A 56,967-nucleotide genomic window follows, 5' to 3' on the forward strand; every position below is an offset into this window, starting at 1 on the left:
AACAAGAAGTCGGTCACTCTGGATCTGCGCGAGCAGGAGGATCTGGAGAGTGCGCGTGAGTTGGTTCGCGGCGCGGATGTAGTGGTTCAGAACTTCCTGCCGGGAACGATGGACCGGCTGGGATTGGGTTACGACTCTGTGCGAGAAATGAATCCGCGTGCGGTCTACTGCTCGATCAGCGGCTTCGGTGGCAACAACTCTTTGCCGGGATACGACCTGTTGATCCAGGCGGTGGGCGGATTGATGAGTATCACCGGCCCCGATTCCAAGACTCCCACCAAGGTCGGCGTCGCGGTGGTCGACGTCATCACGGGCCTACACGCCAGCGTGGGAATCCTTGCAGCGCTGCGCCATCGCGATCGAACGGGCGAAGGACAGCACGTCGAGGTCAATCTGTTGTCCTCGTTGCTCTCCGCGCTCGCCAACCAGTCGTCCGGCTACGTTGCCGCGGGCGTGGTGCCTCAGGCAATCGGCAATCGACATCCGAGCATCGCACCATATGAGGTATTCGACACCGCGGACCGTCCGCTGGTCCTCGCTGTCGGCAATGACCGGCAATTCGGTTCGTTGACAGAGGTTCTCGGAGTTCCCGAACTTGCCGCGGATGTGCGGTTCATCTCGAACCGGGATCGGGTCGCGCATCGAGAAGAGTTGTTCGATACCGTCACTGCTGCATTGGCCAAGGGCACTGCAGACTCGTGGTTCGAGGCGCTGACCGAGCGAGGTGTCCCGTGTGGACCTCTCAACGACATCGCCGACGCGATAGCGCTGGCGGAGCGACTGAATCTCGATCCGGTGGTGTCCATCGACGACCCGCGTCGCGATGCACCGACCCGGCAGGTAGCCAATCCGATTCGGATGAGCGGCACGCCGGCAACCTATCGGTCGGCCCCGCCGCGGTTGGGGGAGGACAGCGTTCCCACTCCGTCGGGAGTCAGTTGACCCAAGCGAATCGGCCACCGGAATACCGGTGGCCGATCTGCGTGTGTGGGTGACTCAGCTGACCTTCAGGACCAGCTTTCCGGTGTTCGCACCGGCGAAGAGAAGGTTGAGGCTGTCGCCGAACGCGTCGATACCCCCGTCGACGACGTGCTCGCGGGCAGTCAATTCGCCACTCTTGATCCACTTTCCGATCTGCTCCTGCGCTTCTGCGTAGCGATCGAGGTAGTCGAAGACCACGAAGCCGGCCATCGTGGCCCGATTGACGAGAAGTGACAGGTAGTGCGCGGGGCCTGGCTGAGGCTCGGTGGCGTTGTAACCCGCGATGGCGCCGCAGATGACCACCCGAGCGCCCAGGCGCAAACGGGAGAGAGCAGCGTCGAGAATTTCTCCGCCGACGTTGTCGAAGTACACGTCGATACCGTCGGGAGCATTGGACTTGAGCGCCTTGTAGACGGATTCGTTCTTGTAGTCGATGGCGACATCGAAGCCGAGGTCCTCGGTGAGCCACGCGCACTTCTCCGGACCGCCGGCGATGCCGATGACCCTGCATCCGTGGAGCTTTGCGACTGACCGACCAGGCTGCCGACCGCGCCCGCGGCACCGGATACGACGACGGTGTCACCGTCTTTCAGCTTTCCGACGTCGAGCAGTCCGAAATATGCGGTGACGCCGGGGAATCCGAGAGCTCCGAGCCAGGTCGGTAGGGGAGCGATCGATTCGTCGACCCGGGTCACATCTGTTCCGTCGGACACTCCGTACTCGGAAGCGCCGAACGATCCCGCCACGATGTCCCCGACCTGGTAATCGGGGTGTTGGGATTCGGTGATGCGTCCGACGCCGTGGGCGCGCATGACGGAACCGAGCTTGACCGGCGGAACGTACGACTTGACGTCGTTGAGCCAACCGCGCATCGCGGGGTCGAGGGAGAGGTATTCGACCTTGACGACAAACTCGCCCGGTCCGGCGGACGGGATCTCGGCATCGACGTATTCCCAGGTGGAAGCGTCGGGAAGTCCTGTCGGGCGGGCGGCGAGGCGTACTTGGCGGTTGGTCATCTCTCCCCTTCGGCGAAACGAATTGAACTTGAGGCCGGATTCAATATAGGTGATGGATCACGAACTGGGAAGAGTTGGATGAACCGATTGACGACTATGTATGTTCGATCGATGAGCAATGTGGTCGAAGACGCGCCTGGTTGGTTCACTCGGGCGTTGGCAGCGCCGGTCGAGACGGGGTCGGTGGAGGTCGAGGGTGCCTCGGTGCACTTTCGGGCTTGGGGGCCGGCGGGGCCGGGAATCGTGCTGATTCACGGCGGCGCCGCCCACAGTCGCTGGTGGGATCACATTGCGCCGCAGTTCGCCGAGGGGCGCCGCGTCGTCGCTCTCGACTTGACGGGCCACGGCGACAGTGACACTCGCGACGCCTACGCGATGTCCCAGTGGGCTCGCGAGGTGCTGGCGGCGGCCGAGGCAGGGGGAATCGACGGCAAGCCGATTCTGGTGGGGCACAGTATGGGTGGGATTGTTTCTTTCGTGGCCTCGCATCTGCATGGCGAACTGTTGGGCGGGGTTGTCATCATCGATTCTCCGCTCAAGGCGCGTACGCCCGAAGAGGAGGCAGCTCGACGCCAGAATGCGTTCGGCCCCAAGAAGGTTTATCCCACCAGGGAAGACGCGATGGGCCGGTTCCGCTTCGTTCCGCCGCAGGATTCGGGTCTGCCTGCGGTGCGTGACCATGTGGCGGCCACGTCGATGGAGGAAGTCGAGGGCGGTTGGTCCTGGAAGTTCGATCCGAATTTCTTTCTCCGAGTAGGCGCCGAAGATGTTCTCGACAGTGAACCACGTTGCCGCGTAGCCTATTTCCGAGCTGAGAACGGTATCGTGTCCGATCGACTCATGGAGCACATGCGCGGATTGTTCGGGCCGGAGGCCATCGTGGCGGAGATTCCCGAAGCCGGACATCACGTCATGATCGATCAGCCGTTGCAACTCGTGACCGGGGTGCGAACTGTGTTGAGTGCGTGGTCCGTCGCAAGTCAAGTGCCGGTAGATCAAGCGGCAGGTAACGTCGAGGGAAGGGTAGAAGCATGAGCACGGAATTGACGCTCGAACCGAAAGTCGAAGCTGCACTGAAGTTGTGGCACACCATGATCGAAACCGGCGATCTGTCGGCGCTACCGACGATCGTCGCGCCCGACGCGCAGTTCCGATCGCCCACGGGATTCAAGCCGTACCAGTCCGCGGATGCCGTTGTGCTCATTCTCAATACGGTGATCCAGGTGTTCGAGAACTTCGAGTACCACCGTCAGTTCGCCGGAGCCAACGGTCGGCAGGTCGTGCTCGAATTCAGTGCGAACATCGGCGATAAAAGTCTCAAGGGAATCGACATGGTCGAATTCGACGAGGACGGCAAGATCGTCGATTTCGAGGTCATGGTGCGTCCGGCCAGCGGGCTCGCGGCTTTGGCTGCCGAAATGGGTAAGAGGCTCGGGCAGACGCTACCGACCTACAAAGCCTGAACTGAGTCCGGCCAAGGCTCAGTTCGTACTGAATCCGCCGTTGGAGTGAAGGAGTTGTCCCGTAATCCAGCCTCCGGCGTCGGACATCAGAAACCGAACGAGGTTTGCAGTGTCGCCGGGAGTACCCAGCCGGCCGGCAGGAGTCTGGAGGGTTGTGGCCTGTTTGATCTCCGGTGTCATCCATCCTGTGTCGATAGGTCCTGGGTTGACGACGTTGGCTCGTATGCCGCGTGATCCAAGTTCGACTGCGGCGGCGATGACGATGCGGTCGAGAGCGCCCTTGCTGGCCCCGTACGGAAGATTGTGGGCCGCATGGTCGCTGGTGAGTGCGATGATCCGCCCGGCCACCTGACTGACGTCGCGCTGTTCCGGAAGCCGTTCAGCGAACGCTTTGATCAGCAGCCAGGAGGCGCGAGCGTTGACGGCGAAATGTCGTTCCCAGCTCTCGACGGTGGTATCGAGGATCGAGCTGTCGACGCTTTCGCAGTGCGAGAGCACCAGCCCACGAAGGTCATTCCGCGATGCGGCAGCGTCAACGAGCTGTGCGGCCGCATCCGGCGAGGCCAGATCTCCGGGAACCAGGTCGACACGGCTCCCGAGTGCGCGACACTTCTCGGCAACGTCCTGCGGATCGTGCGCTCCGCGGACGAACCCGACGCGTTCGTCATAAGGCGCCCAGTAGCCGATCGTCAGATCCCAACCATCCTCGGCGAGACCCAATGCGAGGCTTGCTCCGATCGACTTGCTCCGGCCGACGCCGGTGATCAACACGGTCCCGCGCTTGTCAGACACTGCTCGCCTCCAGAGATGTCCTGCAATTCAAATGGGGTGAGGTCACTTCAGATGGAAGCATCACTGTAGCGGGCGAGCTGTCGACTGTATCGAGCGAGCTGTCGCCGTAGGTGCCTCGACCTGACCAGTGTCTTGACACGGCGCTGGTCACAGCGTTTGACTGAGATGCAAGCTCGAGTTGATTCGCCGGACTGTGTCCCGGGAGGTTGACCTATGCGCGGCAATGGAATTGCAGGCAAGGCTTTCTCAGGCGAGGGCTGTAGACGTGGACAAGAATCTCACCGAGCAAGGTCTCATCGCGGGACCGTCTCGGTTCTGGCTTTGTTTGGGGTGTGCGTACTTTCGTTTGCCACCACTCAGATGGCCGGCGCGCAACCGGTTGCAGAGAATGTCGATACCGGGTTCGTGATCCCTTTTGCCGGGGCACCGGTCTACGAGAGCGTCGCGCCCACGCAGATGACTACTCCGGATCAACTCAACCAGCCGCTCGGTCAGCAGACTGCGGAAAAGATTGCCGCGCAGATCGGACTCGAGCCAGCCGACGCTTTGACCGAGGAGCAGTATCGCGACCTCATGGCCGGCGGTGGGGTCGGTGGCAATCTCGAGGATGCCGAGGTGATCGACGAATGCGCCCGGATTCTCACCAATACGAACGGGCGGCCCCTCTATTCCGGCACTACGCCGTCGGTTCTGGCCAGTTACGGGTTGTACGTGAATCCCGACGGATTGCTGGAGAGTCCGGCTAACGCGGATGCGCCGACGCGACAGGTGAATACGCTGATCGCCCCTGGCGGTTTTGTGGGCACCTGGTTGCGCAACAACGGTGCGACGCACACTCTGATTGCGCTCTATCAGTCGGCATACACGGTGCAGGCAGTCTACGGATTTGCAGCGCAACAGATTTCGGGAGCAGCGCAGCTGGTGACCAACACCAAAGGCGATGTGAGTTCGGAAGTCGGCATGTCGATGGCGCCGCCGCTCTGGATAGTGAACTTCGCACTGCTCTACATCTTGAAGCCGTCACTGGCGGCGGCCATGCCTGCGCACTGGGCTCCCATTCCGCCTGCCGTTGCCGACGCCGTGAAGGCGAGTCCCACCGGTCAAGTCGCCTTCAGTGACTACGCGTCCTATTTCGAGTGATCGGTCTGCCGGACAGCGCTGACGAACTTCTCGATCAAAGCGTGGTCCTTGACGCCCCTCGACGATTCGACGCCGCTGGAGACATCGACGCCCCAGGCACCGGTGGCATCCAGCGCGTCGCGCACGTTCTCCGGGGACAGTCCGCCCGCCAGGATCCACTGGCCGTGCGGGCGTGATTGCTGTTGTGCCCAGTTCCACGGCACCCCGGATCCGGCGTCGGCGCCGTCGATCAGGAGCTCGTCCTCACCGAGGTCGAGGTTGTAACCGTCGCGGACGTTGCTGGAGACAACAGCGCGGATGACAGTGAGGCCGGCGTCGTGCAAGCGCTGCACTTGCTCGGCGTCGACCAGATCGTGAATCTGCACGGTACGAAGACCGGTGATCGCGGCGATCTCGAGGACCTGATCGATCGGGTTGCCGAGAAAAACTCCGATTGCCCGGATGTGTTCGGGGATTCGTGCAAGAAGATCGACTGCGAGTGCGGGGTCGACTTTGCGGACGCTCTCGGCGAAGACGAAACCGATGGCGTCGACGCCCAGGCCCACCGCGAGGTCGACCGTGTCAGCGTCCCGCAGCCCACAGACCTTGATGAATGTCACCTGATACACAGTACTAGCGCCGTCGCCGTACCAGCGTCGTCGTCTAGCCTCGTGCGTGCGACATTTCTACGTGCGAGAGGCTTGACGTGGACTGGCTCTACCGAATCAGTTTGATCTCGGGACCACTGCCGGTGATCCTGACTGTGCTCGGGGTCCTGGGTGGTGTGTGGCTGCTCGGTTCGAACGTCCGCTGGTACTACCGCAGAGCGGTACCGATCGCGGGGCTGATCGCGCTGGTGATCATGATCGCCGTCTGGATCACCGTCGAAAAGGTGATCGTGCCGTTCCCGGATCCCATCGAGATGTCGATCTACGTGTGGATCGGAATCGGTATCTACGCGCTGCTACTTCTCGGGCCGCGAATCAAAGCGGGCGGAACCGTAGCCAAGGCGGCGCTGTCTGTGGTTGCGACTTTGCTGGTCATCGTCACCGCCGCGACGCAGATCAATCTGGTCTTTGCTGCCTACCCGACAGTGGGAATTGCCTTCGGACACGACGATTTCGACCGCATATCACTCAGCGAAGTTCCCGGTCCGACGGATCCTGTTGTCACCGGCGATCCCACCGACACGGTGTGGAAAGCGCCGGAAGGCATGCCGATTCGCGGACGAGTCACGACTTTGCCTGTTCCCGGAACGATTTCGGGATTCTCCGCGCGCGATGCCCAGGTGTATCTGCCGCCGTCGTACTTCACCAATCCGCGTCCGCTTCTTCCCGTGCTCGTGCTCATGGCCGGTCAGCCTGGCAAGCCGGAGGACTGGCTTCAGGGCGGAAAGCTGACCGCGACAATGGATGCTTTTGCCCGGGATCACGAGGGGTTGGCTCCGGTCGTAGTGATAGCCGATGGAACAGGTTCGCAGATGGCCAATCCGCTGTGCACCGACTCGTCGCAGGGCAAGGTCGGCACGTATCTGGCAAAGGACTTGCCCGCTGCGGTGGCGAATGCGTTCCAGATCGACACGAACCCGAGGGCGTGGGCCATCGGTGGCCTCTCTTACGGTGGTACTTGCTCACTGCAGATGGCTACCAACTACCCCGACGTGTATCCGACGTTCCTCGATCTCTCCGGTCAGTTGGAGCCCTCGCTCGGTGACCGACAGCGAACCGTCGACGAGATATTCGGCGGCGACGAGGCGGCATTCGTGAAGGTGAATCCGATGGACCTGCTGGCGACCCGGAAGTTCCCGAACTCGGGCGGAGTGTTTGTGGTCGGAACAGATGACAACGAGTTCAAGCCCGGCCAGCAAAAGGTGTACGAAGCGGCCAAAGCGGCCGGAATGGACGCCAGATATCTCGAGCTTCCCGGTGGTCACAGCTTTTCGGTGTGGTCGGCCGGCGTCGAGCAGGAGCTGACGTGGATCTCGCAGCGAATGGGTCTGATCAGCTGAATCCTGTTCCGGTTTTGGAACGTGTTCTATATTCGGTGTGTGGCTGCCGTTCGGCAGTCTCTCGATCGTTCACCGACTGGAGTTCAGGCACATGTACGAGTGGTCCGACACCGACCTGATGTTCCGCGACGCCTTGCGGGGCTTTATCGACAAAGAGGTGCGACCTCACGTCGACGAGCTCGAAAGTGGTGCGCTGCCGCCGTTCGACATCATTCGCAAGCTGTACTCGACCTTCGGTCTGGCCGACATGGCACGCGAGGGCCTCGAGAAGTCGCTCGCGCGCGAGCGCGGCGATACTCCGTCCGGTGACGGTGAGAAGTCGAGCGCCTTCAGCGGCGCAGGCAGCATGGGCGTTGTGCTCAACAGCGAATTGGCCGGCGTCAGCCTCGGTCTTGTCGCGTCGTTGGGCGTCAGCCTCGGATTGGCCGCCGGAACTATCCGCAGCCGCGGCACACTCGCGCAGAAGGAACGCTGGCTCCCCGGCTTGGTGACATTCGAAACCGTCGGTGCATGGGCGATCACCGAACCGGACTCCGGCTCGGATGCCTTCGGCGGTATGAAGTCCTACGTACGCCGCGACGGTGACGACTACATCCTCAACGGCAACAAGACCTTCATCACCAACGGTCCGTACGCCGACGTGATGATCGTCTACGCAAAGCTCGACGAGGGGGACGCTTCGGTTGATCGTCGTGACCGCAAGGTGCTCGCCTTCATCCTCGACAAGGGCATGGAGGGGCTCACACAGAGCCCGCCGTTCAAGAAGATGGGAATGAACTCCTCGCCGACGGGTGAGCTGTTCTTCGACAACGTCCGTATCACCAAGGATCGTCTGCTCGGCGAAACCGAGGACAGCGGAAAGTCCGACGGAAAGTCCAGCGCCAAGGAGAGCTTTGCCGCCGAACGCATCGGCATCGCATCGCTCTCGCTCGGCATCATCAACGAATGCCACCGTCTGAGCATCGAATACGCGAAGTCCCGCAAACTGTGGGGACGTGAGATCGGGCAGTTCCAGCTCATCCAGCTCAAGCTCGCCGAGATGGAGGTCGCTCGAATCAACGTGCAGAACATGGTCTTCAACGCGATCGAACGCACCGCGGCCGGAGACAAAGTGAGCCTGGCGGAGGCGTCGGCGATGAAGCTGTACTCGTCGCGCGCAGCGACCGAGGTCGCGATGGAAGCCGTGCAGCTGTTCGGTGGAAACGGCTACATGGCCGAGTACCGAGTGGAGCAGTTGGCGCGTGATGCCAAGTCGCTCATGATCTATGCGGGCAGCAACGAAATTCAGGTCACCCATATCGCCAAGGGCCTCCTGGGCTGACACCGGAACGTTTTCGCTGGTCGGTCGACCGCAGCAGGAACCGGATAGTCTTGCTGCGGTCGGCGACACCGCGCCGACGGATCGGAGTAAGCAGTGAACGCGCCAGATCCCACAAATGTTCATCCGATGGCCGGGCAACCACGAGTGGTGTTGCTGAAGCCGTTGATCGACAACCCGTTGATCGAGGTAGGGGAGTACACCTACTACGACGATCCGGAGTTCGCCGAAGAGTTCGAGACTCGAAACGTGTTGCATCACTACGGTCCCGACAAACTGGTGATCGGAAAGTTCTGCGCCCTGGCCACCGGTGTCACCTTCATCATGAACGGCGCAAATCATCGTATGAACGGTGTCTCCACTTACCCGTTCCCGATCATGGGCGGCGATTGGGCCCGGCACATGGATTTGGTGCAGGATTTGCCGTCGCGCGGTGACACCGTCGTGGGGAACGACGTGTGGTTCGGCGGGAACGTGACAGTCATGCCCGGTGTCCGGATCGGCCATGGGTCGATCGTGTCCACCGGCGCCGTCGTAACGCGCGACGTCCCGGACTACGCAATTGTCGGCGGCAACCCGGCGATGGAGATCAAGCGCCGCTTCAGCGCTGAAGACATCGAGAAGTTGGTGCGAATTGCGTGGTGGGACTGGCCGATCGAGAAGATCACCCGCCACGTCCGAGTGATCTCGGACGGTAGTGTCGCGGAACTCGAAGCGGTCGAGTGATCTCCGCGCCCGCTAGTTCGTTCGTGTGAGCGAGTAGTTCCGGACATAAAGCAGGGCGGCCGCGAGAAGGCCGACGGCAAGACCTGTTGCGGTGAAGGTGATCAGGTTCGGCTCGAGGTCGAAGTGGATAACGGCCGATGCCGGGTAGGGGTTCTGAGGGTCGCGCGGTTCGGGAAGGACCACCGAATAGAAGGTGGGCGGCCAGATTCGTCCGACAACGGCAACCGCGAGTCCGTAGGCTGCGCCGAAAGCTGAAAGGGCAAGCGGAAGAGCAAATTTTCTACCGTGCGCGTCGCGGGCCAGTCGCCATCCCGTCGCGTTCAGTATCGCCGAGACGACAACGGCGACAGCCGTTCCGACCATCAGGAACCAAGCGGCCGCGGGGAACCAATGTGGTGCGTCGGAGTAGCTGTAGCCGTCGATCACCCACATGTACCCCGTCTTGCCGTCCTCTATCGGCGGCGGTGGTGGAGGTTGGATGCCGATATGTTCTGTCCGCGTGGATGGCGTGGCAAATCGCCAGGCGAGCACTCCGAGGACGCTCAGGAGTAATCCGGTCGCGATGAAAACTGCGAAGAGTGGTTCTGCAACGCGGTTGCGAAGCGTAGTGAGTCGCATTCGAGGATCGTCTCATCTCAGCCCGAGATCGAGACTCTTTGTCGGTGGCTTGCATTAGCTTGTGCGCATGACTCTCACACTCGGCATGATCACTTTCGACAGTCTCGATCCCGGTCCGCTCGCAACGTGGTGGGCGGCGCAGTTGGGCGGAAACATCGTCGAGGAGAACGACGGTTGGTTCTACATCGTCGCGGTCCCTGACAGCGCCACCAACTTCGCATTCCAGAAGGTCCCGGACCCCACTGCCGGCAAGAATCGCATCCATCTCGATTTGGGGAGTCCGGATCTCGACGCCGAGGTGGCGCGGCTCGTCGAGGCCGGAGCAACCGAGCACCACCGGGAGAACATGGACGGTTTCCGCTGGGTGACGCTCCTCGATCCTGATGGGAACCAGTTCTGCGTGTCCGGTCCTCACGCCTGAGCTGACAGGTTCTGAGCTCACCCGATTCGCGCCCACTGATTTCGTGCCCACTGATTTCGCGGGCACCGATTCGGGCATGATGAGGGGCATGACTTCTCAGACTTCTCGGACCGGGGCCGACGCAGTCGGCCTGTGCAGCTTCGTCGATTCGTCACCGTCGCCGTTCCATGTGTGCGCGACGGTGGCGACCGAGCTGACGGCCGGTGGGTTCGTCGAAGTCCACGAAACGCAGTCGTGGCCCGCCGAGCCCGGACGGTACTTCCTCGTGCGCGGTGGTTCGCTGATTGCCTGGAGCACCGAGGGCGTGGGAAACACCGCTCCGTTCCGGATCGTCGGAGGTCACACCGACAGCCCGAATCTGCGGGTCAAACAGCATCCCGACCTCACTTCGGCCGGGTGGCAGATGGTGGGCCTCGAACCGTATGGTGGTGCGTGGCTGAACTCTTGGCTCGACCGCGATCTCGGTATCTCTGGCCGATTGAGTGTCCGGGTGGGAAACACGGTGGAGCAGAAGCTGGTTCGCATCGACGACCCGATTCTGCGTGTTCCGCAGTTGGCTATCCACCTGTCCGAAGATCGCAAGGGCGTGACGCTGGATCCGCAGCGGCACGTCAACGGAATCTGGGGAGTGGGTTCGAAACCCAAGTCGTTCATCGGCTTTGTCGCCGAGCGTGCGGGTGTAGCCGCGTCGTCGGTTCTCGGCTGGGAATTGATGACACACGATCTTGCGCCCAGCGCAGTCGTGGGGGTGGACAAGGAATTGGTCAGCGCCCCTCGGCTGGACAATCAGGGCACGTGTTATGCAGGGACACAAGCACTTCTGGCCGCAGTCGAGTCACCCGGTCAGCAGGTCCCGGTGCTCGCACTCTTCGATCATGAAGAGGTCGGCAGCATGTCCGACCGTGGAGCTTTCTCAGATCTGCTGAACACCGTGCTCGAACGGATCGTGTTGGGGCGCGGTGGTGGCCGCGAAGAATTCCTGCAGGCGATGGCGGGCTCGGTGTGTGCGTCGGGCGACATGGCTCACGCGACGCACCCCAACTACCCGGACCGCCATGAGCCCGCTCATCGGATCGAGATCAACGGTGGGCCTGTACTCAAGGTGAACCAGAACCTGCGATACGCCACCGATGCGGCAGGTGCAGGCGAATTCGCGCTCGCGTGTGATCAGGCGGGAGTGCCGATGCAGCGCTACGTCCACCGCGCCGATCTGCCGTGCGGCTCCACCATCGGACCCATCACGGCATCACGGACCGGACTGTCCACCGTCGACGTCGGCGCGCCCCAGCTCGCGATGCACTCGGCCCGCGAGTTGATGGGCGCGGCAGACGTCCGCATGTATGCCGACGCGCTCGGTGCCTTCCTCACGCCTCGAAGTTAGAGGTCGCGTAGTTAAAGTGCTGAGAGCCCGGCGGGTGCGGCCGGGAGACCCTCGAAGAAGTCGGCGCTCGGTGTGAAGAACATCGAGCCCGTCACAGCCGTCGAGAAGTCGAGTAGTCGGTCGTAGTTGCCGCGGGGGTCGCCGAGAAACATGTTCTCCAGCATCCGTTCGGTGATCGCAGGCGTGCGGCAGTAGCCGATGAAATAGGTGCCGATCTCGTCGTCACCGAGGCGCCCGTACGGCATGTTGGCACGCAGGATCTCAAGAGCCTTGCCGTTCTCGTCCTTGATCGCGTTGAGCGCGACGTGCGAGTTGGCCGGCTTCACGTCGGACGTCATCTCGATGTCCTCGAGCTTGCTGCGCCCGATCACACGCTCCTGCTCGTCGACGGTGATTGCTTCCCAATCGCGCATCTTGTGGATGTAGCGCTGGATATGGACGTAGCTGCCGCCGGTGAACGCAGGATCCTCGTCGCCGACCGTCACTGCAGCGACGGCGTCGCGGCCGACCGGATTCTCGGTGCCGTCGACGAAGCCGATGAGGTCGCGGTTCTCGAAGTACTGGAAGCCGTGAACCTCGTCGACCACCGTGGCCGCGCCGTGCAGTCGCTTCGTGATCTGCCGAGCCACCTCGAAACACGCGTCCATACTCATCGCGCGGATGTGGAAGAGCAGATCACCGGGAGTCGACGGCGCCGAGTGGACGTCACCCTGCAAAGCGGTGAACGGGTGCAGCAGCGCAGGGCGCTGACCGGCGAACAGTCGATCCCAGGCCAGCGAACCGATGCTCGTCACGACGTCCAAACCCGATCCAGGGACACGCAGCCCCACAGCCCGCTGCAGGCCGGCGACATCGGCGAGCAGTTCTCGTGTGGTGTTCTCGCCACCCGGATTCACGGTCGCGACCAGGAAAATTGCAGCCGGAGTGAGGGGAGTGGTCACCGACTGGGACTGTGCCGTGAGGTCGGCTTGACGAACATCCTGGGGCATGCGAGACCTTTCGAGGGAAAGAATGAACCGGCCTGACCTTAAGAAAACCGACCGGATTACCCAAACCGGGGCGGGTGTGACGGGCGATACTTCGCAGGCCCGGAGGTGTTGCGGGTGCTGCCGTCTGCGGAAGTCGTCGGCCCACACCGATAGACTGTCCCCCGGCACGTTCTTTCGTTGGGCACATTCGTGGTGTCCCGCTCCGCGCCGGCTTGCCTCTTGACTCCCGTAGGGAAGGGACCACTCTCCAGTGTCTGCTCACCAGGTCGATACCGTCACGCACGCATCGGCTGATCCCGATGCCGCTCAGCCGTTCAAGGAGCTCGGTCTCAAGGACGACGAATACGCACGCATCAAGGAGATCCTGGGCCGCCGTCCCACGGACGCCGAACTGGCGATGTACTCGGTGATGTGGAGCGAGCACTGCTCGTACAAGTCCTCGAAGGTCCACCTCGGATACTTCGGCAAGACCACCACCGACGAGATGCGCGCCAACATGCTGGCCGGAATCGGCGAGAACGCCGGCGTCGTCGACATCGGTGACGGCTGGGCAGTCACGTTCAAGGTCGAGAGCCACAACCACCCGTCGTACGTCGAGCCCTACCAGGGTGCGGCAACCGGTGTCGGTGGCATCGTCCGCGACATCATGGCCATGGGTGCTCGCCCGATCGCCGTCATGGATCAGCTTCGGTTCGGTGCTGCTGACGCCCCCGATACCCGCCGCGTCGTCGACGGTGTCGTGCGTGGTGTCGGTGGATACGGAAACTCCCTCGGCCTCCCCAACATCGGCGGCGAGACGGTCTTCGACGAGTCCTACGCAGGCAACCCGCTGGTCAACGCACTGGCAGCCGGCGTCATGCGCGTCGAGGATCTGCATCTGGCCTTCGCTTCGGGTGCAGGCAACAAGATCATCCTGTTCGGCGCACGCACCGGTCTCGACGGCATCGGCGGCGTCTCGGTTCTTGCGTCGGCGACGTTCGACGACGAGGGTGGAGACACCGGCGGACGTAAGAAGCTCCCTGCGGTTCAGGTTGGCGACCCCTTCACCGAGAAGGTGCTCATCGAGTGCTGTCTCGACCTCTACAAGGCCGGCCTCGTTGTCGGTATCCAGGACCTCGGCGGCGCCGGACTGTCCTGCGCCACCTCCGAGTTGGCTGCGGCCGGCGACGGCGGCATGCACATCAACCTCGAGAAGGTTCCGATGCGCGCCACCGGCATGACCCCGGCCGAGGTGCTCTCGAGCGAATCGCAGGAGCGCATGTGCGCCGTGGTCACGCCCGAGAACGTCGATGCGTTCATGGAGGTCTGCAAGAAGTGGGACGTCCTGGCCACCGATATCGGCGAGGTCACCGACGGTGAGCACCTCACCATCTCCTGGCACGGCGAGACCGTCGTCGACGTTCCCCCGCGCACCGTCGCTCACGAAGGCCCGGTCTACAACCGTCCCGTCGAGCGCCCGGCAAGCCAGGACGCGTTGATCGCGAACACGACCGCCGGACTGAAGCGTCCCGAAACCGACGCCGAGCTCGAAGCGACCCTGCTGAAGATGATCGCCTCGCCTGCCCTGTGCAGCCGCAAGTGGATCACCGAGCAGTACGACCGCTACGTCCGCGGTAACACCGTCCTGGCCGAGAACGCCGACGGCGGTGTCATCCGCATCGACGAGAAGACCGGACGCGGAATCGCACTGTCCACCGACGCTTCGGGCCGCTACACCGCGCTCGATCCGTACACCGGCGCGCAGCTCGCATTGGCTGAGGCTTTCCGCAACGTGGCAGTCACGGGCGCAACGCCCAAGGCCGTCTCCAACTGCTTGAACTTCGGTTCGCCCGAGGACCCGGGTGTCATGTGGCAGTTCCAGCAGGCTGTTCGCGGCCTCGCCGACGGCTGCGCCACCCTCGGCATCCCCGTCACCGGCGGCAACGTCAGCTTCTACAACCAGACCGGATCCACGGCCATCCTGCCGACGCCGGTGGTTGCCGTCCTCGGTGTGATCGACGACGTTCACCGCCGTATCCCGACGGGCCTCGGACTCGAGCCTGGCGAGACGCTGATCCTGCTCGGCGACACCCACGACGAGTTCGACGGTTCCATCTGGTCGCAGGTCGAGCACGGTCACCTCGGTGGCGTGCCGCCGAAGGTCGACCTCGCCCGTGAGCAGCTGCTTGCGGACATCCTGCTCGCCTCCTCGCGTGACGGACTGGTCACCGCAGCTCACGACCTCTCCGAGGGTGGACTGGCCCAGGCTGTCGTCGAAGCCGCGCTGGCCGGCGAAACCGGTTGCCGCATCCTGATTCCCGAGGGCGCAGATCCATTCGTGACCCTGTTCTCGGAATCGTCCGGACGCGTCCTGGTTGCGGTTCCTCGCACCGAGGAGACCCGCTTCACCGGTATGTGCACCGCTCGCGGCTTGCCGTGGACGCGTATCGGGGTCGTCGACGAGGGCAGCGACTCCGTCGAGGTCCAGGGACACTTCTCCGTCACGATGGCTAAGCTCCGTGAGGCCTTCGAGGGAACGCTGCCCGCACTGTTCGGGTGATAGATGGTCGATTCCGGAGAACTGACTTCTTCTGACAGCCAGCCGCAGGAACACCACCTGCGGCTGGCTGTTCCCGCATCTCTCGAGAAGTTCGACAACCGCTTCACCGAGTGGGCGTGGGGGCTCCTCAAACTCGACTTCACCGGCATCGCGTTTGCCGCGTTCTTCTTCTGCTGGTCTCTGACGCCGTCGTTGCTGCCGCGCGATTGGCTCTTCCAGGGTCTGATCGGCGGCATCAACTCGGCCATCGGCTACGGCGTCGGCACCGCGATCGGTTGGGCTGTGGAGCGATACCTGCTCAGCGGTCGACGGTGGTGGCCCCTGCCCGAGCCGGTGCCTTCCGCGATCAAGGTCTTCGTACCGGTCGCATCCATCGTCGCGGCGATCATCATGTTGGTCTACGCCGCCGGGTGGCAACGCGAAATTGCGGCGCTGACCGACGCCGAAGGCACGACCACCTCCGGCTACATCCGAACCCTCGGATTGAGCCTCTTCATCGGCGGCCTGCTCATCTCGATCTGGCGGGTCCTCCACGATCTGGTGAAACTGATTGCCCGACAGCTGATGCGGCGGTTCCACTGGTCGCGGTCTGTGGCCAATGGTGTCGGCGTCCTGGTTGTCACCGTCCTGTTCTTCATGTTGGTCGACGGCGTCCTCGTCCGCGGAATCTATGCCGCGACCAACTCGATCTTCAGTCTGCAGAACTCGACCACTCGCGACGGCGTCGTCGAACCGCAGGATCCGATGAAATCGGGCAGCCCCGAATCTGCTGCTCCCTGGGACACATTGGGGTTCGAGGGGCGCAACTTCGTCTCGCGTGGACTGGACGCCCAGGAACTCGAAGCGGCAACCGGTAACCCTGCGATGGATCCGATTCGCGTGTATGCCGGACTCGAAAGCGCCGAAGATCCCGAAGAGCGTATGGATCTGGTCATCAAGGAACTGGAGCGAACCGGCGCCTTCCAACGCAAGGTCCTTGTGGTCATTCCGACGACAGGTACGGGGTGGGTCAATCCCACTGCGGCACAGGCAATCGAACTTGTACATGGCGGCGACACTGCTCTTGTCGCCAGCCAGTACTCGTACCTGCCGAGTTGGATTTCGTTCCTCGCAGACCAGGAGAAGGCGCAAGCTGCCGGGCGCCTGTTGATCGAGCGGGTACACGAAAGATGGCTTCAGGAACCGGAAGCCACCAGACCGAAGTTCATGGTCTACGGCGAGAGCCTCGGCGTCATGGCCGGCGCGGGGGCATTCGACACACTGCAGGCGGCGCGCGATACCGCCGACGGAATTCTGTGGGTAGGTCCGCCGAACGCGACGCAGTTGTGGCGTTCGATCGAGAAGAGGCGCGATCCCGGCACTCCCGAAGTGGCGCCCGTGTACGCGGACGGTCTGGCCGGAGTCCGGTTCGCGGATCGCTCCGAAGACATCCCGACCGACGGTATGACGTGGCCGCAGCCGCGAGTTCTGTTTGTCCAGCATCCTTCCGATCCGGTGGTGTGGTGGTCACCCGACCTCATGTTCAACCGGCCCGAGTGGCTCAAGGAAGTACCGGGGTTCGACCGCTCACCGTCGATGAAATGGTTCCCGGTCGTGACGTTCTGGCAGGTGTCCGCAGACCTCGGTAACGCCGCGGGAGTTCCGGACGGTCACGGTCACAATTACGGAACCTCCGTTCTGGACGCCTGGATCAGCGTCGCCCAGCCCGAGGGATGGACGGCCGCAGAAACCGAGCGGGTGCGGTCGGCGTTGGTTGTCGCCGTGAAGTCCGAGGGCCCCGAGAAGTGAAGGGAGTCGCCTCGATCGCGCTCTCCGCCGCCGCGATCACCTGGAGCAACGTCGTGCTTCCGGCATTCGGTCTTTCGCCTCGCGCTCGCGCCGTGGTCAACACCGCGGCCGGTCTGTCGGCCATCGGAGTCTTACTCGCACGTGGTTACACCCGCGAGGAACTCGGATTGGCACACACCGGAATTCGTGGTGGTGCCCAGTTCGGCGGAGCCGCGGCCGGGGCGGTCCTCACCGGATACAGCGCCGCTCTGGTTGTCCCGTCCTTGCGTGCGACACTCGCTGCCGACGAGCGAGCAGACGGCCGTGAGGACTTCCTCGAATGGATCATCTTGCACATCCCCTTCGGCACGGTGCTTTCCGAGGAACTGTTGTTCCGTAGCGCGATGTCCGCAGTCTGGAATCGTGAGCTGAACCGTCCCACCGCGCAGGCTGTTCATGCACTGACTTTCGGGTTGTGGCACGTCGCCCCCGCCCGCGGTGCCGGCGACAACGTTCCCGCTGCAGTGGCATTCACCGGCGCGGCGGCACTGCTGTTCGAGTGGCTGCATCGCAGGGGTGGCAGCGTCCTCGCACCGGCATTGCTGCACCTCGCGACCAATGCCGGTGGCGCACTTGCCGTTCGTATCGCTACTCGAAGACAGGGAGTGAACTGATGCCGCCCCGCCGCGCCGTCGACCCCGCCGAATTCCGTGCCGCAGTCCTGGCTGTCGGCCCGTGGCTTCGCGATCCGGAACTTCCGAAGCCTTCTCGCGCTGAACTCGGCGCCGCAGTGAAGATGAGTGCGCGCACTCTCGAACAGATCGCCCCCGGATCGAGCGTCGAGGTGCGGGTGCCGCCGTTTGTCGCCGTGCAATGCATCGAAGGTCCACGTCATACGCGCGGAACCCCGCCAAACGTTGTCGAGACGGACGCTCGCACGTGGTTGCAGATGGTCACCGGACTGCTCGAGTTTTCCGAGGCCGCAGGTGACGGGCGAGTCGACGCCTCAGGGAGCCGCGCCCCCGAAATTGCGCACTGGCTCCCACTGCTCCGGTTGGCGTAGTGACAGAGACCATCCGGTTCGCTTCGGCGTGATCTGAGGCCCAAGGCTGCCCTCAGGGGAAGTGTGTCCCAAAATGGCCGTAGACTGTGGATGCCCCCCAACCCCTGCCCACAAAGGGAGCGCCCGGTGACTCGTGCCGATCTGTCGGTCAACAGTCCAAATCTCCTCGCTTCGAACCCGTCCGACGAGGACGAGAACGAGCCCCGCGAAGAATGCGGTGTATTCGGCGTCTGGGCGCCGGGAGAGGATGTGGCGAAGCTCACTTATTACGGCCTGTACGCACTTCAGCACCGTGGTCAAGAAGCTGCCGGCATTGCGGTAGCCGACGGCTCCCAGGTGTTGGTGTTCAAGGATCTCGGCCTGGTCAGCCAGGTATTCGACGAACAGACTCTCGCAGCGATGCCAGGACATGTCGCCGTCGGACATTGCCGTTACTCCACCACCGGTTCCACGACGTGGGAGAACGCGCAGCCCATCTTCCGTACGACCACTGCCGGTACCGGCATCGCGCTCGGCCACAACGGCAACCTGGTCAACACCGCTGAACTCGCGAGCCGCACCCGTGCAGCCGGCCTGGTCAACGACAAGCGCCCCAATGCCGCGACTTCCGACTCCGACCTCATCGGTGGTCTCCTGGCACACGCTGCCGGCGACAGCACCATCGAACAGGCCGCGATGGAATTGCTTCCCACGTTGGAGGGCGCGTTCTGCCTCACCTTCATGGACGAGCACACGCTGTACGCAGCGCGCGATCCGCACGGCATCCGCCCGCTCTGCCTCGGTCGACTCGACCGCGGTTGGGTAGTCGCCAGCGAGACCGCAGCCCTCGACATCGTCGGCGCGTCGTTCGTTCGCGACATCGAACCCGGTGAGCTACTCGCGATCGACGCAGACGGCGTCCGCTCCTCGCGTTTCGCGAACCCGACTCCCAAGGGTTGTGTCTTCGAGTACGTCTACCTCGCGCGTCCCGACAGCGTCATCGGTGGCCGTTCGGTCCACTCGACCCGCGTCGAGATCGGCCGTCTGCTCGCCAGCGAGCACCCCGCCGAAGGCGATCTGGTCATCCCCGTTCCCGAGTCCGGCACCCCCGCCGCCGTCGGGTATGCCCAGGGTTCGGGCATTCCTTACGGCCAGGGTTTGATGAAGAACGCCTACGTCGGCCGTACCTTCATCCAGCCGTCGCAGACGATCCGTCAGCTCGGTATCAGGCTCAAGCTCAACCCGCTCAAGGAAGTCATCCGCGGCAAGCGGCTTGTGGTGGTGGACGATTCGATCGTCCGCGGTAACACTCAGCGTGCGCTCATCCGGATGCTCCGCGAAGCCGGCGCCCTCGAAATTCACGTCCGTATCGCCTCGCCGCCGGTCAAGTGGCCCTGCTTCTACGGCATCGACTTCGCCTCACCGGCCGAATTGATTGCCAACGGCGCAGGCGGACAGGATGCGACGTTCGAGGAAATGCTCGACGGTGTGCGTCGTTCCATCGGAGCGGACACGCTCGGATACATCTCCACCGAAGGCATGATCGCCGCGACCGAGCAGCCGGCCAGCCGTCTGTGCGCCGCATGCTTCGACGGGACCTACCCGATCGCGCTTCCCAAGGAAACGTCGATCGGCAAGAACGTCCTCGAGGGGATGCTCGAGAGCACCGCAGGTTCGACGGCCACTCGCGACAACGACAACGCGAGCGCGCTCAGCCGCCCCTGAACACCGAAAGCTGCAAAGCGCCGAAAATCGATAGCCGAGAATCTGCCGTCCACAACATGTGGGCGGCAGATTTTCTGTTCCACGACTTTCCGTTCGACGACACGGCATACGTCGTGAGCATCTGGCATAGTGCCCTCCGTGGCGCAACTGAGAATGGATGGGCACCGGGTACTGGTCGCAGACCTGGTGGGGGACACCATCAAAGCGATCAACGGTTCGATGGTGGCGTACGAGGGTGCGATCACCTTCAAGAACGCCGGTATGGGCGGTGGCGGAGGGTTACGTGCCGCGCTGAAACAGAAGGCGGCAGGTGAATCACTGTCCCTGATGGAAGTCAGCGGACAAGGCACCGTCTACTTCGCGGTCGACGCCCAGGACATCACGATCATCGAACTCGACAACGACGCTCTGCACGTGGAAGCGTCACAGTTGCTCGCACTGGTCGGACAGCTGCGAACCGATGTGAAATTTGCCGGCCTCCGCGGCGCAGGTTCCGGACAGGGCTTGTTCACGACGGTCGTCAGCGGCACAGGTCTGGTGGCCGTGCTGTCGAAGGGCGGACCGATCATCGCGCTCGAAGTCAGCCCGCAGTATCCGCTGGTTGCCGATCCCGACGCATTCGTCGCTCACCGCGGCCAGCTCAACCAGAGCTTCGTCACCGACGTCACCTGGCGCTCCGCGATCGGCGGTGGCAGCGGTGAAGCGTTCTCGCTGCGATTCGACGGATCCGGAGTCGTCTACATCCAGCCCGAGGAGCGCTGAACCATGCCGTTGGAATTGGTGAACAGCAAGGTCGTCAAGTCGACCCTCGCGCCTGGCCAGAACGTGCTCGCCCGCACCGGGTCGATGCTCTACTACACCGGTGACGTCCGCTTCATCCCGCACAGCATGGGCGGTGGGCCAGGCGCCATGCCGAACATGGGCGGTATCGCCGGGATGGCCGGCCGCATGATGTCCGGCGAGCATGCACGCATGATGGCGGCCGAGGGAAACGGTGAGGTCTTCTACGGGCACGCCGGTTTGTATGTCGAGGTCATCCACCTCGACGGTTCGTCGATGCTCACGGTCGAAGCCGACCGACTCCTCGCACACGACGGTTACCTCCAGAGTTCGATAGTCGCTCTCACGTCGCAGGGCGGTGTGCGCGGAGCGGTACGCGGAGCGATGACCGGTCAAGGACTGTTCACGACGCAGTTGCACGGCCAGGGAAGCGTCGCGGTTCTCTCGCACGGGGGCGCGATTCCGTTGCAGGTCGGTCCGAACAATCCTCAGGTCGTCGTCGACCCGCAGGCATACGTGTGCCACATCGGTCAGATCAACGTCGACATCTCCGCGAACGTCGGCTGGCGCGAGGCCGTCGGCAAGGGCTCGGGGGAGTCCATCCAGCTGAAGATGACCGGCGCCGGCACCGTCTGGGTCCAGGCGTCCGAGCAGAAGTTCTGAGAGGGCAACGAGCATGGGTATCGAAATTCACAATCCGGCAACTCTGCCCGCCAACGACAACGTCCCGGGCAACGACTACGCCTTCTGCGTCGAGATGGCCGGACAACCGTGGTTCACGTCCAAGGGCGCGATGATCGCGTACTACGGAAACATCAACTTCGAGCCGCTCGGGCGCACGAGCATGACGGCGATCGTCGCGGCCAGGTTCTCTTCGCCGCTCTACGCGGACGACTGGGTGCTCGCCCAGGGGCAGGGCAAGTTGATCCTCGGCGACCGCGGATTCAACATCAATTCCTACGACCTCGACGACGGCAACCTCACGATTCGCGCGGCCAATCTCCTCGCCTTCGAGACGAGCCTGGACCTCAAACAGTCCATCGTCCCAGGCTTTTTGACGCTGCTGGGAACGGGCAAGTTCCTGGCGTCGTCCAACGGCCCGGTCATGTTCGCGGAGCCGCCGCTGCGCATCGACCCGCAGGCGTTGGTGGGTTGGGCCGACTGCCCGTCGCCGTCCCATCACTTCGATGCGGACTGGATGCAGAGCTTCCTGGGCGCGGTTCGGGGAAGCATGTTCGGCGCGAATACCGGTGAAGAACGCCAGTTCGATTTCACCGGAGCCGGCACGGTGCTGATCCAGTCGAGCGAGAAGGTCGTCCACGACGGGCACCTCCTCAAACACATCGAATCCGAGACCGTTGCACTCGGGCAGAACAGTCTGCGAGCGCTGCACTCCTCGATCGGTGCGCGGCTGCAGAACTGACGTCTCGGGGTACGCGAGGTCTCACCGAGGGGGCCGGTCCGGTAGCGTATGGGCGTAATCGTCGGTATTTGTGTGCGCGCTCTGGGTCTCGAGTCGAACGATCCATCTCGCGTCACGAGGATTGCAAACACTTCACATTGCAAGACCACTTACCTGTGCACGAGCAATACGTGCTCGCGAGAAATACAAGGCTGGAGTAGTAACCCGATGACCGAGGACAGTCACCGCACCGCAGGCGCCTCCTACGCGGCAGCAGGAGTCGATATCGCCGCAGGCGACCGGGCGGTGGAACTCTTCGCCCCTCTGGCCAAGAAGGCCAGCCGCCCCGAGGTCATGGGTGGCCTCGGTGGTTTCGCCGGCTTGTTCTCCCTCAAGGGTGACTACAAGGAGCCGCTGCTCGCCGCATCGACCGACGGCGTCGGAACCAAGCTCGCTGTCGCGCAGGCGATGGACAAGCACGACACGGTCGGACTCGACCTCGTCGCCATGGTTGTCGACGACCTCGTCGTCTGTGGCGCCGAGCCGCTGTTCCTTCAGGACTACATCGCTGTCGGCCGGGTCATCCCCGAGCGCGTCGCGGAATTGGTCAGCGGCATCGCCGAGGGCTGCATCCAGGCCGGTTGCGCTCTCCTCGGTGGCGAGACCGCCGAGCACCCCGGCATCATGGCTGACGGTGACTACGACCTCTCCGCCACCGGCGTCGGTGTCGTGGAGGCCGAGAAGCTGCTCGGACCGGACCGCGTTCGCCCCGGCGACGTCGTCATCGCCATGGGCTCGTCGGGGCTGCACTCCAACGGTTACTCCCTGGCCCGCAAGGTCCTGCTCGAGATCGACCGCATGAACCTGAGCGCACACGTCGACGAGTTCGGCCGCACGCTCGGTGAAGAATTGCTCGAGCCCACCAAGATCTACGCCAAGGACTGCCTGGCACTCGCTGCCGAGACCGACGTGCGCACGTTCTGCCACGTCACCGGTGGCGGCCTTGCCAACAACCTCGCGCGCGTCATGCCCAAGGGCTTGGTCGCCGAACTCGATCGCGGAACCTGGAGCCCCGCTCCGGTGTTCGCGATGATCGCGCAGCGCGGACGCGTCGAGCGCGCCGAGATGGAGCAGACCTTCAACATGGGCGTCGGCATGGTTGCCGTCGTGGCGCCCGAGGACGTCGACCGCGCACTTGCCGTCCTGACTGCACGCCACATCGACTGCTGGACGCTCGGTAGCGTCAAGAAGGCGTCGGACGCCGCTGCAGAGCGTGCGTTCCTGGCCGGAGACCACCCGCGCTTCTAGGCCGCAACGTCAGCTGCCCCATCGGAGAGATCCGGTGGGGCAGTTTTGTGTGTCCGTACAAGCAGGCGCGGGGCAGAAAATGGAACGCAAAAATGAGGAAGAGCGATCAGCTCTTCCTCATTTCACAGTCTGCGCGGTGGCAGTGCGCGGTCAACGCCGCCAGTCGTCGTAGTCGTCCTCTCGCGCATGCCCTTCCCTATCGGAAGTCTGGTCCGATCGGACACTGCTCCGATGCGAGTTGGTCGATCCACCTGCGAGCTCTCTTTGCAGGCTGTCGAAATCCGTGGTCGGTACGCTGTACTTCAATTCGCGTGCAACCTTGGTCTGCTTTGCCTTAGCCCGGCCGCGGCCCATGGCTGACCCCCTCGCGCTTTCGCGGGGCGGCCTGGGGAATTTGGCGGCCCCGTTTGAGTGTGTAAGTTTCCTGACACACACTCTAGCGTGGAAAAGTCGCTTCCGCTTCCACGAACGCCTCACCGCCGTGTCTGATTGCTCTCACTATGGCCGCGAGCTGCCAGGATGCTGAAAGAACTCGTCAGAACTTTGTGAGAACTGCTCAGAAGTTTCCGGGAATTGCGCGAATCGTCCCCACTCGGGCGTCCCCGCCGAAGACCGGAGCGGATGCGAGAGCCGCCAATTCCTCGGTCCACTCGGTGTTCATACGCTTGAGCAGAGCTGCCGCCAATGGCAGGAGCGCCCGCTCGTGGCCGTCGTCGATCTTGAGGGCGAAAGCGGAACCGTCTGGAAGCGCTCCGGCGTAGATGCCGTCGTATCCGGTCTTGGAGAACAGACCCGGCACGGCGGACATCAGGCGCTGATCGTTGCGGCCCGTGCCCGAGACGAGGAAGGGGTTTTCGCGGACCGCGTCGGCCACAGCCCGTTCAGGGGAGTCCGGCTCAGCCGAGGGCAGGCGTCCGAATGCCCGAGCCAGGTTCGTGAGCGAAAGCGGGACGATCGGGAGACCACAACCGTCGATGCCGAGTTCCTGCTCTTCCTCGCCGCTGAGATCGAAGATCGTCTCCTGGATCGCGAGTTGGAGCGGATGGGTCGGCTCCATGTACGTCTCGAGCGGCCAGTCGTTCACGACGCACGTCGCGAGCATCGCGGAGTGCTTGCCCGAGCAGGTCATGTAGATCGGACTGGGAAGTTCGCCCGCTGCGATCAGTTCGGCTCGGGCCAGTTCGTTGCCCGGCAGATCGGAGGGGCACTGCAACTGGTCGACACCGAGTTGGTAGCGAGCGAGAAGCGCGGCGACCAATTCGATGTGATCGGCCTCGCCCGCATGTGAGGACGACGCGACGGCCAACTCTTCCGGACTGGTGGGTGCAAAGCCGTTACGAAGCGCAGCGACGGCTTGCAGCGGCTTGTTCGCCGAGCGTGGGTAGATGGGTGTGTGAATTTCCCCAAGTCCGACAACGACCTCGCCGTCTGCGCCGAGAATGACGGCCGATCCGCGATGCACGCATTCGCGGAATCCGGAGCGGACCACTTCCACCAATTCGATACTCACGAGTGCACCTGCGCTTCTGCTTGTTCGACGAACCTCTGGACGCGCGCGGCGACGTTCGGTGCAAGATCGGTGTGTTCTGCGAGGAGCCGTCGGAGTCTCTCGGGGTCGGTTCCGGCAAAGACTTCTCGAACAGTCACTCCGTGATCCGGTACGTGGACTCGGGTGACCGAGTCGCCCGCGGCGATCGTGCCGGTCCGGTTGACGCGAAGGTAGGCGCCGACGTCGGTCCGCTCGGTGAATCTTTTGACCCAGCCCTTTTCCGCGGCCCAGATGCCGAAGGTGCCGCACGGGACGCGGGGAGCGGTTACTTCGAGTTCGAGAACGTCCGACGCCTCGGCTCCGGTGATGTGCCAACGCTCGCCGATCACGGCGTCCGTGACGAGCATTCCGCTGATGTGGAGGTTCTCGCCGAACCACCCCGGGGCGAGCGGTCGGCCCAACTCGTCCGACCATCGCTGCGCTTCGTCGCGCTGATACGCGTAGACAGCTTGGAAGGCGCCGCCGTGGAACTCGGTGTCGCAGACGTAGTCGCCACCCAGGCCGAGTCGGCCGACCGCTACGCGGCCGTCGACGGGACGCTTGTCGATCGCGGTCCGGGGGACTCGCCTGACGCCACTGTCACGTTCGGTGTGGACGACGCAGACCGCGTCGACCATGCCCGTCACTTTCCGCGCAATCGGTTGACAGCCTCACGTCCGGCCTGGGGTGCGTCGTCCGCGACGATCGAATCCGGATCGATGGACGCAGCGCTGGGGCCGGCCATCAGTTCGGTGTCGACCGGAATGTTGCGCTTGATCAGAGCGAGCGCGATCGGGCCGAGTTCGTGATGATTGACGACGGTCCCGACACGTCCGACTGCTCGTCCGCCCGCCGTGATCGGGTCACCCGGTTCCGGGACCGCTTCGGCGCTGCCGTCGAGGTGCAACATGACGAGATGGCGCGGGGGCTTGCCGAGATTGTGAACCCGGGCGACGGTTTCCTGACCGCGGTAGCAGCCCTTGTCGAGGTGGACGGCGCCGTGTTCGGCCGGCCCGCCGATCCAGTGGACCTCGTGCGGGATCGTCCGCTCGTCGGTGTCCAGTCCGAGGCGAGGCCTCCTCGCTTCGACGCGGAGCGCCTCGAAGGCCCAACTTCCGGCGGGCTTGGCACCGGCATCGGTCAGCTTGGTCCACCACGCCGCCAGTTGCTCACGTGGGACGAGCAGATCGAAAGAGTCCTCGGTGGGCCACGGCATGCGGCGGACGAACCCGCCGTCGGCCAGCGCGAGAGCGTCGTAGGCATCGGTTGGTGTCTGCACGCCGATCGCGGAGAGGACAGCCGGGGATTCGGGACCGACCAGGCTCAATACCGCGAGTTCGTTGCCGTCTCGAGGTTCGGCCTTGGACCAGAACACCATCTTCTTCAAGAAGGAGAGGAGGTCGGGTCCGCGGTCGGCTTCGGTGTCGATCCAGGTGACACCGGCCAGGTCCGTCTGCACGAAGTGGTGCTCGACGCGTCCGTTGACATCCAGGCTCAGGTTCTCGGCACTCTTGCCGTCGGGGAGCGCGGCGATGTGCTGGCTCGAAATCGTGTGCAGCCACGTGAGGCGTTCGTCGCCGGGAATGGCGATCACGAATCTGTGACTGCGGTCGACCACCACTGCTGCGCGCTGCGCGGTTCGCTGTTCACCGAGGGGATCGCCGTAGTGCCATGCGACACCGATGTCGGCCGAACCGTCCGGTGCGGTGACCGCGCCGGGGGAAGTCAGAAGTGGGCTGTTGGGCACAAGAGCGTTGTCGACCACAAGACCAGTCTAGGAGTGTGGGCGGGATCGCGGTTACAGGGCGGCCCCGGCGGCTTGGCGGATCGTTAGGGTTGATGGCATGCCTGATCGCGTATTGGTGACTCTCGACCATGAGGTGCTCGATGCTGACGCACCGTTTCTGCACGCCGACGACCTGGCGGTGGTGCGCGGCGACGGAGTATTCGAGACGCTGTTGGTACGCGACGGTAGGGCGCGGGTGGTCGAGGGACATCTGAGTCGACTGGTTCTGAGCGCGCGGGCACTGGGTCTGCCCGCCCCCGTTCTCGATGACTGGCGTCTGGCGATCGAGATGGCAGCCGAGGAGTGGGGGACCGAGAAGGAAGGCGCGCTTCGTCTCGTTCTGACTCGCGGCAGGGAGAGCGGCGACAAGCCGACAGCCTTTGTGATGGTCGGTCCGGTGGCCGATCGGGTCAGACAGGTCCGCGAATCGGGGCTGTCGGTGATGACTCTCGAGCGAGGTTTCTCGGTCGATCTCTCTGCCCGGGCACCCTGGCAGCTACTGGGCGCGAAGACGTTGTCCTACGCAACCAACATGGCAGCGCTCCGATATGCGGCGAATTTGGGTGCCGACGATGTGATCTTCGTCAGTTCCGAGGGCAATGTGTTGGAGGGGCCACGCTCGACGGTGGTGATCGTTCGGGACAGGACTTTGATCACACCGCCTCCCGCACAGGGCATTTTGATGGGTACGACGCAGCGTGCTCTGTTCGACGTTGCCGGCAGTGCTCGCTTCGATTGCCGATACGAAACCCTCCGACCTGCGGATTTGATTGCGGCCGACGGAGTGTGGATGGTTTCGAGCGTCACGCTGGCCGCGCGCGTCCATACACTCGACGGGCTCGCATTGCCAGAGCCGAAGGTCTCCGAGGAATTCGCGGAATTGGTTGAACGTGCAATTGATTCGGATTCAGCAGGGCGATAGGCGAATAGGAATCGCGACAGGTCTCTACTACATTTGGTAGTAGCAAAGTCCTGCGGTCCAAACCGGACAGCAGTACCGTGTCCGCAGGGGCCGAGCGACTGCCCGCGTCTCGAACCCCGAAGCCTGTCCCAGGGCCCTACTCTCGGAGTAGCCAATGGATACTTTGGACGTCTCCAGGTGGCAGTTCGGTATCACTACCGTCTACCACTTCATCCTTGTTCCGCTGACCATCGGACTTGCACCGATGATCGCGATCATGCAGACGATGTGGGTGGTCACCAAAAAGGACCACTGGTATCGGCTCACCAAGTTTTTCGGCAAGCTCTTTCTCATCAACTTCGCACTCGGTGTAGCCACCGGCATCGTGCAGGAGTTCCAGTTCGGAATGAACTGGAGCGAGTACTCGCGATTCGTCGGTGACGTCTTCGGAGCTCCACTCGCGTTGGAAGGCCTGGTCGCATTCTTCATGGAGTCCGTATTCATCGGACTCTGGATCTTCGGTTGGGGCAGGCTGCCCAAACTTGTACACCTGGCGTGCATTTGGCTCGTGGCGATCGGCGTCAACGCGTCGGCGTTCTTCATCATCGCGGCCAACTCGTTCATGCAGCATCCGGTCGGTGCGACGTACAACCCTGAGACGGGTCGTGCCGAGCTCACCAGTATCTGGGAGCTGTTGACCAACAACACCGCTCTTGCTGCCTTCCCGCACGCGGTTGCCGGCGCCTTCCTGACGGCGGCGACGTTTGTTGCCGGCATCAGTGGTTGGTGGATGGTGCGGAACATGCGTCGCGCCAAGCAGGCTGAGGCCGCCGAAGCCGAGCGCCTCGAATCCGATGCGCGCACGATGTACCGTCCGGCAACACGATTCGCCTTGCTCGTCATGATCGTGGCCGGAATCGGCATCATCTACACCGGTGACGTCCAAGGCAAGCTCATGTTCCAGCAGCAGCCGATGAAGATGGCGTCGGCAGAGTCGCTGTGCGAGACCGAGATGGATCCCGATTTCTCACTCCTGACCATCGGAACTCACAACAACTGCGACAGCGTGACTCACGTAATAAAGGTGCCATACGCTCTGTCGTGGTTGGCCGAGGGCAAGTTCACCGGCGTCGAACTGCAAGGCGTGAACCAACTGCAGGAGCAGGCGGAGCAGGACTTCGGACCGGGCAACTACCGACCGAATCTCTTTGTCACGTACTGGTCTTTCCGCGCCATGATCGGCCTCGCCGCCGGTTCGGCAGCACTGGCTCTCGCGGGACTGTGGGTCACACGTAAGGGGCGGGTCCCGGACCAGAAGTGGTTCGGAATCCTCAGTCTCGTCGCGATTCCCACTCCGTTCATGGCGAACAGCGCGGGCTGGATCTTCACCGAGATGGGCCGTCAGCCCTGGGTGGTGCATCCCAATCCGACCGGCGTCGACATGATCAGACTGACTGTCGACCAAGGTGTTTCGGACCACGCGTCGGCTACCGTCTGGGCTTCGCTGATCACCTTCACCCTCCTGTACGGAGCGCTGGGTGTTGTCTGGTTCAAGCTGATCGTGCGGTACGCGAAGGAAGGTCCGTTGGAGCACGACATGCATCCACCGGGCGATACGGATCATGACGAGCCGGAAGATCCGGACAAGCCCAAACAACTGTCGTTCGCGTACTAGGAGGCGATCATGGGACTTCAAGAAGTATGGTTCGTGCTCGTCGCAGTGCTCTTCATCGGTTACTTCGTCCTCGAAGGGTTCGACTTCGGTGTCGGAATGCTCATGCCGATCGTCGGCAGAGGCAGTGACCTCCCGGCAGATACGCGTCGACGGGTGGCGCTCAACACGATCGGCCCGGTGTGGGACGGCAACGAGGTGTGGCTGATCACCGCCGGTGGCGCGATGTTCGCGGCATTCCCGGAGTGGTACGCAACCTTGTTCTCCGGGTTCTATCTGCCGCTGCTGATCATCCTGGTGGCCTTGATCGTTCGAATCTGTGCCATCGAATGGCGAAGCAAGATCGATGACGACAAATGGCGTCAGCGTTGCGACTGGGGCATCATCTTCGGATCCTGGGTCCCGGCAGTTCTCTGGGGCGTGGCTTTCGCGAACATCGTTCGGGGCGTGGCGATCAACGCCGACAAGCAGGTCGAGTCGGGATTCTTCGATCTGCTCAACCCGTACGCACTGCTCGGCGGTCTGACCACCGCGCTGGTGTTCGCTCTCCACGGCGCTGTGTTCCTGGCGCTCAAGAGTGCCGACGAGGTTCGTGAAGACGCAGTGAAAATTGCTGCACGACTCGCAATTCCGGCTATTCCTGTCGCCGGCGGATTCGTCCTGTGGACGCAGCTCGCCTACGGCAAGGGATGGACGTGGATTCTGGTAGCCGCAGCTGCTGCTGCACTGATCGGCGTCGTCTTCCTGACGCGGGCCGAGCGTGAAGGCTGGGCTTTCGTTCTCACCTGTGTGGCCGTCATCGCCACCGTCGTGCTGCTGTTCGCCTCGCTGTTCCCGAACGTCATGCCGTCGACGCTCGATCCGGCGTACAGCCTCACCATCGAGAACGCGTCGTCGAGTCCGTACACGCTCAAGGTGATGACGTGGGCCGCGGCATTCATGACGCCGGTGGTGATCATCTACCAGGGTTGGACGTACTGGGTGTTCCGACAGCGCATCTCCTCCAAGCAGATTCCGGCGTCGATCGGTCTGCGATTCAAGGAGAAGACGTGGTAGTGGCAAACCCGCAATCACAAAAGATTCGAAACACGAAAGAACTGACGGTCGAATTCACGTGACTATCGAAGTAGGCGACGCTCCCACCACTCGGGAGCGTCGCCGGGGGCCGATCGACCCGCGGCTGTGGCGACATTCCGCTTCTGCGCGCGGCTATCTGATCCTGACGGTCGCTCTGTCGATGGTGAACGTCGTGATGGTCATCGTCGCGGCGCTCATGATCGGCCGAGTCCTGGCCGGAGTGATCACCACTCGAACTGTGGATGTTTCTTCGTGGACAACCGAATTGGTTGTTCTGGCCGCAGCTGTGGCGGTCAGGGTTCTGGGGACCTGGCTGCAGACCAGATACGCACACCGGGCGTCGACTCGCGTCGTTGCCGAGATCAAGAACGGCGTGCTGACGTCGGCGACGGCGATGAGTCCGCGCGATCTGGATCCTCGGCGTGACGAGATCGCGACCGTGGTCACCCGCGGTGTCGACGGCCTCGGCCCGTACCTGACGGGATACCTTCCGGCTCTGGTCCTGTCGGTGACACTGACGCCTATCACCCTGATAGTCATTGCGGTGCAGGACATGACGTCCGCGGTCATCATATTCGTGACGTTGCCGCTGATCCCGATCTTCATGATTCTGATCGGCTTGCTGACGAAGGGTAAGTCGGAGAAGACGTTGGCAGCGATGACCACGCTGTCTTCGCAGCTGCTCGATCTACTTGCCGGACTGCCGACGCTGCGAGCGCTCGGTCGTCAGCAAGGCCCTGCCGAGCGAGTCCGTGAACTTGGTGACGCCCATCGGCGAACGACCATGTCTGCCCTCCGCGTCGCATTCCTGTCCTCGATGGTGCTTGAACTGCTCGCAACACTCTGCGTCGCATTGGTGGCCGTGAGCATCGGCTTGCGACTCGTGTACGGGGACATGTCACTCGAGCCGGGGATAGTCGCGTTGATCCTCGCACCCGAGGTGTATCTGCCGCTTCGGATGGTGGGAACCCAGTTCCACGCCGCCGAGGACGGAATGGCGGCAGCCGACAAGGCATTCGAGGTGATCGAGGCGGATTCTGCGGCACCGGAGGGTGGTAGCACGACGGTGGTCGCTTGCGGCGCCGACATCGTCTTCGACGGACTCGGCGTGACCTCTCGTGGGGGAGTCGCACCGTCTCAACTTTCCGCCGTGGCGTCACCAGGGGAGATCACCGTGCTCACCGGTCCCAACGGCTGCGGCAAGTCGACGGCAGTGCACGCGCTACTCGGACTGATCGAACCGAGCAGTGGCCGCGTGACGGTCGCCGGCGTCGATGTCCGAGACCTGGACGAGTACGCGTGGTGGAGTCAGTTGGCATGGCTTCCCCAGCATCCGGTCCTCCTACCCGGCACCGTTCGTGAAAATCTCGATCTCACCGGGGTCGTCGATGCGCAAGCATTGGCTCGCGCCGCTGCTGCGACGGGATTCGACGCGGTATTGGCCGAGCTGCCTGCGGGTGTCGAGACCGTTATCGGCGTCGGCGGCACAGGTTTGTCGCTGGGGCAGCGACAACGACTGGCGCTGACACGCGTGCTCGCCTCCGACCGCGCAGTTCTTGTCCTGGACGAACCCACCGCTCACCTCGATTCCGATTCTGAAGGGACAGTGTTGGCTTCTCTGAGAGCACGGGCGGAGCGCGGCGACATAGTCGTCGTGATCGGCCACCGTCCGAGTGTGCTCGCCGCAGCTGACCGGATCGTCGAGGTGCGCGCTCATGAGAAGTGACGCTCACGATCCGCTTCTGCGTGCTCTTCGGCTACTGGAACTTCGACCACGACGCTTACTGACTGCGGTGGCCGCCGGTGTGGCAACACTTGGTAGCGCACTCGCCTTGGCCGCGCTGTCCGCATGGTTGATCACGCGCGCATGGGAGATGCCTCCCGTTCTCGATCTCAGCGTCGCTGTGGTTGCCGTGCGTGCACTGGGAATCTCGCGTGGCGTCTTCCGCTATCTCGAGCGATTGACGACGCACGACGTCGCATTGCGCGGCACCACCGCAGCGCGGTCGAGGATCTACCAGCAGTTGGCAGCGGGAGATCCCGCGGCCGCCGCCGGACTACGACGCGGTGACCTGCTCTCCCGTACGGGCTCCGACGTGGACGCGCTGGGCGACGTCGTCGTCAAAGCGCTGATCCCGATTGCTGTTTCGGTTGCCCTCGCCTTCGCCGCGGTGGGAATCCTGTTGTTCATCTCGGTTCCGGCCGCACTCATTCTGGCTGTTGCGCTGGCGGTGTCCGGGATTGCGGCGCCCTGGCTGTCGGCGCGAGCTGCTCGACTTGCGGAGGCCGACAGTTCAGCTGCCGCAGCGCGATTCAGTGAGTCGGCGGTTACCGCGCTCGACCATTCCGCTGAGCTTCGAGTATCAGGTCGCTTGGATCAGGCGGTGAGCGAGGCTGTGTCCGCCGAGAACGAGGTGGTCGATGCAACCGATCGCGCGGCGGTACCGAGTGCCTTTGCCGCCGCTGCGACGCCCCTGGCAATCGGCGTGAGCGTCCTCGGTGCCCTGCTGATCGGAATTACGCTGTACGGAACCACCGACATGTCACCGATGTCCATGGGAATCCTTGTACTGCTTCCGCTGTCGGCTTTCGAGGGAACCGCGATACTGCCCAGCGCGGCAGTTGCATTGACCAAGGCGCGGCTGGCGTCGGCTCGCATCATGGCGGTACTCGATCGAGCCGACGCGGAACACGTCGAAGGAAATCGTGCGTGGCCGGAGAACGGGATTCTCAGCGTGCATGCATTGCAGGCGGGTTGGCCCGGGGGAAAGGTGACCGAACCGCTCTCCGTGGATCTTCCTCGCGGTGCCCGCGTTGCCGTCGTCGGGGAGAGTGGATCCGGAAAGACCACCGCACTGATGACGATGGCGGGGTTGCTGCCGCCCGTCGCGGGAACAGTTCGCGTTGGCGCAGTGGATATTTCGGATATCGATCCGGCCGACCTGCGCACGCACGTGGGGTACTTCGCCGAAGACGCACACCTCTTCGAGACGTCGGTACTCGAGAACCTGCGCGTTGCGCGGGGTGACCTCACCGCCGAGGACGCGGAGAAGGCACTTGCCGCAGTTGGTCTCGGCGACTGGTTGTCGGAACTGCCGGAAGGGCTCGATACCTACCTGGTCGGCGGTATGCGAGCGGTTTCGGGCGGTGAGCGTCGTCGGTTGCTGTTGGCACGCGCGATCGTCTCGCCTGCGGAGGTGCTGCTGCTCGACGAGCCGACCGAGCACATGGACGCGGAGGCAGGCGCTCAGTTGCTCCGCGAGTTGCTCAGTCGCGACGCAACGCTGGTCGATTCTTCGCGAACCGTTGTTGTCGTCACCCACCAACTTCCGGACGGCGCAGCAGCTGACCAGGTGATATGCGTCGGAAAAGTTTCTGTGGAAAATACGTTGCCGTCGTCGTGAAGTGGGCGTACTTTCTCCTTTACACAAGGAAGGAGGTGGTCTGAAATTGAAGTACAGACGGACGCGTGAGGTGGCTGCCAGCTAGCCGCAATCGCTGATGGAATTCACTTACCGCGTGAGCGGCCGGCGAATCCCAGGCAGCCACCCGACCCCCGAGCCCCCGATCAGTCCGACCGGGATCCGCGCGAAAGCGTGGGTGTGGCTCGGGGGTCGCTTCGTGCTGTGCGCCTTTATTAACCCCCGGCGGTTAATAAAGGCGCACAGCGTGGACAAGGATTAGGCCCCCACCATCCACCGCGCTCGAGGATCGCTCTGACCTCGGCTGCAGTTCGGCACGAGGCCCCCTCCACCTCCTCCCAACCGAAGACCAGTGTGGCGTTGCCTGACAGTTCGGATGCGTTACCTCGCCGCCGATCCCGCAGTGCAGTCGCCCGAGAAGAGTGGAAGGCAAAACCGTCGAGTCGAACGACCAGTGCGACACCGCAATTGCGGTAGTCGACGTCCTCGTAGAGAGTTCTCCCATCGACGAGGACCGGCGATTGCCGTCGCGCCTCCGGTAAACCGTGTGCGCGCTCGACTTCGATTGCGTAGCGATGTTCGAGTATCGACTGGACGCCGCGATCCAAGAGGTCCAACGTCGACGACAGCGCTTTGACATATCGCCTCGGCCGGCGGCATTCCATTCGGGTGCGTAGTTCCATCCGCGACACCTTGCACGCCGTGGCCGATCGGACCAGAGAACGAGCGGCGTCGCGAGCCGACGGCTCTGCAACTGCCAGGTCAATTGCGGTGTCGGCCAGCGAAGTACGAGCAGGCTGCGTGGCAACGCCGATGTGGGCCTGAGCGCGTGAACGATGAACGATCACTCCGGGATGGGCAGTGGACCACCCCAACGGAACGGGGCGCGCCGGGGAGCGTTCGGGTCTGACCGTCGGACTCTGACAGCGTGAGGATCTGCCGTATCGGACCGTGATGTGGACCGGCAGTTCGGACTCGATGTGCGTGAGCCCCCACTCTTCAGCAGCAGTCCGGTGACTCAGGTAGGTCTCTCCGCCGCCGAACAGAAGGGCGGCCTCGAGAATCATTGCTCGGTTGAGTGGGCCGTTGGTGCTGGATTGAACGCCGTGGAGGACGGAAGTCCATTGACCCGATTCGACCAGATGTTGGATGCGCCGCGGTGAATAGCCGAAAGGGCGCAGCTGTTTATTGGTCGCGAGCCCGTGCTGGAAGTCGAAGAGTCTTCGGAGATCAGGATCGATGTAGTCGCAGTTCATGCGAATACCGTGAGATCGCGGTCCGACAGGAATCGGTCGAAACTGCCGCTCCAGAGCCCGCCTGTGGAATTTGTCGGTGCCTGTGGATGGATCTGCTGTGCGCCTTTATTAACCGCCGGGGGTTAATAAAGGCGCACAGCAGAACTAGCCGATGTAGCGGGTCAGCCGCGCCGAGAGGCGCGGTTCCAGGCCACCGTCAGACATGATCCGCTCTTCGACGTACGCGAGGTCGCCGCCTTCGACGATGCCGTAGAGGCGCTTCGCGCCGCCGTACAGTGCACCGGACTGGCTGCGGATCACCACGTCGGTGGCAAGTTCCCACGACGCCTGGGTGAGCGCACGGCCGTAGTACATTTCGACGACGCCGGAGCTGTGGCTGAGCAGGAGTTCGACGACTTCCTGGTTGACGCTGCCCGGGATGCCGTCGCCGCCCATGCGCCAGTACCCGCTCTCGCGCAGATCAGGGCTCACGTACTTGCCCTCGGCGTCGAGACGCCAAGATCTGGACTCCCAATTGAGGTAGGGGCCGCCGTCGTGAGAGATGACGATCTGCTGACCGAAGGCGTAGTCACCGGTCTCGTCGTGCCCTTCGCCTTCGCCGCGCCAGACGCCGACGAGGGGGAGCAGTGCGAGGAGTTCGGGATTGATGTCCGGGCCGAGGCGCAGGTTTGCGGTGTCCTCTGGCAACGGAAGGTCCGGCAGGGTCGGAATGTTGAGCGACGCCGTCGACTTGGAGCGCTCGACGGCGATGGCGACAGCTTCGTCCCCGCTGCCGCGCCTTACGGCACCTGCAGAGGCGGAATCGTCAGCGGTCGCGTCGGACCCTGAATCCGGAGCCTGACTCACGACTCGTCGGTGACCAAGCGGTACACGACGTACACGGAGAACCAAGCGATCATGACGGATGCGAGTGCGAGGAGTACCTCGAAGAAAATGACCACGGGTACATCTTAGACCGCGGCGACCGACCGGAAAAATCGGGAGCCGGAATGCAGAAGGCCCCGCACCGAAGGGGTGCGGGGCCGCCTGGAAAAGCAGGAATTACTTGCTGACGGTCACGTCCACGTTGTGCACGCCCGAGCCCTCGGGAGCGACGGTGGATGTGCCGTTGCCCGAGCTGGACAGTGCACGAACGGTCCACTCGCCCGGAGCGGCGAAGAAGCGGAAATCGCCGGTTCCCGATGCCACGACCTCGGCCGTGAACTCTCCGGAGCCGTCGAGCAGGCGCACGAATGCGCCGCCGATGGGCTGGCCGTCAGCGGCGAGAACGCGGCCGGTGATGACCGTTTCCTTCTCGACGTCGACGCCGGCAGGCAGGGTCTGCCCCTGGGTAGGTGCTCCACACATGATCAGGCTCCCAATTCGATCGGTGCGCCGACGAGTGAGCCGTATTCGACCCAGCTGCCGTCGTAGTTCTTGACGTTGTTCTTGCCGAGGATCTCCTGCAGTACGAACCAGGTGTGGCTCGAGCGCTCGCCGATGCGGCAGTAGGCGATCGTTTCCTTGGTGTCGTCGAAGCCCTTCTCCGCGTACAGCTTGGTGAGGTCGTCGTCCGACTTGAAGGTGCCGTCCTCGTTTGCGGTGGTGCTCCACGGGATGTTGATGGCTCCGGGGACGTGGCCACGCTGCTGCGCCTGCTCCTGCGGAAGGTGGGCGGGAGCGAGGATCTTGCCGGAGAACTCGTCAGGGCTGCGAACGTCGACGAGGTTCTTGCTGCCGATGGCGTCGATGACCTCGTCGCGGAATGCGCGGATCGAGAAGTCGGGGGTCTCGGCCTTGTACTGCGTGGCTTCGCGGTTGACTGCGTCCTTGGAGAGCGGGCGTCCGTCGAGTTCCCACTTCTTGCGGCCGCCGTCGATCAGCTTGATGTCCTGGTGGCCGTACAGCTTGAAGTACCAGTACGCGTAAGCAGCGAACCAGTTGTTGTTGCCACCGTAGAGAACGACGGTGTCGTCGTTCGCAATGCCCTTGGCGGAGAGCAGGTCCGAGAACTGCTCCTGGTTCAGGAAGTCGCGTCGGACGCCGTCCTGGAGGTCCTTGCGCCAGTCGAGCTTGACTGCACCCTCGATGTGGCCGCCGTCGTATGCGCTGGTGTCCTCGTCCACCTCGACAAAAACGGTCTTGGGGGTGTTGAGGTTCTGCTCAGCCCAGTCAGCGGAGACTAGGACGTCGGAGCGAGCCATGGTGTTCCTTTCGATGTGGTCTTGCATCGGTCGATATCTAGCAGGGGTTCAGCGGGGTTGTGTGGCAAGCGTTTTCACGCGGTGGTCGCGCGGCCGGTATTTCGCAGCCTGGCGACGAGTGGGTAGATCTGGCAGCCGAGGCAGATGCCGAACGCGGCGTTGAGCAGGGCCGCGAACAGGGCGAAGCCGGTGGCAACGGTGCCGACGATCGTCGACCCGGCCAGGAAACCGACCGTGCCTGCCAACGCGAAGACGAAGCCGACGAACTGAGCGAAGCGCAACGGCGCCACGGGTTCGCGTTCGCTGACCGGCGAGAGTCGCGGGGCGACGAGCTTGCCGAAGATCTGGCCGTACGGGCTGCGCTTGGGGCCGAGTACCGCTCCGACTGCGAAGACGATCGCCTGCAATGCGAGAACGACGGTGGCGGCGGGCAGAGAGAAGGTCGAGAGGATGAGCGTGAGAACGAGAACGCCGGTGGTGACCCACGCGGCGAACCGAGGTCCGCGGACGTCGACTTGCTCGAGCTGGGCTGTGGTTGTGGACATCGGGAGTGCTCCTGCGCTGGATTGCATGGTGCTTGCCTGGACCGAGAAAAGGGGACGCAAAAGTCCCACTCGGTGGATTGATCACGTGAGCGAAAGCTCGAAGGTCAGAGAGATCTGACGGATGTGGTGATCAGCAACAGGTACAGCAACAGCCCCCGAGGCGGCACAGGTCTACTGCGCGGCGTCGGGTGAGCATCAGCTCGTGGCGGGTTTGCACGTCGGCGAGTTTACCCCGAATTCTCGGATTTTGGCTCGTGGGGTCCGGATAGTGGTACGAGCGCAGCTTTCAGATCGGCTGCGGACGGCACTCCGGACACTCGGAACTGTTCCTCCAGGCCACCGTCGAGGATGAACGTGGTGGGCAGCGACAGGACGCTCATTTCGCGTGCCAGAGCCGGTTCCTTGTCGATGTCGAGCTCGATCTCCACCGGCGGACGGGGAGCGTCCGCCATCGAAACCACAACCTGGCCGACGACGCGGCGTACTGCCGCGCACGGTCCGCACCAGTCGGCGGAGAAATGCAGTACGACGGGCCCGCCGTTCGGCGAAGACACTCCGGCAGAACTCAGCAGTTCGAGGCGGCTGTTCGTGGTGCCGGATGCCGCGGTGGTGGCTCGGACTGCTCCGTTGCGTGACTTGAGAAAGAGCCCGACCGCGACGACGGCGACAAGCGCGACCAGCAGAATTGTGATCCCGGTCATCGGTTCTGCAGCTCTGCGAGATCGATCGTCGTGTTTTCGGCGCTGCCTTCGATCACGATTCTTCCGCCTTCCGCGTAGACCAGGCTCGGCTGAATTCCGTAGGGGAGTGCCTGCGGATCGATCGTGTAGCTGAACAATCCGAGGACCACGGGTTCGAGTGCTGCGGGGATCGAGAAATCGGCTTTGCCCTCCGGACCGAAGTACAGGTTGCTTGCGACGATCTTGACCTGCCCACCTTCCAGAACCAGGTTGGCCTGGACGCTCACTGCAGTCTCGACCGGACCGACGGCAACCGTTCCGGTCAGCACGACGGCCCCCGCGGTGCTCGCGCCCGTTCCACCGCTGCCCCCGGTGCCATCCGACTTGTTGGCCGGCGGCGAAGATACCTGCAGGTCAGGGATGTTGAGCAGCTTTCCGAGGTCGGTGGCGTTGATTCCCATCCGGCCGTCGAGTTTGTCGACGGGGAGCTGGGTGACATTGCCGTTCACGATGTCGGAGAAGGGAACGGTGACCCCGCGCAGGTCGGCTTCGACGGTCACTTCGCCGACCACGTCGCTCTGGACGCCGGTAGCTCTGACGTAGACGTCCTTGTATTTCCCGCCGAGTGCTTGGGTGAGGAAGGGGAACCCATTGAAGGTGACCTCAGGATCCGACTCGAGTGATGCGCCGGTTCGGAGCTCGCGGGAAACCCGGTACTCGGCGTACGCGGCAGCGCCGAAATCGGCCACCAGTCCGAGGCCGAGGAGAAAGACGATGCCGATGATCAGTTTGCGCACCGCACCATTGTGACGGACTCCGGTCGGGGTTCGATGCGACGGCCCCGGTACCAGGCACGCTAATGTAGGGACCGACCAAAAGCGTCGAACTACTCGAGCGTTGCCCTCACGGGTTGCGCGGGCTACTAGATAGGAGGCCGTGTGGAACTGCTCCTCCTCACCTCCGACCCCAACCCGGAAGCTGTACTACCGGCGTTGGCGTTGCTGGCGCACTCGGTTCGGCCTGCCCCCACAGAGGTTTCCTCGCTACTCGAGGCAAGTTCCGCGGACGTGGCATTGGTGGATGCGCGCACTGATCTAGCTGCCGCACGCGGGTTGTGTCGATTGCTCGGAAGCACAGGATCCGCAGTACCTGTGGTCGCCGTCCTCACCGAAGGCGGACTCGTTGCCGTCAACGCCGACTGGGGGTTGGACGACATTCTGCTTCCCGGTACCGGTCCGGCTGAGGTGGACGCCCGATTGCGGTTGTTGGTCGCCCGCAGCGGCGGTGTTGCCAGTCCGGAAGCGTCGGGAAAGATCACGCTGGGCGAACTGGTTATCGACGAGGGGACGTACACGGCACGACTGCGTGGACGGCCCCTTGATTTGACTTACAAGGAATTCGAGCTGCTCAAGTACCTCGCGCAGCATGCCGGTCGGGTATTCACCCGGGCACAGCTGTTGCAGGAAGTGTGGGGCTACGACTTCTTCGGCGGCACCAGGACGGTCGACGTCCACGTGCGTCGTCTGCGGGCGAAACTCGGCACCGAATACGAGTCCTTGATCGGTACAGTCCGAAATGTCGGATACAAGGCAGTACGTCCGACCAGGGCCAAGGGCGGCGCAGCTGCTCCCGTTCAGTTCGAGGACGACGAAGACGTCGACTACGACGCGGCCGACGGATCGGTGGTCTGACGTGGGTTGGACAGATTCACTGCCGGCCGGATCCGCCGAGCAGGTTTCCGCGCTTCTCGATCGCGCGACCGAGTTCGACGGCAAGGCACCCGTGTCGGAACAGGGGCGCCATGTCGTTGCCGGGCGCGGCGCAGCACGACACTTTCTCGAACTCGACGGCGATACGGTCGTCGGTTATGCACAGCTGCAAGCCGGTTCGGACGAGCATCCCGACATGGCCGAGTTGGTGGTCGACCCGCAGGCGCGGCGCCGTGGTATCGGAACCAGGCTTGCCGCAGCGGTATTCGACGAAGGTCGGCCGGGCACGCGAGTCTGGGCGCACGGAAACGTCGACGCCGCAGTGGAATTCGCCAAGAGCCTCGATTTGGTCAGCGTTCGTGAACTCCTCCAGCTGCGTCGACCGCTCGATGCTCCGCAGCTTCCGGAAATCGTTGTGCCCGAAGGTATAACGATGCGGACGTACCGTGGGCCCGAAGACGATTCCGAGATCCTTCGCGTCAACAACGCGGCCTTCTCCTGGCATCCCGAGCAGGGTGGCTGGACCCAGGCGGAGATCGACGAGAGAACGGCCGAAGGTTGGTTCGACCCTGCCGGTCTGTTCATGGCGTTCGCGGACACCGATCCCGATACTCTTCTCGGCTTTCACTGGACCAAGGTGCACGCACCCGAAGGTGACGATCCCGAGCTGGGGGAGGTGTACGTCGTGGGGATCGATCCCGCGGCGCAGGGACGTGGTCTCGGCCGAGTGCTGACTCTCGCAGGCATGCATTACCTGCGCGATCGCGGCCTCGGAACGGTCCTTCTGTACGTCGAAGGTGACAACACTGCCGCCCTCCACACGTACGAGCGACTCGGCTTCGATCGGTTCCACGTGGACATGGCTTACGCTCGCGCGCTCTGACGTCACAGTCGAACACGCAGAAATGTCCAGTCTGTTCATTCTCTGTTAACCATGTGTGGTCCAACCGGACACCGCGCCCGCCTACTTTTCTCTGTGGGCAGCGCCGTGTTGCCTGATGCAGATTTCAATCATTTTGCATCTCATGTCGCCGCCCGATCGTGGGCGTGGCGGTAGCGATTTCCGGAGGATCTTGGTGAATCTCAAGCGCAGTGGTGCCCTGCTCGGTGTAGTGGCCGTGGGCGCCATGACCTTGGCCGCATGTGGCAGCGACAACAACTCGTCGTCGACGGGTGTGGACGCGTCCGCATCGAACGCAACGTGCGAAGGCAAGAGCAACCTCTCTGCCGCTGGTTCCTCGGCACAGAAGAATGCCATGGACCAGTTCGTCGCCACCTACATCTCCGTGTGCCAGGAAAAGGGCAAGACCGTCAACGTCGCCTACAACCCCAGCGGTTCGGGCGACGGTCGCACGCAGTTCATCGCCGGCCAGATCGACTTCGCCGGCTCCGACTCGGCCATCAAGGACGAGCAGGCCGACAAGGCCAAGGAGCGTTGCGTCGGCGGCGAAGCCTGGAACCTTCCCCTCGTCTTCGGCCCGATCGCAGTTGCATACAACCTCGACGGCGTCGACAAGCTCGTTCTCAACGCAGAAGTTCTCGCGAAGATCTTCAACGGTGGCATCACCAAGTGGAACGATCCGGCAATCGCCGCGCTCAACTCCGGTGCTTCGCTTCCCGACGAGAAGATCACCACCGTGATCCGCTCCGATTCCTCGGGCACCACCGACAACTTCCAGAAGTACCTCGACGCGGCATCGAACGGTGCTTGGACGTCGGGCGCAGGGTCCGACTTCACCGGTGGCGTCGGTGAGGGCGCCAAGGGTTCGGCGGGCGTTGCACAGGCAGTTGCCACGGCACCGGGTTCGATCACCTACGTCGAGAAGTCGTTCGCCGATCAGAACAAGCTCTCGGTTGCAGAAATCAACACCGGCTCCGAGGCAGTCGCACTGACCAACGACTCGGCCGCAAAGTCGATCGCAGGCGCGAAGTTCAAGTCCGACGCAACCGGCGACCTGACGCTCGACCTCGCGTCGATCTTCAAGACCAACGAAGCCGGCGCATACCCGCTGGTTCTCGCCACGTACTCGATCGTCTGCTCCAAGGGCTACGACGCGGACACCACCGCAGCAGTGAAGTCGTTCCTGACGAGCGCGGCCAACGAGGGTCAGGCCAACCTGGCCGAGCAGGGTTACGTCCCGCTGCCGGCCAACGTCCAGGATCGCCTCAACGCGTCCATCACGGCAATCAGCTGACCTAGAGACTCGTGCGGACAAGCTCATGGATCTACATTCAGACGTGAAGGAAGTGAGCGCACATGAGTGACGCGCCCATCACCTCGACATCTCGTTCTCCCGGCCCCGCAACCAGCGGGGCCGGGGTGGGCGGTCCGAACGGCACCACGGAGGACACGATTACTTCCACCAAGGCTCCAGAAACCGAGCATCCTCCGAAGGGTGACGGTCCGGGAAGCGGCAACAGCAAGACGGTGACCCGTCCGGGTGACCGCATCTTCAGCTCGCTCGCATCCGGTTCGGCAATCTTCATCACGGTTGTCATCGCGGCGATCGGCGCGTTCCTGATCTGGCGTGCTGTTCCTGCTTTGAGCCGGAACCAGGTCAACTTCCTGACCAGCCGTGAATGGGTGACGCAGAACATCAACGCGATGGCGTTCGGTGTCCTCGATCTTTTCCAGGTCACGGTGTTGGTCTCGCTGTTCGCACTGGTGCTCGCGATGCCGATCGCACTGGGCATCGCGATCTTCCTGACTTCGTACTCACCCAAGTGGCTCACGCGGCCACTGTCGTACACGATCGACCTTCTCGCGGCCGTGCCGTCCATCGTCTACGGCCTGTGGGGACTTCTCGTGTTCGCTCCGGCGATCACCCCGGTCGCGGTGTGGCTCAACGACACTCTCGGCTGGTTCCCGCTCTTCGCCGACGGCAGCGGATCGATCACCGGCGGCGGCACCATCTTCACCGCAGGCATCGTCCTCGCCGTGATGATCCTTCCGGTCATCACCGCAGTGACCCGCGAGGTGTTCATCCAGACCCCGCGCTCACAGATCGAAGCTGCACTCGCTCTCGGCGCCACGCGCTGGGAAGTTGTGCGCACCACGGTCATCCCGTTCGGTAAGTCCGGCTACATCAGCGGCTCGATGCTCGGTCTCGGACGCGCACTAGGCGAGACGATGGCGCTGTACCTGATCCTGCGCACCACCTCTCAGGCCTTCGGCTGGTCGCTGTTCGACGGCGGCTCGACCATCGCCTCCAAGATCGCCCTCGGCTACGCGGAGTTCAACAACGACATCCAGGCGGGCGCGTACATCGCGGCCGGACTGGTGCTGTTCGTACTGACCTTCGTCGTCAACGCGGCTGCCCGCGCAGTGATCGCCGGAAAGAAGGACTGACCCATGACCTCCACTCTGGACCGGCCGGTCAAGGCCCCCACTTTCCAAGGCGTCGGCGCCCGTCGTCGTGCCAAGGACGTCATCGCGACCATCCTGGTGAGCTTGGCAGTCGTCATCGCGCTCATCCCGTTGGTCTGGGTGCTCTTCACGGTCATCGCCAAGGGCCTGCCCGCTCTGACGTCGCCCACGTGGTTCACCAACTCGCTGAGCGGATTGACGGCGTCGGCCGACGGCGGCGGTATCTATCACGCATTGATCGGCACCCTGCTGCAAGGCATCGTGTGCGCGGTCTTCTCCATCCCGCTCGGTATCTTCGTCGCGATCTACCTGGTGGAGTACGCCGACCGGAAGTCGAAGCTGGGCAAGCTCACCACGTTCATGGTCGACATCCTCAGCGGTGTTCCGTCGATCGTGGCTGCGCTGTTCATCTACGCGTTGTGGATCGCGACCTTCGGCTTCCCCAAGTCCGCGTTCGCCGTGTCGCTGGCTCTGGTCCTTCTCATGGTCCCGGTCGTCATCCGCTCCACCGAGGAAATGCTGCGCATCGTCCCGATGGATCTGCGCGAGGCGTCGTACGCGCTCGGTGTGCCGAAGTGGAAGACCATCTCGAAAATCGTTCTGCCGACGGCGCTTCCCGGCATCATCACCGGCGTCATGCTGGCCCTGGCCCGCGTGCTCGGTGAGACCGCGCCGCTGCTGATCCTCGTCGGCTACGCGCCGTTCATCAACTTCGACCTGTTCAACGGCGAAATGGGCACTCTGCCTTCCGTCATGGTCGCCGAGATGAACAACCCCACCGACGCCGGCACCAACCGCATCTGGGGCGCAGCACTGACCCTGATCCTGCTGATCGCGATCCTCAACATCGTCGCGAAGCTGATCGGTCACTTCTCACAGGTCAGAAGCAAGTGATGCGGCCTCGGAACATGTTCGTACTCAACAGCGTCAACAACTCAGTAGGGAGCCGGTAATGGCCAAGCGTCTGGATCTCAAGGACGTCAACATCTACTACGGCAAGTTCCACGCCGTCGCCGATGTGGGCCTGTCCGTCCCGCCCCGGAGCGTCACCGCCTTCATCGGCCCGTCCGGTTGCGGCAAGTCCACCGTTCTCCGTTCACTCAACCGCATGCACGAAGTGATTCCCGGTGCGCGCGTCGAGGGTTCGGTCCTGCTCGACGGCGAGGACATCTACGGCTCGAACGTCGATCCTGTCGGCGTCCGCAAGACCATCGGCATGGTGTTCCAGCGACCCAACCCCTTCCCGACCATGTCCATCAAGGACAACGTCGTCGCGGGCTTGAAGTTGCAGGGCGAGCGCAGCAAGAAGAAGCTCGACGAGGTGGCCGAGCGTTCGCTGCGCGGTGCCAACCTGTGGACCGAGGTCAAGGATCGCCTCGACAAGCCCGGTGGCGGCCTCTCAGGCGGTCAGCAGCAGCGTCTGTGCATCGCGCGTGCCATCGCCGTCTCGCCCGACGTTCTGCTCATGGACGAGCCGTGCTCCGCGCTCGACCCGATCTCGACTCTCGCGATCGAGGACCTGATCACCGAGCTGAAGAAGGACTTCACGATCGTCATCGTCACGCACAACATGCAGCAGGCTGCGCGTGTGAGTGACCAGACGGCATTCTTCAACCTCGAGGCAACCGGTAAGCCCGGGCAGCTCGTCGAGATCGACGACACCGAGAAGATCTTCTCGAACCCGACGCAGAAGGCCACCGAGGACTACATCTCCGGCCGCTTCGGATAGCCCCTGGGATTGCACACTGCACGATCATGTTTCACCCCCGTTTCCAACAGGAGACGGGGGTGAAACTTTTTGGTTGTGGTGATAGTTCCCACTCCGGGGCGCAGAGCTGAGCGTCGTTGGGCGCCCGAATAATTCGATGAGCAGCGCAAGTGCGCCGAGTGGGCGCTGAAGTAGCCGACGATGTGAATCTCGTGGATACTGACGACGCTTCGGGCAATGCTAATCTCGGCCCGACAGCACGCTGTCGATCGATGTCGTTTCACAACCGGAAGGGCTTGTCAGTGCACCTCACCCCTTCAGATACCGAAAAGCTCCTCCTGAGCGTTGCGGGCATGGTCGCCCGCGACCGCCGCGAGCGCGGGGTACTGCTGAACTACCCCGAAGCGATGGCCCTGATCTCGTGTTGGATTCTCGAGCGTGCGCGTGACGGAATGACGGTTGCGGAACTGATGAACGCCGGTCGGCAAGTGCTCACCCGCGACGACGTGATGGAAGGGGTACCCGAGATGATTGCAAACGTCCAGGTGGAGGCCACTTTCCCGGACGGTCGCAAGCTGGTCACCGTGACGGAGCCCATTCGATGATCCCCGGTGAGGTACGTGTGTCCACCGAACCGCTCGAGTTCGGCACTGACGCGGAAAAGATCACGATGGTCGTCGTCAACGACGGCGATCGCCCCATTCAGATCGGTTCACATCTGCACCTTCCAGCGGCCAACCCGGCGCTGACCTTCGATCGCGAAGCGGCAGACGGCTTCCGGCTCGACATCCCCTCGGGAACGTCGGTTCGGTTCGAACCCGGGGTAAGCAGGACGGTGACACTGATCGCGCTCGGCGGACTCAAAAGGGTTCCGGGCCTGCAGATCGTGCCGGACGAAGACCTACCGACGCATGCGCGTGAGCCCAAGACCGTGATGCCGTTCGGCACGCCCGGTGTCGAGGTCGAAGAACCTTTGCGAGCGTCCTCGGTGAACGTTCGTGTGAGTGATGTTCCAGTCGAGGCGGATTCACCGGATGACGCTGCGACGACAGTTGAGAGGACAGCCGAATGAGCAGGATCGATCGACGCGGCTACGCCTCCTTGTACGGCCCGACCGCAGGCGACCAGATCCGTTTGGCCGACACAGATCTGTGGATCGAGATCGAGCACGACTACACCGCGACCGGCGACGAGATGGTCTTCGGCGGCGGCAAGAGCATCCGCGAGTCGATGGGCCAGGGCCTGACCACTCGCGACCAGGGCGCTCTCGACGTCGTCATCACCAACACGGTGATCCTCGATCACTGGGGAATCGTCCGGGCAGACGTCGGAATTCGTGACGGACGCATCGTTGCGATCGGCAAGTCCGGTAACCCCGACATCATGGATGGCGTGCACCCCAAGTTGCTCATCGGGCCGAGCACCGACGTGATCGCCGGCGAGGGAAAGATCCTCACCGCGGGTGCGATCGACACTCACGTGCACTTCCTCAGTGAAATCGAGATGATGGAAGCGCTCGCGACCGGTACGACGACGGTGGCGGGCGGCGGAACGGGCCCAACCGAGGGAAGCAAGGCAACCACCGTCACGCCCGGCGCCTGGTCACTGACGATGATGCACCGGGCCCTCGACCACATCCCGCTCAACGTTCTTCTCCTCGGCAAGGGCAGCACCGTCAGCCATGAGGCCATGCGTCAGGAAGCTCTCGCCGGCGCAGGTGGATTCAAGGTCCACGAGGACTGGGGTTCCACTCCGGCGGCAATCGACGCAGCTCTGCGAGCAGCCGACGAGTTCGGGCTCCAGGTGGCGCTGCACGCCGACAGCCTCAACGAAACCGGCTACGTACAGCACACTTTGGACGCGATCGCCGGACGCGGGATCCACGTGTTCCATGCGGAAGGCGCCGGCGGCGGGCACGCTCCGGACATCATCGTGACGGCAGGTGAGCCGAACGTTCTTCCGGCATCGACCAATCCGACGTTACCGCACACCGTCAACACGGTTGCCGAGCACCTCGACATGCTCATCGTGTGTCATGCGCTCAATCCCCGGGTTCCGGAGGATCTTGCCTTTGCCGAGTCACGCATCCGGCCGACAACTATTGCAGCGGAAGACTTTCTGCACGACATCGGTGCCATCTCCATCACCTCGTCCGACGCCCAGGCGATGGGCCGTATCGGTGAGGTGACCCTGCGGACATGGCAGGTCGCCCACGTCATGAAGGCCCAGTACGGCAAGCTGGGCACCAGCATGCCGGCCGACAACGAGCGTGCGCGGCGTTACGTCGCCAAGTACACGATCTGCCCCGCGGTGGCTCACGGTATCGATCACGAGATCGGATCGGTCGAGGCCGGGAAGATGGCGGACCTGGTGCTGTGGGATCCCGCGTTCTTCGGTGTCCGTCCTTCTGCCGTGATCAAGGGTGGGGCGATAGTTGCTGCGCCGCTGGGTGATCCGAATGCTGCTATCCCGACCCCGCAGCCGGTGTTCGTTCGCCCGGCCATCGCGGCAACTCCGGGATCAGCCCCGCACCTGTCCACGACGTTCGTCTCTCCGATGGCCATCGAGGACGGTCTGGCCGATCGTCTCGGTCTCACGCGCACCCTTACCGGTGTTCGTCCGACGCGGCACCTCACCAAGGCGGATATGCCGAACAACACGGCACTGCCGTCCATCGACGTCGATCCGGAGACGTTTGCCATCAAGGTCAACGGCGACCTGATCGCGCCCAACCCCGTTGACGTAGTGCCGATGGCTCAGCGCTACATGCTGTTCTGAAACCATGTCAATCGAGATGGCGTCTGCCGAGATAGCATCGATGCTCTTGGCAGACGGGCGTCTGCCTACCGGCGGTCACGCGCACTCGTCGGGGTTGGAACCGGCACTGGCGGGCGGACTCCTACAGAGTCAGGTCCCCGACTTCATTCGCGGTCGACTCGAAACAGTGGGACTTGTCGAGGCCGCTGCAACGGTGATCGCGCGCCGCTGGGCCGTAAGTGCCGGTGGTGCAGGCGAACTCGAGGAGATCTCAAGGGAACTTCTCGCTCGGACGCCCAGCGCACCGCTGCGTGAGGCGTCTATTCAGCTCGGACGTGGACTGGCCAGGCTGGCGTCGCGATTGTGGCCGCAGCACCCCGCGGTCCAGATGCTCATGGCGCTGCCTGGGCATCCGATGCGTCCGCTCGCGTTGGGAGTCTTCACGGCGATCTCCGGGATGGACGACCTACAGGCAGCCAGATCTTGTTTGTACGACGACGCTCAAACAGTGGCGTCGGCGGCACTGAAGCTACTGCCGGTGGATCCGGCAGAACCGGTCGAATGGTTGCTCCGAGCAACCCCGACCATCGAAACCGTCGCCGCGGCTGCCGTAGCAGTCGAGGGCGTCACAGATATACCCGCAACAACAGGACCGTTGGTCGAACAATGGTCACTCGAACACCACGCTCGATCCAGGAGGATTTTCCGTGCTTGACAACCTGAACAACACCACCACTGCTGCAAGAGGTTTGAGGCTCGGAGTTGCCGGCCCCGTCGGCACCGGCAAAAGTACCCTCATCGCCACCATCTGCCGCGAGCTCGCGTCGGAGTACGAGATCGCGGTGGTCACCAACGACATCTACACCGACGAGGACGCGCGACTGTTGCGCGCGGCCAACGTACTTCCGATCGAGCGCATCGTCGCAGTCGAGACCGGAGCGTGCCCGCACACGGCCATCCGTGACGACGTGACGCCGAACCTCATTGCGGTCGAAGACCTCGAGCGTCAGTTCCATCCCCTCGACATGGTGATCGTGGAAAGCGGCGGTGACAACCTGACCGCCACGTTCAGCCCGGCACTGGTCGACGCCCAGATCTTCTGCATCGACGTCGCGGGCGGCGGAGACGTCGCACGTAAGGGTGGTCCCGGAATCGAGCGGGCAGATCTGTTGGTGGTCAACAAGATCGACCTGGCCCCGTACGTCGACGTCGACGCGGTCCAGATGGTGGCCGATGCCACGGCCGCGCGAGACGGACTTCCCGTTCTCGCGCTCAGCCAGAAGGATCACGCAACGATCGACAAGCTCAGTGCGTGGCTTCGCCAGGTCATCGCAGCTCACCGCGCGGGTAGTCACACCCCGCAGGATCCGGGGCCGATGGCGCCGCACTTCCATGCCGATGAAGAAGACCACGGACACGGTCACGGGCACAGCCACTCTCACGCTCACTGATGCGCACCGGAGCTACGCGGGTCGTCGTCGAGAGAGTGGGTGACACCGCTGTTGCGCGAGAGCTGATCTCGGGCGACTTCCTGGCCCCGCGGTTCGTCGACGCTCGCGGGCTCACCGTGCGAATTGCCTTGGTAGGGCACAGTGCAACGCTGCTGGCCGGCGACGACCTGCGTATCGAATTCGTAGTCGCTCCGGGTACGTGCCTCGAGGTGATCGAGCCGTCGGGGACCGTCGCGTACAACGCGCGTGGCGGCCGGGCGTCGTGGTCGGCTTCGGCGAGCGTCGGCGCCGGTGCGGCGCTGATCTGGCGCGCGGCACCGTTTGTCGTCGCGGGCGGCGCGGATGTGACCAGGCGCGTGGATATTTCACTGGAATCCGATGCGGTTGCGCTGCTCGACGAGATGATCGTGTTCGGCCGGACCGGCGAAACCGGCGGTGCCCTTCGCTCGGATCAGCGCATTACCGTCGACGGTGACGCGCTGCTCGTGGAAACACTCGACCTGCGTAGCGTGCCGGGCCGTTCGCTGCCGGGAATTCTCGGTGGCCATCGCGTGCTTGGTACGACCATGCTGTTGGGGATCAAGACTTCCGACGTGGTCGAAGGGCACGTGACGCCGCTGGCGGGAGCAGGGATGCTGGCACGGGCCGTGGCCGATCACGCACACGAGGCGAGCGCAGCGTTGGATCCGATCTGGTCGCAGTGGCGTGGGCGGGTTTCGCAGAAGTACAGCGACTGATTCGCCCGACCGTCACACTTCGGGAGGCTGCGTCGTCCAGTATGTGACCAGGCCGAAGAGAGCCGGGCGCACGGGTTTGACGGAGGCATCATGCAGATTGTTGTTCTGGGCGGAACCGGCCAGATGGGAAAGCTGGTCGTCGAGCAGGCGAAAATCGGGGGCCATGACGTCGTCGCCGCCGCTCGATCGACGGGAGTCGACATCTCCACGGGTGCGGGGTTGGACGAAGCATTTGTCGGTGCCGACGTTGTCATCGACGTGAGTGATCACGTCACCAACAGTGCCAAGAAGGCGATCGAGTTCTTCGAGACGGCAGCGAAGAACATCGCCGCGGCCGAAGCCAGAGCGGGCGTTAAGCATCACGTGCTGCTCTCGATCGTGAACTGCGACGATCCGCAGTTGAAGTCCTTCGGGTACTACCAGGGAAAGGCCGCGCAGGAACGCGCGGTGGAAGCGTCGGGCATTCCCTTCACGATCCTGCGATCCACTCAGTGGTTCGAGTTCGGCGAGAAGACCATCGCGCTCTTCGGACTGGGGCCGGTCGCGATGGTTCCCCGGATGCGCTCCCAACCGATAGCGGCGAAGACCGTCGCCGAGGCTCTGGTGACATGCGCTCAGAACGGTCCGACCGGGAGGGCTCCAGATCTCGCCGGGCCTGAGGTCCTCGAGATCCCGGCCATGACGCGTGAGATTTTGAAATACCGTGGCCGACGCAAGTGGCTGATCCCGATCTCGATGCCGGGAGCGGGTAAGGCGATGAAGGGTGGGGCGCTGCTGCCCGGGCCGGGATCCACAACTGCAGGACCCACGTTGAAGACCTGGTTACACGAGAACTGAATAGGAAAGGCGGCCGCGCAAGTGCGCGGCCGCCTTTTACTCACGTGGACGGTTGGGTTCAGAGATCCGGGTAGTTCAGAGATCCGGGTACGAGGTGAGGTTGTCGACCTTCTCGGTGGTTTCCGGCTCTTCGGGCAGCTTGCCGGTCACCAGGAAGATGACGCGTCGGCCGACCTCGACGGCGTGGTCGGCGAACCGCTCGTAGAAGCGGCCGAGCAGCGTGACGTCGACTGCGGCGGCAACGCCGTGCTTCCACTCGCGGTCCATGAGGACGGTGAAGAGGTGGCGGTGGAGGTCGTCCATCGCTTCGTCTTCTTCGCGCAGGCGGGCAGCGCGCTCGGGGTCGCGGGTCTCGAGGACGACCTTGGCGGCCGCACCGATGGAGACAGCGATGCGTCCCATCTCGGCGAAGTAGCCGTTGACCTCTTCGGGAAGCACGTGGTTGGGATGTCGGCGGCGCGCGATCTTCGCGACGTGCAGGGCGAGTGCACCCATGCGGTCGATGTCGGCGACGATCTGGATTCCACTGACCACCGAGCGCAGATCTCCGGCAACGGGAGCCTGCAGGGCGAGCAGCGCAAACGCGCGCTCCTCGCAAATGGTGCTGAGTTCGGTGATCTTGTCGTGTTCGCCGATTACTTGTTCTGCCAGGGACAGGTCTGCCTGGAGCAGGGACTGGGTGGCGCGCTCCATAGCGGCACCTGCCAGTCCTGCCATCTCGCCGAGCGTGTCTGCAAGCTCGGTCATCTGTTCGTTGTAAGCCACGCGCATGAGGTCAGAGCCTACGTGCCGTGAAAGACCAAGTCACAAGCACCAGGTGAACGCAAGGTGAATGAACGCGTGTCAGTCGCAGGTGGTGTCGCCGGCGTTGACGCTGGCGATGTCGGCGGGCAGAGCCGTCGAGGCGCTGGTGTCGACCGATGTCGGATTTGCCGCCAGGATGGTCCCCGGGTCCGCGGGGGCGACGACGGTGCCGGCGAAATTGCTTCCGACGACGACCTCGATCATGTCTCCCATGCTCGGAGCGAGAACGAGAACCGCACCGGGAATCGACGACGCGACAGTGACCGCTTCAGCCTCGTAACCTGCTGCGTAACGCACGACGGTGGTCGACGCTTGAGCATTCGCCAGGCCGGTGGCTGCGCTGAAGTTGCCGACCGTGGAGATCTGGAAACCGTAAGCAGCGAGGCTGTCGGCGATCGTCGCGGCCTGCCCGGCGATTCCCGACGCGTTGGAGACGTCGACCGAGATGTTGTAGGCGCTCATCGCTTCGACGGAAGTGGCGGCGGGCGGCGTGCTGGACGTAGGAGCGGTTGTCGTGGAACTGGTCGACGACGGTGTGGTGTCCTCGCGCTCTTCACCCGGAAGCGGTTCGTCGTCGATGATCGCCTGGAAGAGGGACTTGATCTCGTCGGTGCGAGGAATCTCGTTGCCCCAGTCGTTGGTGCCGTCCGTGGGGACCGTCAAGAACGTGACCGCGCCCGCGTCGACGTTCTGCAGCGAACGGCCGAGGGTGACCAGCGACTTCGTGTCGATGTTCTCGACGAACGTGTCGCTGGTGAAGGCGTTGATGAATCCGTTGAGCTTGCTCGGATTCAGGAGGACCTGGTTGGACAGGGCCGAGCGGAGCAGCGCCGACAGGAACTTCTGCTGACGGGTGATGCGTCCGTAGTCGCCGTTACCCTCGGCTTCGACGTGGCGCGCACGCACATAGTTGAGGGCGGTACGGCCGTCGAGCATCTGCGTTCCGCCGGATGCGAGGACGGTTCCGAGGATGCCGTCCTCGATCGGTCCGGGGGAGCAGACGTTCACGCCGCCGACGGTGTCGACCATGCGCTCGAAGCCGGCGAAGTCCATTCCGACGAAGTGCCCGATTTTCAGGCCGGACATCTTCTGGATGACCTTCACCAGGCACTTGGGACCACCGAGTGCGTACGTCGCATTGAGCTTGTCGCCGCTGGCGGCCGGGAAGGTTTCGCTGGTGTACTTGCCGGCGTCGTTGTCCCAGCCCTGGCAGATCGGACGTTCGACGTCGAGGTCACGCGGGAAGGAGACGGCGACGACACGGCTTCGGTCGGCGGGAATGTTCACCAGCATGACCGTGTCGGCGCGCGCGCCTTCGGCGTCTTCGACGGTTCCGGCGCCGATCTCACCGCTCGCGCCCGCGCGGGTATCGGTGCCGATGATCAAGTATGTCTCGTCGCCGAGCTGGCCCCCGGCGTCGATGATGTCGTCGGACTCGGTGTCGAGTGCCGCAATCTGATCGAAACCGCCTTCGACCGACCGCAGATAACCCCAGACGACGCCGGTCAACGCGAGAGACATGACGGCCAGGAACGCTACTGCCGATCGGCCGATCACTTTTGCGCGATGGCGGCGGCGAATCTTGCTTTGCGCCAGACGCGTAGCGCCGGTGTCACCGACTACCCGCGGCACTGCGGAGGTGACGGGATGTTCTTCGGTGATCCAGTCCGCAGCGGCAGGCGGGACGGTCGGACGCGCGGGAATCGGCCGGGCCGGGGGCGGCGCGGACGCTGATGGAGGTGGAGTCCTGGGTGGCACGGATTTGGTCGGCGCTGCCTTGGGCGGCGCAGCCGGGGCAGGTGGCGGCTTCTTGTCGCCTACCCGACGGACCAACTCGGCGACCGAAACAGAGTCGTCGGTCGGAGGCGAATCCCGGCGGCCGGTCCGTCCACTGCTGCGACGCTCCGGGGGACTGGGTGGTTGCGGTGCTGGTCGCTGAGGTGTGGCAGGGCGCTGGGGCGTTGCCGGTTGGTCCGGTCGGGCGTTGCGGAAGCGCTTGTCTGCGAGCGGACGTTCCCAGGGGGCGCGGCTCTCGGGCGGAGGTGGGCCCGAATCGTGATCATCACCCACCGATGCAACCTGTCCCGTCGTCGACTGTCAGTAACTCGTCATTCAGATGCCGGCGTCAACCGGTTGTCGACGAAGCTGGAGCCATATTACTGGTGAATCCTGAGTGCTTCACTCAGAAAGTGATGAGAGTAATCCGACGGCGTGTTCTCGCTAGCCACCGGAGTGCATCATGTCAGCCCCGACCGGCACAAGATCGTCCTCGGGATCGTCGAGCCAACCTTCCGGAAGTGCTACCTGACCGGGCGAGCCTTGGCGACCCCGCGGGCCTTCGGCGTCCTTGGGGAACGGGACGTCGTGATCGAGCTGTCCGAGCAGGTCGTCCAGTTCGGACAACGTGCTGACCAACGCCATCGAGACCCGCAGATCCGATCCGACCGGGAACCCACGCATGTACCAGGAGACGTGCTTGCGAAGTTCGCGCAAGCCCTTCATCTCGCCGTGGTGTGCGGCGAGCAGCTGGGCGTGACGGGCGATGATCTTGGTGACTTCGCCGAGCGTCGGCGGCGTGGCGATCTGTTGTCCGTTGAGAGCTGCGCTGAGTTCCGCGAACAGCCATGGCCGTCCGAGGCAGCCACGTCCGACGACGACGCCGTCGCAGCCGGTCTCGTTCATCATCCGGGCAGCATCCGAAGCATCGAAGATGTCACCGTTGCCGAGGATCGGAACGTCGGTGACGTGTTCCTTGAGACGCGTGATCTCGTTCCAGTCAGCAGTGCCGGAGTAGCGCTGCGACGCGGTACGTGCGTGAAGTGCGACGGCAGCAGCGCCTTCAGCTGCGGCGATCCGGCCGGCGTCGAGGTGCGTGTGATGTTCGGGGTCGATGCCGACGCGCATCTTCACGGTGACCGGAATATCGGTGCCCTCGGTCGCGCGCACAGCGGCCGCGACGATCTGTCCGAACAGCCGACGCTTGTACGGCAGCGCGGAGCCACCGCCCTTGCGGGTCACCTTCGGGACGGGGCAGCCGAAGTTCATGTCGATGTGATCGGCCATGTTCTCGTCGACGATCATCTTGGCCGCGGCGTAGGTCGTATCCGGGTCGACTGTGTACAGCTGCAGCGACCGGGGGGTTTCGGTCGGGCCGAACGTGGTCATGTGCATCGTGGCGGGCTGGCGCTCGACGAGCGCGCGTGCGGTGACCATCTCGCAGACGTAGAGGCCGGACGTGCTGCCTGCACGTTCGAGTTCGAGTTCACGGCACAGCGTGCGGAAGGCGACGTTGGTGACGCCCGCCATGGGGGCGAGGACCACGGGGCTGTGCAGCTCGAGTGAACCGATACGTAGGGATGACATGTCTACCTCTGAACAAATACTTGTGACAATTGGAAGTGCCCGGTACCGAATCCGGTACCGGGCACAGAATAGCTGGTGAAACTAAGAAGCCTGCTGTTCGCGCTTGGCGGCTTCGCGTGCGAGCATGCGATCGCGCTGTTCCTCGAACTTCGTCGCGTTGGCGGCGAGGGTCTCGAGGAAGGCCGCCAACTCTTCGCGCGTGTTCTCGCCTTCGGCACTGAAATCGTTGCGCTCGAAGATGTTCCACTTGCGCAAGACGGGCCAGACGACCTCGTCGAGGTGCTGGCGAAGGTCGTAGATGCCGTGCTTGGCCATGAGAGCGCCGTTACGACGGAAGTTCGGCATGCCGGCGCCCGGCATCTGGAAGTTCTGGACGATGTTCGCCACAGCCTTGAGAGCCTGATCGGGAGCAAGATCGAGCGCGGCGGCGCAGATGTTGCGGTAGAAGATCATGTGCAGGTTCTCATCAGCGGCGATGCGCTGAAGCATCTTGTCGGCAATCGGCTCGTCGCAGGCCTTGCCGGTGTTGCGGTGGCTGACGCGCGTCGCGAGTTCCTGGAAGGTCACGTAGGCGACCGAGTGCAGCAGGCCGGCGTCGCCCTCGTCGATGGGTGCGCTGTAACCGTTTGTCATGTGTTCCATGCGGAAGCGCTCGAGCTCGACGGGGTCGACTGCGCGCGTGACGACGAGGTAGTCACGCATCACGATGCCGTGACGGTTCTCCTCGGCGGTCCACCGGCCGACCCACGTTCCCCAGGCGCCGTCCTGCGAAAAGTTCTCGGCGATCTCGCGGTGGTACGAGGGCAGGTTGTCCTCGGTGAGCAGGTTGGTGATCATCGCGGCGCGAGCTACCTCGCCGAGCTGTGACTGCTCGAGGCTCCAGTCTTCGCCGCCCATGGCTGCGAAGTTACGACCCTCGTCCCACGGAACGTAGTCGTGTGGATGCCATTCCTTGGCCATGGAGATGTGGCGGTTGACGTTCTCCTCGGCAACCGGCTGCAGCTCTTGTAGCAGCTCCAGCTGCGTCAGAATCCTCGTCATTTCTTGCCTCCATGTTGAGTGAATGCGCGACTTCGCCCCAGCCTACGGCACCGTAGGTTTGAAAAGAATGGCATGAAAATTGCTCCCCTCGAGGGATGTTACCGATCCGTAGTTATCCGGGGGCACTTTCACTACCAAGTCGTTCTTTCGACGTAGTCGCGGAACGTCCGGGCGGGATCGGACAGCTCGCGGCTCTTCGACCAGATCAGCCCTATTTTTCGCTGGGCTCCTTCGATCGGTACGTAGACGACTCCTTCGGCCCAGATCGGTGGATCCTGAACCGGCATGACCGAGACACCGAAGGACGCGGAGACCAGTCCGCCGACGGTTGCCAGCTCGCTGCTCTCGAAGACGAAATTCGGCGTGAATCCTGCGGCCGCGCACAGTTCATCGAGAATTCTTCGCATCCCGAAGTTCGGATGCATACCGATGAACGGTTCGTCGGCCGCGTCCGCGAGCTCGACCGAATGCAACTTCGCAAAGCGATGATCAGCCGGAACAGCCAATGCCAGTGACTGCTGGGCGATCTGCATCCATGCCACCTGCGGATCACGCGGCTGCGGCGAGACGACGGCCAGGTCGGACGTGCCGGCGGCAATTCTGTCGACCAGGAACTGCGCACTGTCCTGATGCAGTTCGAATCGCACTCCGGGATGCTCGACGCGGTATCCGCGCAGCATGTGCGGCACCAACCAGGTGCCGAACGAGTGGAGGAAGTCGAGCCGGACCGTACCGCTTTCGGGGCTCG

57 protein-coding genes and 1 pseudogene (2 of these 58 only partly in view) are annotated in these 56,967 nt (G+C 63.4%); 36 read left to right on the forward strand and 22 right to left on the reverse strand.

Annotation, left to right across the window (positions count from 1 at the left end; genetic code table 11):
- Positions 1-942, forward strand: the 3' portion of a protein-coding gene (locus ACKAMS_RS06255; protein WP_408988765.1) for a CaiB/BaiF CoA transferase family protein. The gene continues 207 nt to the left of window position 1, outside the view; only the last 942 of its 1,149 coding nucleotides appear in the window; its start codon lies beyond the left edge, outside the window; its stop codon occupies positions 940-942.
- Between the two features lie 54 nt (positions 943-996).
- On the opposite strand, the pseudogene ACKAMS_RS06260 reads toward ACKAMS_RS06255, so the two are convergent.
- A pseudogene (locus ACKAMS_RS06260) lies at positions 997-1,997 on the reverse strand (NADP-dependent oxidoreductase).
- Between the two features lie 111 nt (positions 1,998-2,108).
- Here ACKAMS_RS06260 and ACKAMS_RS06265 point away from each other — a divergent pair.
- Positions 2,109-3,032: an alpha/beta fold hydrolase gene (locus ACKAMS_RS06265; protein ID WP_408988766.1), complete on the forward strand. Its 924-nt coding sequence runs from the start codon at positions 2,109-2,111 to the stop codon at positions 3,030-3,032.
- The gene (locus tag ACKAMS_RS06270; RefSeq protein WP_003940510.1) at positions 3,029-3,460 is read left to right on the forward strand and encodes a nuclear transport factor 2 family protein; all 432 of its coding nucleotides are present in this window, start codon (positions 3,029-3,031) and stop codon (positions 3,458-3,460) included. Before ACKAMS_RS06265 ends, ACKAMS_RS06270 begins: the two co-directional genes overlap by 4 nt.
- An 18-nt stretch (positions 3,461-3,478) precedes the next feature.
- Here ACKAMS_RS06270 and ACKAMS_RS06275 read toward each other — a convergent pair whose 3' ends face one another.
- Positions 3,479-4,252 carry an SDR family oxidoreductase gene (locus tag ACKAMS_RS06275; RefSeq protein ID WP_408988767.1) on the reverse strand — a complete coding sequence of 258 codons (774 nt, stop codon included), beginning with the start codon at positions 4,250-4,252 and terminating at the stop codon, positions 3,479-3,481.
- 213 nt (positions 4,253-4,465) lie between these two features.
- On the opposite strand from ACKAMS_RS06275, the gene ACKAMS_RS06280 reads away from it, so the two are divergent.
- The gene (locus ACKAMS_RS06280) at positions 4,466-5,392 is read left to right on the forward strand and encodes a hypothetical protein (RefSeq protein ID WP_080909538.1); all 927 of its coding nucleotides are present in this window, start codon (positions 4,466-4,468) and stop codon (positions 5,390-5,392) included.
- On the opposite strand, the gene ACKAMS_RS06285 is transcribed toward ACKAMS_RS06280, so the two are convergent.
- Positions 5,380-5,991, reverse strand: coding sequence for a phosphoribosylanthranilate isomerase (locus ACKAMS_RS06285; RefSeq protein ID WP_029536967.1), 612 nt, complete (start codon positions 5,989-5,991; stop codon positions 5,380-5,382). The genes ACKAMS_RS06280 and ACKAMS_RS06285 overlap by 13 nt on opposite strands.
- An 86-nt stretch (positions 5,992-6,077) precedes the next feature.
- Here ACKAMS_RS06285 and ACKAMS_RS06290 point away from each other — a divergent pair, with 86 nt between their 5' ends.
- From ACKAMS_RS06290 to ACKAMS_RS06300, 3 genes are all read left to right on the forward strand, one after another.
- A complete protein-coding gene (locus tag ACKAMS_RS06290) occupies positions 6,078-7,379 on the forward strand; it encodes an esterase family protein (protein WP_019745110.1) in 1,302 nt (433 codons plus the stop codon).
- A gap of 91 nt (positions 7,380-7,470) precedes the next feature.
- Positions 7,471-8,700, forward strand: coding sequence for an acyl-CoA dehydrogenase family protein (locus tag ACKAMS_RS06295; protein ID WP_020908942.1), 1,230 nt, complete (start codon positions 7,471-7,473; stop codon positions 8,698-8,700).
- A 126-nt stretch (positions 8,701-8,826) separates the two neighbouring features.
- Positions 8,827-9,423 carry a CatB-related O-acetyltransferase gene (locus ACKAMS_RS06300; RefSeq protein WP_070796070.1) on the forward strand — a complete coding sequence of 199 codons (597 nt, stop codon included), beginning with the start codon at positions 8,827-8,829 and terminating at the stop codon, positions 9,421-9,423.
- A gap of 12 nt (positions 9,424-9,435) precedes the next feature.
- On the opposite strand, the gene ACKAMS_RS06305 is transcribed toward ACKAMS_RS06300, so the two are convergent.
- On the reverse strand, positions 9,436-10,041 hold the full coding sequence (locus ACKAMS_RS06305; RefSeq protein ID WP_047889833.1) for a hypothetical protein: 606 nt from the start codon (positions 10,039-10,041) through the stop codon (positions 9,436-9,438).
- A gap of 67 nt (positions 10,042-10,108) precedes the next feature.
- Between ACKAMS_RS06305 and ACKAMS_RS06310 the strand changes: the two genes are divergently transcribed.
- Together ACKAMS_RS06310 and ACKAMS_RS06315 are read left to right on the forward strand one after the other, a co-directional pair.
- Positions 10,109-10,462 carry a VOC family protein gene (locus ACKAMS_RS06310; RefSeq protein ID WP_020970627.1) on the forward strand — a complete coding sequence of 118 codons (354 nt, stop codon included), beginning with the start codon at positions 10,109-10,111 and terminating at the stop codon, positions 10,460-10,462.
- 88 nt (positions 10,463-10,550) lie between these two features.
- The gene (locus ACKAMS_RS06315) at positions 10,551-11,843 is read left to right on the forward strand and encodes a M18 family aminopeptidase (RefSeq protein ID WP_024487294.1); all 1,293 of its coding nucleotides are present in this window, start codon (positions 10,551-10,553) and stop codon (positions 11,841-11,843) included.
- 11 nt (positions 11,844-11,854) lie between these two features.
- Here the strand turns inward: ACKAMS_RS06315 and ACKAMS_RS06320 are convergent, their stop codons facing one another.
- A complete protein-coding gene (locus ACKAMS_RS06320) occupies positions 11,855-12,832 on the reverse strand; it encodes a Dyp-type peroxidase (protein WP_283308339.1) in 978 nt (325 codons plus the stop codon).
- 250 nt (positions 12,833-13,082) lie between these two features.
- Between ACKAMS_RS06320 and purL the strand changes: the two genes are divergently transcribed.
- From purL to purM, 9 genes are all read left to right on the forward strand, one after another.
- Positions 13,083-15,371 carry a phosphoribosylformylglycinamidine synthase subunit PurL gene (gene purL, locus ACKAMS_RS06325; protein WP_019745104.1) on the forward strand — a complete coding sequence of 763 codons (2,289 nt, stop codon included), beginning with the start codon at positions 13,083-13,085 and terminating at the stop codon, positions 15,369-15,371.
- A 3-nt stretch (positions 15,372-15,374) separates the two neighbouring features.
- Positions 15,375-17,159, forward strand: coding sequence for an alpha/beta-hydrolase family protein (locus ACKAMS_RS06330; RefSeq protein ID WP_020970624.1), 1,785 nt, complete (start codon positions 15,375-15,377; stop codon positions 17,157-17,159).
- A complete protein-coding gene (locus ACKAMS_RS06335; RefSeq protein ID WP_069145672.1) occupies positions 17,156-17,812 on the forward strand; it encodes a CPBP family intramembrane glutamic endopeptidase in 657 nt (218 codons plus the stop codon). The genes ACKAMS_RS06330 and ACKAMS_RS06335 overlap by 4 nt, the downstream gene beginning before the upstream one ends.
- Complete coding sequence (locus tag ACKAMS_RS06340) at positions 17,812-18,201, forward strand: sterol carrier family protein (protein ID WP_003939745.1); 390 nt, start codon at positions 17,812-17,814, stop codon at positions 18,199-18,201. The genes ACKAMS_RS06335 and ACKAMS_RS06340 overlap by 1 nt, the downstream gene beginning before the upstream one ends.
- Positions 18,202-18,327: 126 nt before the next feature.
- Positions 18,328-19,905 carry an amidophosphoribosyltransferase gene (purF, locus tag ACKAMS_RS06345; RefSeq protein WP_003940541.1) on the forward strand — a complete coding sequence of 526 codons (1,578 nt, stop codon included), beginning with the start codon at positions 18,328-18,330 and terminating at the stop codon, positions 19,903-19,905.
- 153 nt (positions 19,906-20,058) lie between these two features.
- Positions 20,059-20,667: an AIM24 family protein gene (locus ACKAMS_RS06350; protein ID WP_020970622.1), complete on the forward strand. Its 609-nt coding sequence runs from the start codon at positions 20,059-20,061 to the stop codon at positions 20,665-20,667.
- Positions 20,668-20,670: 3 nt separating this feature from the next.
- Positions 20,671-21,348, forward strand: coding sequence for an AIM24 family protein (locus ACKAMS_RS06355; protein WP_003939918.1), 678 nt, complete (start codon positions 20,671-20,673; stop codon positions 21,346-21,348).
- Between the two features lie 13 nt (positions 21,349-21,361).
- A complete protein-coding gene (locus ACKAMS_RS06360; RefSeq protein ID WP_019745100.1) occupies positions 21,362-22,108 on the forward strand; it encodes an AIM24 family protein in 747 nt (248 codons plus the stop codon).
- A 207-nt stretch (positions 22,109-22,315) separates the two neighbouring features.
- On the forward strand, positions 22,316-23,395 hold the full coding sequence (gene purM, locus ACKAMS_RS06365; RefSeq protein WP_003940225.1) for a phosphoribosylformylglycinamidine cyclo-ligase: 1,080 nt from the start codon (positions 22,316-22,318) through the stop codon (positions 23,393-23,395).
- 150 nt (positions 23,396-23,545) lie between these two features.
- Here the strand turns inward: purM and ACKAMS_RS06370 are convergent, their stop codons facing one another.
- The 4 genes from ACKAMS_RS06370 to ACKAMS_RS06385 all read right to left on the reverse strand — a co-directional run bounded on the left by ACKAMS_RS06370 (position 23,546) and on the right by ACKAMS_RS06385 (position 26,688).
- On the reverse strand, positions 23,546-23,749 hold the full coding sequence (locus tag ACKAMS_RS06370) for a DUF3073 domain-containing protein (RefSeq protein ID WP_003940337.1): 204 nt from the start codon (positions 23,747-23,749) through the stop codon (positions 23,546-23,548).
- Positions 23,750-23,951: 202 nt separating this feature from the next.
- On the reverse strand, positions 23,952-24,905 hold the full coding sequence (locus ACKAMS_RS06375; protein WP_003940365.1) for an asparaginase: 954 nt from the start codon (positions 24,903-24,905) through the stop codon (positions 23,952-23,954).
- Complete coding sequence (locus ACKAMS_RS06380) at positions 24,902-25,570, reverse strand: MOSC domain-containing protein (protein ID WP_020908935.1); 669 nt, start codon at positions 25,568-25,570, stop codon at positions 24,902-24,904. The genes ACKAMS_RS06375 and ACKAMS_RS06380 overlap by 4 nt, the downstream gene beginning before the upstream one ends.
- Positions 25,567-26,688: a folate-binding protein YgfZ gene (locus ACKAMS_RS06385; protein ID WP_020908934.1), complete on the reverse strand. Its 1,122-nt coding sequence runs from the start codon at positions 26,686-26,688 to the stop codon at positions 25,567-25,569. The genes ACKAMS_RS06380 and ACKAMS_RS06385 overlap by 4 nt, the downstream gene beginning before the upstream one ends.
- Positions 26,689-26,767: 79 nt before the next feature.
- On the opposite strand from ACKAMS_RS06385, the gene ACKAMS_RS06390 reads away from it, so the two are divergent.
- From ACKAMS_RS06390 to cydC, 5 genes are all read left to right on the forward strand, one after another.
- A complete protein-coding gene (locus tag ACKAMS_RS06390; RefSeq protein WP_019745097.1) occupies positions 26,768-27,631 on the forward strand; it encodes an aminodeoxychorismate lyase in 864 nt (287 codons plus the stop codon).
- Between the two features lie 154 nt (positions 27,632-27,785).
- Positions 27,786-29,285 (forward strand): cytochrome ubiquinol oxidase subunit I, encoded by a 1,500-nt coding sequence (locus tag ACKAMS_RS06395; protein ID WP_019745096.1) that lies wholly within the window; start codon positions 27,786-27,788, stop codon positions 29,283-29,285.
- A 9-nt stretch (positions 29,286-29,294) separates the two neighbouring features.
- Complete coding sequence (gene cydB, locus ACKAMS_RS06400; protein ID WP_003939727.1) at positions 29,295-30,338, forward strand: cytochrome d ubiquinol oxidase subunit II; 1,044 nt, start codon at positions 29,295-29,297, stop codon at positions 30,336-30,338.
- Between the two features lie 58 nt (positions 30,339-30,396).
- Positions 30,397-32,085: a thiol reductant ABC exporter subunit CydD gene (cydD, locus tag ACKAMS_RS06405; RefSeq protein ID WP_408988768.1), complete on the forward strand. Its 1,689-nt coding sequence runs from the start codon at positions 30,397-30,399 to the stop codon at positions 32,083-32,085.
- Complete coding sequence (gene cydC, locus ACKAMS_RS06410; protein ID WP_408988769.1) at positions 32,075-33,763, forward strand: thiol reductant ABC exporter subunit CydC; 1,689 nt, start codon at positions 32,075-32,077, stop codon at positions 33,761-33,763. The genes cydD and cydC overlap by 11 nt, the downstream gene beginning before the upstream one ends.
- A gap of 233 nt (positions 33,764-33,996) precedes the next feature.
- Here cydC and ACKAMS_RS06415 read toward each other — a convergent pair whose 3' ends face one another.
- The 8 genes from ACKAMS_RS06415 to ACKAMS_RS06450 form a co-directional block, all read right to left on the reverse strand.
- A complete protein-coding gene (locus ACKAMS_RS06415; RefSeq protein WP_408988770.1) occupies positions 33,997-35,037 on the reverse strand; it encodes a type IV toxin-antitoxin system AbiEi family antitoxin domain-containing protein in 1,041 nt (346 codons plus the stop codon).
- A 144-nt stretch (positions 35,038-35,181) separates the two neighbouring features.
- Positions 35,182-35,787, reverse strand: coding sequence for an FABP family protein (locus ACKAMS_RS06420; protein ID WP_170320401.1), 606 nt, complete (start codon positions 35,785-35,787; stop codon positions 35,182-35,184).
- A gap of 291 nt (positions 35,788-36,078) precedes the next feature.
- Positions 36,079-36,384 (reverse strand): DUF1416 domain-containing protein, encoded by a 306-nt coding sequence (locus ACKAMS_RS06425; protein ID WP_003939797.1) that lies wholly within the window; start codon positions 36,382-36,384, stop codon positions 36,079-36,081.
- Between the two features lie 2 nt (positions 36,385-36,386).
- Positions 36,387-37,220: a sulfurtransferase gene (locus tag ACKAMS_RS06430; protein WP_020908929.1), complete on the reverse strand. Its 834-nt coding sequence runs from the start codon at positions 37,218-37,220 to the stop codon at positions 36,387-36,389.
- A gap of 74 nt (positions 37,221-37,294) precedes the next feature.
- Complete coding sequence (locus tag ACKAMS_RS06435; protein ID WP_020970613.1) at positions 37,295-37,765, reverse strand: DUF4395 domain-containing protein; 471 nt, start codon at positions 37,763-37,765, stop codon at positions 37,295-37,297.
- 130 nt (positions 37,766-37,895) lie between these two features.
- Positions 37,896-37,982, reverse strand: coding sequence for a putative leader peptide (locus ACKAMS_RS06440; RefSeq protein ID WP_350318872.1), 87 nt, complete (start codon positions 37,980-37,982; stop codon positions 37,896-37,898).
- 10 nt (positions 37,983-37,992) lie between these two features.
- Positions 37,993-38,466, reverse strand: coding sequence for a thioredoxin family protein (locus ACKAMS_RS06445; protein ID WP_019745090.1), 474 nt, complete (start codon positions 38,464-38,466; stop codon positions 37,993-37,995).
- Positions 38,463-39,242 carry an LmeA family phospholipid-binding protein gene (locus tag ACKAMS_RS06450; RefSeq protein ID WP_003939847.1) on the reverse strand — a complete coding sequence of 260 codons (780 nt, stop codon included), beginning with the start codon at positions 39,240-39,242 and terminating at the stop codon, positions 38,463-38,465. The genes ACKAMS_RS06445 and ACKAMS_RS06450 overlap by 4 nt, the downstream gene beginning before the upstream one ends.
- A 141-nt stretch (positions 39,243-39,383) precedes the next feature.
- Between ACKAMS_RS06450 and ACKAMS_RS06455 the strand changes: the two genes are divergently transcribed.
- The 13 genes from ACKAMS_RS06455 to ACKAMS_RS06515 all read left to right on the forward strand — a co-directional run bounded on the left by ACKAMS_RS06455 (position 39,384) and on the right by ACKAMS_RS06515 (position 51,011).
- Positions 39,384-40,136 (forward strand): response regulator transcription factor, encoded by a 753-nt coding sequence (locus ACKAMS_RS06455; RefSeq protein ID WP_003939728.1) that lies wholly within the window; start codon positions 39,384-39,386, stop codon positions 40,134-40,136.
- A 1-nt stretch (position 40,137) separates the two neighbouring features.
- Entirely contained in the window at positions 40,138-41,037 is a 900-nt protein-coding gene (mshD, locus tag ACKAMS_RS06460; protein ID WP_408988771.1) for a mycothiol synthase, read from the forward strand.
- 193 nt (positions 41,038-41,230) lie between these two features.
- On the forward strand, positions 41,231-42,349 hold the full coding sequence (pstS, locus tag ACKAMS_RS06465; protein WP_019745088.1) for a phosphate ABC transporter substrate-binding protein PstS: 1,119 nt from the start codon (positions 41,231-41,233) through the stop codon (positions 42,347-42,349).
- Positions 42,350-42,411: 62 nt separating this feature from the next.
- Positions 42,412-43,503 (forward strand): phosphate ABC transporter permease subunit PstC, encoded by a 1,092-nt coding sequence (pstC, locus tag ACKAMS_RS06470; protein WP_007733846.1) that lies wholly within the window; start codon positions 42,412-42,414, stop codon positions 43,501-43,503.
- Between the two features lie 3 nt (positions 43,504-43,506).
- Positions 43,507-44,415, forward strand: coding sequence for a phosphate ABC transporter permease PstA (gene pstA / locus ACKAMS_RS06475; RefSeq protein WP_003940100.1), 909 nt, complete (start codon positions 43,507-43,509; stop codon positions 44,413-44,415).
- A gap of 58 nt (positions 44,416-44,473) precedes the next feature.
- Positions 44,474-45,250, forward strand: coding sequence for a phosphate ABC transporter ATP-binding protein PstB (gene pstB / locus ACKAMS_RS06480; protein WP_019745087.1), 777 nt, complete (start codon positions 44,474-44,476; stop codon positions 45,248-45,250).
- 281 nt (positions 45,251-45,531) lie between these two features.
- Positions 45,532-45,834 (forward strand): urease subunit gamma, encoded by a 303-nt coding sequence (gene ureA / locus ACKAMS_RS06485; RefSeq protein ID WP_003939800.1) that lies wholly within the window; start codon positions 45,532-45,534, stop codon positions 45,832-45,834.
- On the forward strand, positions 45,831-46,301 hold the full coding sequence (gene ureB, locus ACKAMS_RS06490; protein WP_007733849.1) for an urease subunit beta: 471 nt from the start codon (positions 45,831-45,833) through the stop codon (positions 46,299-46,301). The genes ureA and ureB overlap by 4 nt, the downstream gene beginning before the upstream one ends.
- Complete coding sequence (locus ACKAMS_RS06495) at positions 46,298-48,007, forward strand: urease subunit alpha (protein WP_030535249.1); 1,710 nt, start codon at positions 46,298-46,300, stop codon at positions 48,005-48,007. The genes ureB and ACKAMS_RS06495 overlap by 4 nt, the downstream gene beginning before the upstream one ends.
- A gap of 4 nt (positions 48,008-48,011) precedes the next feature.
- Positions 48,012-48,701, forward strand: coding sequence for an urease accessory protein UreF (locus ACKAMS_RS06500; protein ID WP_408988772.1), 690 nt, complete (start codon positions 48,012-48,014; stop codon positions 48,699-48,701).
- The gene (ureG, locus tag ACKAMS_RS06505; protein ID WP_019745082.1) at positions 48,694-49,437 is read left to right on the forward strand and encodes an urease accessory protein UreG; all 744 of its coding nucleotides are present in this window, start codon (positions 48,694-48,696) and stop codon (positions 49,435-49,437) included. The genes ACKAMS_RS06500 and ureG overlap by 8 nt, the downstream gene beginning before the upstream one ends.
- Positions 49,437-50,174 (forward strand): urease accessory protein UreD, encoded by a 738-nt coding sequence (locus ACKAMS_RS06510; RefSeq protein ID WP_020970608.1) that lies wholly within the window; start codon positions 49,437-49,439, stop codon positions 50,172-50,174. Before ureG ends, ACKAMS_RS06510 begins: the two co-directional genes overlap by 1 nt.
- A 90-nt stretch (positions 50,175-50,264) precedes the next feature.
- Positions 50,265-51,011: an SDR family oxidoreductase gene (locus ACKAMS_RS06515; protein WP_020970607.1), complete on the forward strand. Its 747-nt coding sequence runs from the start codon at positions 50,265-50,267 to the stop codon at positions 51,009-51,011.
- Positions 51,012-51,086: 75 nt separating this feature from the next.
- Here the strand turns inward: ACKAMS_RS06515 and phoU are convergent, their stop codons facing one another.
- The 5 genes from phoU to ACKAMS_RS06540 all read right to left on the reverse strand — a co-directional run.
- Entirely contained in the window at positions 51,087-51,782 is a 696-nt protein-coding gene (phoU, locus tag ACKAMS_RS06520; RefSeq protein WP_003940130.1) for a phosphate signaling complex protein PhoU, read from the reverse strand.
- Between the two features lie 72 nt (positions 51,783-51,854).
- The gene (locus tag ACKAMS_RS06525; protein ID WP_408988773.1) at positions 51,855-53,885 is read right to left on the reverse strand and encodes an LCP family protein; all 2,031 of its coding nucleotides are present in this window, start codon (positions 53,883-53,885) and stop codon (positions 51,855-51,857) included.
- Between the two features lie 150 nt (positions 53,886-54,035).
- Positions 54,036-55,178 carry a tRNA dihydrouridine synthase DusB gene (gene dusB, locus ACKAMS_RS06530; protein WP_003939756.1) on the reverse strand — a complete coding sequence of 381 codons (1,143 nt, stop codon included), beginning with the start codon at positions 55,176-55,178 and terminating at the stop codon, positions 54,036-54,038.
- 81 nt (positions 55,179-55,259) lie between these two features.
- Entirely contained in the window at positions 55,260-56,219 is a 960-nt protein-coding gene (locus ACKAMS_RS06535; RefSeq protein WP_003940492.1) for an acyl-ACP desaturase, read from the reverse strand.
- A gap of 131 nt (positions 56,220-56,350) precedes the next feature.
- Positions 56,351-56,967, reverse strand: partial view of a LysR family transcriptional regulator gene (locus tag ACKAMS_RS06540; RefSeq protein ID WP_021332119.1) — the 3' portion only. The gene runs 259 nt beyond the window's last position; the window shows 617 of its 876 coding nt (coding positions 260-876); the start codon falls outside the window, past its right edge; its stop codon occupies positions 56,351-56,353.

Origin of the sequence: Rhodococcus sp. 5A-K4, assembly GCF_046097995.1 — a bacterium.
Lineage (GTDB): Bacteria > Actinomycetota > Actinomycetes > Mycobacteriales > Mycobacteriaceae > Rhodococcus_F > Rhodococcus_F erythropolis.

Coding starts and splice junctions, on each gene's coding strand:
- ACKAMS_RS06265 (WP_408988766.1), top strand. CDS start 2,109: ATGAGCAATGTGGTCGAAGACGCGCCTGGTTGGTTCACTCGGGCGTTG.
- ACKAMS_RS06270 (WP_003940510.1), top strand. CDS start 3,029: ATGAGCACGGAATTGACGCTCGAACCGAAAGTCGAAGCTGCACTGAAG.
- ACKAMS_RS06280 (WP_080909538.1), top strand. CDS start 4,466: ATGCGCGGCAATGGAATTGCAGGCAAGGCTTTCTCAGGCGAGGGCTGT.
- ACKAMS_RS06295 (WP_020908942.1), top strand. CDS start 7,471: ATGTACGAGTGGTCCGACACCGACCTGATGTTCCGCGACGCCTTGCGG.
- ACKAMS_RS06300 (WP_070796070.1), top strand. CDS start 8,827: ATGGCCGGGCAACCACGAGTGGTGTTGCTGAAGCCGTTGATCGACAAC.
- ACKAMS_RS06305 (WP_047889833.1), bottom strand. CDS start 10,041: ATGCGACTCACTACGCTTCGCAACCGCGTTGCAGAACCACTCTTCGCA.
- ACKAMS_RS06310 (WP_020970627.1), top strand. CDS start 10,109: ATGACTCTCACACTCGGCATGATCACTTTCGACAGTCTCGATCCCGGT.
- ACKAMS_RS06315 (WP_024487294.1), top strand. CDS start 10,551: ATGACTTCTCAGACTTCTCGGACCGGGGCCGACGCAGTCGGCCTGTGC.
- ACKAMS_RS06320 (WP_283308339.1), bottom strand. CDS start 12,832: ATGCCCCAGGATGTTCGTCAAGCCGACCTCACGGCACAGTCCCAGTCG.
- ACKAMS_RS06330 (WP_020970624.1), top strand. CDS start 15,375: ATGGTCGATTCCGGAGAACTGACTTCTTCTGACAGCCAGCCGCAGGAA.
- ACKAMS_RS06340 (WP_003939745.1), top strand. CDS start 17,812: ATGCCGCCCCGCCGCGCCGTCGACCCCGCCGAATTCCGTGCCGCAGTC.
- ACKAMS_RS06350 (WP_020970622.1), top strand. CDS start 20,059: ATGGATGGGCACCGGGTACTGGTCGCAGACCTGGTGGGGGACACCATC.
- ACKAMS_RS06355 (WP_003939918.1), top strand. CDS start 20,671: ATGCCGTTGGAATTGGTGAACAGCAAGGTCGTCAAGTCGACCCTCGCG.
- ACKAMS_RS06360 (WP_019745100.1), top strand. CDS start 21,362: ATGGGTATCGAAATTCACAATCCGGCAACTCTGCCCGCCAACGACAAC.
- purM (WP_003940225.1), top strand. CDS start 22,316: ATGACCGAGGACAGTCACCGCACCGCAGGCGCCTCCTACGCGGCAGCA.
- ACKAMS_RS06370 (WP_003940337.1), bottom strand. CDS start 23,749: ATGGGCCGCGGCCGGGCTAAGGCAAAGCAGACCAAGGTTGCACGCGAA.
- ACKAMS_RS06390 (WP_019745097.1), top strand. CDS start 26,768: ATGCCTGATCGCGTATTGGTGACTCTCGACCATGAGGTGCTCGATGCT.
- ACKAMS_RS06395 (WP_019745096.1), top strand. CDS start 27,786: ATGGATACTTTGGACGTCTCCAGGTGGCAGTTCGGTATCACTACCGTC.
- cydB (WP_003939727.1), top strand. CDS start 29,295: ATGGGACTTCAAGAAGTATGGTTCGTGCTCGTCGCAGTGCTCTTCATC.
- cydC (WP_408988769.1), top strand. CDS start 32,075: ATGAGAAGTGACGCTCACGATCCGCTTCTGCGTGCTCTTCGGCTACTG.
- ACKAMS_RS06415 (WP_408988770.1), bottom strand. CDS start 35,037: ATGAACTGCGACTACATCGATCCTGATCTCCGAAGACTCTTCGACTTC.
- ACKAMS_RS06425 (WP_003939797.1), bottom strand. CDS start 36,384: ATGTGTGGAGCACCTACCCAGGGGCAGACCCTGCCTGCCGGCGTCGAC.
- ACKAMS_RS06430 (WP_020908929.1), bottom strand. CDS start 37,220: ATGGCTCGCTCCGACGTCCTAGTCTCCGCTGACTGGGCTGAGCAGAAC.
- ACKAMS_RS06435 (WP_020970613.1), bottom strand. CDS start 37,765: ATGTCCACAACCACAGCCCAGCTCGAGCAAGTCGACGTCCGCGGACCT.
- ACKAMS_RS06445 (WP_019745090.1), bottom strand. CDS start 38,466: ATGACCGGGATCACAATTCTGCTGGTCGCGCTTGTCGCCGTCGTCGCG.
- pstC (WP_007733846.1), top strand. CDS start 42,412: ATGAGTGACGCGCCCATCACCTCGACATCTCGTTCTCCCGGCCCCGCA.
- pstA (WP_003940100.1), top strand. CDS start 43,507: ATGACCTCCACTCTGGACCGGCCGGTCAAGGCCCCCACTTTCCAAGGC.
- pstB (WP_019745087.1), top strand. CDS start 44,474: ATGGCCAAGCGTCTGGATCTCAAGGACGTCAACATCTACTACGGCAAG.
- ureB (WP_007733849.1), top strand. CDS start 45,831: ATGATCCCCGGTGAGGTACGTGTGTCCACCGAACCGCTCGAGTTCGGC.
- ACKAMS_RS06495 (WP_030535249.1), top strand. CDS start 46,298: ATGAGCAGGATCGATCGACGCGGCTACGCCTCCTTGTACGGCCCGACC.
- ACKAMS_RS06500 (WP_408988772.1), top strand. CDS start 48,012: ATGTCAATCGAGATGGCGTCTGCCGAGATAGCATCGATGCTCTTGGCA.
- ACKAMS_RS06510 (WP_020970608.1), top strand. CDS start 49,437: ATGCGCACCGGAGCTACGCGGGTCGTCGTCGAGAGAGTGGGTGACACC.
- ACKAMS_RS06515 (WP_020970607.1), top strand. CDS start 50,265: ATGCAGATTGTTGTTCTGGGCGGAACCGGCCAGATGGGAAAGCTGGTC.
- phoU (WP_003940130.1), bottom strand. CDS start 51,782: ATGCGCGTGGCTTACAACGAACAGATGACCGAGCTTGCAGACACGCTC.
- dusB (WP_003939756.1), bottom strand. CDS start 55,178: ATGTCATCCCTACGTATCGGTTCACTCGAGCTGCACAGCCCCGTGGTC.
- ACKAMS_RS06535 (WP_003940492.1), bottom strand. CDS start 56,219: ATGACGAGGATTCTGACGCAGCTGGAGCTGCTACAAGAGCTGCAGCCG.